Genomic DNA, 57,671 nt, shown 5'->3' with positions numbered 1-57,671 from the left:
GCGGTCGCGAGGAGCAGGCGGTACCCCGCCTCGCGGTCGGCGGCGATCTGTTCGAGCGCGGCCGGATGCAAACCGCGCGCAATCACCTTGTCGGCATAGCTTTCGGCGAGCGGGGCAATTTCGGAGCGAGGAAAGCGCTTGCCGACGAGCAAGCGAAGATTGATCGCCTTGAGCCGCGACCGGTCGATCAGCCGTGCCGCATAGGCAAGGCCGGCGAGACCGACCAGCGGCAGCAGCAGCAGCCGCCATTGCTGGCGCCGCTGCGCCACATGCATCAGGAAACCGCTGTAGGTGCCCGACCGCGTGATCGTCCGGTCCATGTCGTACATCGCGACGCGATGGGTATAGTCGATCGTCGGGGCAGGCGGCGGCGCTTCCATTCCGCCGCTCTAGCCGCTGGCCGCCCGGCGGCCAAGAGGGCGGGATTCGCTTGCCGTTCCAGGGCAAATAATACAGGGTCGCCCGCAAGATGGTGGCCAAGGCTGATTTTGAATATGATGAGGGGACCGGCGGCGCCGATGTGCGCTTTTCGGGGCGGCTGACGCTCGCGCGGCTGAACGACGTGCCCGCGCGGCTCGAGGCGCTCGGGCCGATTGCGACGCTCGACCTGTCGCGAATCGACCGCATCGACACGGTCGGCGCGTGGATCGTGACGCGCACGGTCAATGAACATGGGGCCAAAGTCACCGGGGCGAGCGAGGAAGCTCAGCGGCTGCTCGACGCGCTGGCCGAGGACAAGAGCGAATATCGCGTCCATCGCGACCGCCGCTCGCCGCTGATCCGCATGCTCGAACAGGTCGGCACCGCGAGTGTCGCAGTGTGGCACGAATTGCTCGGCATCGTCGGCTTTTTCGGCGCGATGATCATCGCGCTCGGCACCCAGATTCGGGCCCGGCGGCGGCTGCGCTGGAATGCCATTGTTACCCGCTTCCAGACCGTCGGGGTCGACGCGCTTCCCATCATCGGCCTGATGACCTTCCTGATCGGGATCGTCATCGCGCAGCAGGGCGCCGTCCAGCTCCGCCAGTTCGGGCTCGAGGTGTTCACGATCAACCTCGTCGGCCGCGCCTCGATCCGCGAACTTGGCCTGCTGATGACCGCGATCATGGTCGCCGGCCGGTCGGGATCGGCCTTCGCCGCGCAGATCGGCACGATGAAGCTGACCGAGGAAATCGACGCGATGCGCACCATCGGTGTCTCGCCGATGGAAGCGATCGTCTTGCCGCGCGTCGCGGCCGCCACCATCCTGATGCCGCTGCTCGGCTTTTATGCCAGCATCTGCGCCATCATCGGCGGCGGCGTCTTCTGCTGGATCGGGCTGGAAATCGCCCCGCTCACCTATATCCAGATGCTGCGCGACATCATCCCGATGACCGATTTCTGGGCGATGCTGATCAAAGCGCCGGTATTCGGGCTGCTCGTTGGCGTCACCGGCTGTTATGAAGGCATGCAGGTCCGCCAGAACGCCGAGGAAGTCGGCAAGCGCACGACGTCGGCGGTGGTCGCCGCGATCTTTCTCGTCATCGTCCTCGATGCCTTTTTCGCGGTTTTCTTCTCTTCGATCGGATGGAATTGATGAGCGAAGAGTTGAAGGAAGAGATTGCGGAGGAACTGGCGGCAGCCGATGCGGTGCGCCCCGAAAAGTTCGAAAATGCCATTTGCATCCGCGGTCTCGTCAACAAATTCGGCGATGCGGTGATCCACGACGGGCTCGACCTCGACGTGCGCTCGGGCGAGATATTGGGTGTTGTCGGCGGCTCGGGCACCGGCAAGTCGGTGCTGATGCGCTCGATCATCGGCTTGCAGACCCCCGACGCCGGCGAGATCGAGGTTTATGGCAAGACGCTCGACACCATCGCCGATGAAGAGGAATCGCGCGACCTGCGCCGCCGCTGGGGGGTGATGTTCCAAGGCGGCGCGCTCTTCTCGACGCTGAGCGTTGCCGAGAATATCCAGGTACCGCTGCGCGAATATTATCCGCGGCTCGACCAGCGGTTGCTCGACGAAATCGCTGCCTACAAGGTCGCGATGGTGGGCCTGCCACCCGATGCCGGCCCCAAATACCCCGCCGAACTGTCGGGCGGCATGGTCAAGCGCGCTGGCCTCGCTCGCGCGCTCGCGCTCGACCCCGCGCTGCTCTTCCTCGACGAACCGACCGCCGGGCTCGACCCGATCGGCGCCGCGAAGTTCGACGAGCTGATCCGCGAGCTCGCCGATACGATGGGCCTCACCGTCTTCCTGATCACCCACGATCTCGATTCGCTTTACGCGACCTGCGACCGCGTCGCGGTGCTCGCCGAAAAGAAGGTGATCGCGGTCGGCACGATCCCGGAACTGCTTGCCACCGAGCATCCGTGGATACAGGATTATTTCAACGGACCGCGCGGCCGTGCTGCGGCGAGTGGGAACCAAACCGCGAAGACAAATGTCTTGGGCGGCGATAGGAAAAGCTGATGGAAACACGCTCGAACAACGTCCTCGTCGGCGCCTTCGTTCTCTTCTTTACGGCGGCTCTCGCCTTTTTCGTCGTCTGGCTCGCCAACGACAGCGGCGGCGACAAGCGCGAATATGACATCTTTTTCAAACAGTCGGTCGACGGGCTGAACAAGGGCGCGCAGGTGCAATTCTCGGGCGTCCCGGCAGGACAGGTGCGTGAAATCGCGCTGTGGCCCGACGATCCGCAGTTCGTCCGCGTGCGCATCGAGGTGAACGAGAATGTTCCGGTGCTGCAGGGAACGACTGCGGCCCTGGAGGGCGTCGGCTTCACCGGCGTGTCGCAGATCTCGCTCGACGGCGCGGTCAAGGGCGCACCGCCGATCACCGACAAGGGCCCGGCGGGGAAGCCGGTGATCCCGACGCGCGTGGGCGGTCTCGGCGAATTGCTCAATACCGCGCCGCAGCTCCTGCAGCGATTGTCGACGCTCTCCGAACGGCTTGCCGAACTCGCCGACGACCGCAATCAGGAAAGCTTCGCCGCGATCCTCAAAAATGTCGAGCAGTCGACCGCGATCCTCGCCCGCAACGGCCCCGCGATCGAGAAGGCGCTCGCCGACACGCGGATCGCGATCCAGCAAACGGGCAACGCCGCCGAACAGATCGGCAATCTCGCGGCGTCGGCACAGGGCACGATCGACCGCAATGTCGACCCGGCAATGGCCAATCTGCGCGACACACTGAAATCGGCGAGCGCGTCGATGGCGACGCTCGAAGCGGCCATCGCCGACGCGCGCCCCGGCCTCCAGACCTTCAGCGAAACCACCGTTCCCGAAGCCAACGCCCTGATCCGCGACCTCCGCCGGACATCGTCGACGCTGTCGAGCCTGACCGACAAGCTCGACCAGCAGGGCGCCGGCGCCGTGATCGGCGGCAGCAAGCTGCCCGACTATAAACCATGAGGACTCTGCTTATGCTCCGCCGCCTTCGCACCCTGCCGCTGCGCGTCCCCATCCTGTTTGGCGCCGCCGTTTCGCTTTCGGCCTGCGTCAGCCTGGGCGGCAAGACCCCGCCTTTCCTGCTGACCCTCGACGCGGCAGCGGCTCCCGTCGCCGGCGAAGCACGCACGGCCAGCGAAGCCGCGACGCTGACCATCCTCATTCCGACCGCGCCGCAGAAACTGCGCACGGTGCGCATTCCGGTCCAGCAGGACAATGCCAGCATCGCCTATGTCAAGGATGCACAATGGGTCGAAGCGCCGCCGCGCCTGTTCCAGCGGCTGGTGTCCGAGACCGTCGCAGCGCGCACGTCGCGCGTTGTTCTCGACGAAGGCCAATATCTGACCGCGCCGGGCGACCAGCTCGCCGGGCAGCTCATGGAATTCGGCGTCGATGCGGCGACGAACGAGGCGGTCGTCGTCTATCAGGCGATGCTCGTCAACACAGGCGGCAAGAGCGTCACCCAGCGACGCTTCGAGGCGCGCGAACCGATCGGGAAGGTCGAGGCGAAACCAGTCGGCGAGGCGCTCACCGCCGCGGCGAACAAGGTCGCGGTCGATATCGCGGGTTGGCTCGGCAGCTAAGGCCGACGCTCACCCGCCGGCGTGGCCGAGCGGCAGGCTCGACGTCCGCTTGACCTCGCTCATCACGACGCTCGACGTCACTTCCCCCACCGCGGGAAGCTGCGAGAGCGTTTCGTAGAAGAATTTCTCGTAATAGCCGATGTCGGGGACGATGACCTTGAGCAGCACGTCGATCCCGCCGAGCAGGATATAGCATTCGAGGATTTCGGGAATTTCCTGCACCTGCTGCCGGAACGCAGAGGTCGCCTGCGGATCGTGGGCGACGAGCTTGACCGTCGCGAATATCTCGATGGTCAGGCCCAGCGCGGCAGGATCGACCAGCCATGTCTGACGCCGGAGGACACCCTTTTCCTTGAGCGCCCGGACGCGCCGCCAGCAGGGCGGCGGGGTCATTCCGAGCTTTTCGGCAAGCTCGGCGATCGAAAGGCCGCCATCTTCCTGCAACAGCGAAATGATTCGGCGATCAATCGTGTCCAAGATCATATATTTTATCGCAATGGTCAGTATGAGGTATCATCGTTACCCATATTGACGATTTATCGCAACCATCCTGAATGAAATTACCCGCCCCTCCTGCGACATTCCTCCGCAGGAGGAAGCGATGTTTCAACACCATCCGTCATTCGACCGGCACAAGCTGGTCACCGCGCGCCACGACGACGCTTCGGGCCTTTCGGCGATCATCGCCGTCCACGACGACAGCCGCGGCCCCGCGATCGGCGGGTGCCGGATCAGTCCCTATGCGACGCCCGATGCCGCGCTCAACGACGTCCTCCGCCTGTCGCGCGGCATGACGTATAAAACCGCGATCGCCGACATCCCTTATGGTGGCGGCAAGGCGGTGATCATCGCCGATCCGCGCACCGACAAGACCCGCGCCCTGCTCGAAGCGATGGGCGATTTCGTCGAGAGCCTTAATGGCGTCTATATCACCTCGTTCGATTCGGGTTCGACGCTCGACGATGTCAGGACCATCGGCACGCGGACGCGCTTTTCCGCGGGCACCCTGCCCGAAGCCGGCGACGCGTCGCAGTCAACCGCAGAAGGCGTTTTCGTGTGCATGCGCGCCGCGGCGGAGCTTGCCCTCGGCCGCCCGACGCTGGAGGGTTGCCGCGTCGCGGTGCAGGGGGTCGGCAATGTCGGCGGACGGCTTGTCCGGCTGCTCGCCGATGCCGGGGCGCAAATCTGGGTCGCCGATGCGAACGAGACTCTGGCGCGCGAGGTCGCGGCGGAAACCGGCGCGGCGCTTTGCGGCATCGACGAAGTGCACCGGATCGACGCCGATATCTTCTCCCCCAACGCGCTTGGCGCGGTCCTCAATGAACGCAGCATCCCCGAACTCAGGGCGAAGGTCGTGGTCGGCGGCGCGAACAACCAGCTCGCGACCCCCGACGACGACCTCCGGCTGCGCGCGGCGGGCATCACCTATTGCCCCGATTTCCTCGCCAACGCGGGTGGGATCGTCAATCTCCACTACCAGCGCTCGACATGGGCCCCCGCCCGGCTCGCCGAGCATATCGAAGGGCTGGCCGCGACGTTTCGCGAGATTTTCGAAACCGCGGCCAAAACCGGTGCGGGCACGGGTGCGATCGCCAATGCCATTGCCGAGGATCGCATTCGCGCCGCCGGGGGCCAGCGGTGACGACGCATATCATCCGCGAATATTACGCACGTATCGACCGCTGCGACACCGACTGGGTCGTCGACCTGTTCGATGACGACGCAATCTATGAACGCGCCGAGACCGTCTATACCGGCCGCCCCGCCATCGCCCGCTTCTTTCGCGAGGAACGCCGCATCCGCGGTGTCCATCATATCGAAGCGATGGTTTCCAGCGACGACGGCGATCTGGTCGTCGCCATCGGCCATTTCGACGGCACCGGCGCCGCGGGGGACGCGCGCAACATAGGCTTCGCCGATATGTGGCAATTCGGCGATGGCGGACGTATTCATCTCCGCCGCACCTTTCTGGCGCGCGGCAGCGACTACGTCCGCCAGTAAAGCCCTATCCCGCCAGGCTCTTGCTTGCCTGTTCGGTCACGTCGCGCGACAGCCCCGGCTGGGCAAGGATGCGTTCGAGTTCCGCACGCATCATCGCCCCCCGCGCTTCGTCGAAACGTTTCCAGCGGCCGAGCGGCGGGATCATCTTGGCGGCGGTCTGCGGATTCTTCGGATCGAGCGCGATGACGAGGTCGGCGATCAGCCGGTAGCCCGCGCCATCGGCCTGGTGAAACGCCGCCTGATTGCCGCTGAACGCGCCATAGAGCGAGCGCACGCGATTGGGGTTCGCCAGCGTGAAATCCGGATGCTGCGCGAGCGCTTTCACCGCATCGACGGTGTCGGAGCGCAGCGACCAGGCCTGCACCTGGAACCATTTGTCGAGCACGAGCGGATTGTCGCGATAGCGCTGGTAGAAGATGTCGAGCGCATGGGAGCGCTCGTCGCTGTCGCCATGCGCCAGCGTGGCGAGCGCCGCCTGCCGCTCGGTCATCCCGTCGGCGCCGGAGAAAATCGCGAAGGCGAGCCCCGGGATGTCGTCCTGCCCGGTCGCCGCGAGATAGGCGAGCGCGACGCCGCGGAGGCGCCGGCCGCCCTTCGCCTTGCTCGACAGGTCGGTCGCGGACGGTGCGGCGCCCGCGAGCACGGCGCGCCATTCGCGATCCAGCGCAACGCCGATCGCCGCCTGCAGCGCCAGCCGCTCGCGCCGGATCGCGTCGGGATCGACCGTCACCATCTGGTCGCCGATGAATGCCTCGCTGGGCAGCAGCACCGCTTCGGCGACGAAGGCCGGATCGGTCGCGGCGCCTGCGAGCGTTTGCGCGACGGCATCGATGACAGCCTGCGCGTTACCCTTGTCGCCCGAGGCCGCGGCGACGAGCGTATCGAGCATCAGTTGCTGGAGCGCCTCATAGCGCGCGAAGGGATCGTCATCGTGCGCGGCGAGCCAGGCAAGTTCGCCCGGCGCGCGCTCGAAATCGACAATCACGGGCGCCGAGAAGCCGCGATTGACCGACAGCGCCGGCCGCGATGCGAAGCGGCCGAGCGGGATCCGCTGCGTCACGCCGGTCAGCGTCACCAGCGTATCAGAGAGCGCCGCGCCGCTGCCGTCCATCGCGAAGGCGGCAAGCCGCAGCGGCATCATCATCGGCGCCTTGTCGGGCTGTCCCGGGGTCGGCGGCACGATCTGCGTCACATCGAGCGACCAGATGTCGCCGTCTTGCGCCAGCGCCAGCGACAGCCGCGGCGTCCCGGCCTGCTCGTACCAGCGGCGGAACTGGCCGAGGTCGATCTCGCCGCCCTCTTCCATCGCACGAACGAAATCCTCGCAGGTCGCCGCTTCGCCGTCGTGACGGTCGAAATAGAGGTCGGTGCCCTTGCGAAAGCGCTCGGGCCCAAGCAGCGTCGCCATCATGCGAATGATCTCGGCGCCCTTGTTGTAGATGGTCGCGGTGTAGAAGTTCGAGATTTCCTGATAGCTGTCGGGACGGATGGGGTGCGCAAGCGGCCCCGCGTCCTCGGGGAATTGCGCGGCGCGGAGCAGGCGGACGTCCTCGATCCGCTTGACCGGCGGCGAGCCCATGTCGGCCGAGAAATTCTGATCGCGAAAGACGGTGAAGCCTTCCTTCAGGCTCAATTGGAACCAGTCGCGGCAGGTGACGCGATTGCCCGACCAGTTGTGGAAATATTCGTGCGCTACGACACCTTCGACCCCATCGAAATCGATATCGGTCGCGGTGTCGGGATCGGCGAGAATGTAGCGGGTGTTGAAGATGTTGAGCCCCTTGTTCTCCATCGCCCCCATGTTGAAGTCGCTGACCGCGACGATGTTGAACAGGTCGAGATCATATTCGCGGCCATAGACGCGCTCGTCCCACGCCATGCTGTCCTTCAGCGCCTTCATCGCATGACCCGTGCGCGCTTCGTCGCCCTTGCGGACCCAGATGCCGAGTTCGACCTTGCGCCCCGACATCGTCGTGAAGCTGTCGCGATTGACGACAAGGTCGCCAGCGACGAGCGCAAAAAGATAGGACGGCTTCGGCCATGGGTCTTCCCAGAGCGCCCAGTGGTCGCTCCCATCTTCTCCTTGCCCGACGCAATTGCCATTCGACAGCAGGATCGGGAAGGCCGCCTTGTCGCCGGTCATCCGCACCTTGTAACGGCTGAGCACATCGGGCCGGTCGGGATGGAAGGTGATGCGGCGAAAACCCTCGGCCTCGCACTGGGTGCACAGCATATTGTTCGACGCATAAAGGCCCATGAGCTGGGTGTTCGATGCGGGTTCGATCACCGTATCGACCTCGACCACCGCCGCCGTGCGATCGCCAAGTTCGACGATCAGGTCGCTGCCCTCCATCCGCCAGTCGTTCCACACCGCGCCGTCGACGCGCACCTCGGCCGCGGTCAAGCCGTCGCCACGCAACAGCAGCGGCGCGGGGGCAGCCGTGTTTCGGACGACCGACAGCGCAGCGCTGACCCGCGTTTCACCGATACCCAGCGCAAAATCGAGCGCAATGTCGGGAATTTCCCATTCGGGCGCGGCGTAATCGCCGCGATGGATGGTAACGGGAATCGCGGGCGTGGAAGAGAGGTCGGTCATCTAAACGATCTAGGCATGGCGCCGCCGACGCGCAATAAGGCGCGCGATGGCACATATGCTGATTTTCGGAATGGGTTACGCGGCGGGCCACCTTGCCCGCCGCTTGCGCGCACGCGGCTGGGAGGTGATCGGAACGACGCGCGACGGTCGCGGCGACGATATCGCCTTCGCCGACGAGACGGCGGTCCTGATCGCGCTGCGCGATGCCTCGCACGTCCTGTCTTCGGTGCCGCCGGCCGAGGGGATCGATCCCGTCCTCGCGCGCTACGGCGAAGCGATCGCCCTCTCGCCGGCGGGCTGGCTCGGCTATCTCTCCTCGACCGGCGTCTATGGCGATGCAGGCGGCGCATGGGTCGACGAAAGCGCGCCGGTCAAGGGCCGCCGCCCCGATCGCAACGCCGCCGACGCCGCATGGGGGGCGCTGCGCAGCGATGTCCGCATCTTCCGCCTGCCCGGCATCTACGGCCCTAGCCGCTCGATCCTCGACCGGATCGGCGAAGGCCGCGCGCACCGCATCGCCCTGGCCGGCCAGGTCTTCAGCCGCGTCCATGTCGACGATATCGCGAGCGGCGTGATCGCATCCTTCCGGGGACCGGCGGGCGTGTATAATCTCGCCGACAACGAACCCTGCCATCAGAACCGGCTCGTCGAATGGGGCTGCACGATGCTCGGCGCGCCGCTGCCGCCACTCCAGACACTCGACGAAGCCGGGCTGTCGTCCGCCGCGCGCGCCTTTTATGCCGAGAACCGCCGCATCGCGAACGGCAAGGCAAAGCGGCTGCTGGGATGGACGCCGAAGTATCCGACGTTTCGCGAAGGGCTGGCGGCCTGCCGCTAGAGCAGCACGTCGACCGTGTGGATCAGCACGCCGACCAGTCCACCGACCAGCGTCCCGTTGATGCGGATATATTGGAGGTCGTCGCCGACGGCATTCTCGAGCCGGTCGGTGATCGTCTTCGCATCCCAGCCGCGGATCGTGTCCGACACCAGTTTGAGCGCGGTTTCGCCATAGCTGTCGACCATGCCGACTACGGCGCGGCGCGCATAACGGTTGAGTGTGCGCTTGATCGCGGCGTCCTCGCCCAGCATGCTGCCAAACTGGGTGACAAGTTCGCCGATGCGGCCTGCCAGCATCGTGTCGGGGTTGCGCGCTGCCTTGAGCAGCGCGGTGCGGCCTTGCTCCCAAAGCCCGTCGAGCCAGCGCTTCACCGCCTTGTTCTCGAGCAACTCGTCGCGCACCTTGGCTACCTTTGCCTGCACCTCGGGATCGTGCTGGAGGTCGAGCGCCATCTTCGTGAGCCCTTCCTCGACCCGGATACGCAGCGGGTGCGTTTCGTCGACCGCCATTTCGCTGAGCAGCTTCGACAGCCCTGCGACGATGCGGTTCGAGATGCTCTCGTCGAGCCCGGTGAAGCGGACGATCGCGTTGCTGTTGTCGTGGACCATCTGGTGGATCAGATGTTCGTTGAGTTCGAGCGTCTTGGACCCCCATTTGACCATCGCGTCGAGCAGCGGCTGATGCCGCCCCTCGGCAAGCGCAGCCTGCAGGGCCTGACCAAGTAGGGGTGCGACGTCGAGTTCGCGCAGGCGGTCGGCGATCGCCGATTTCACCATCCCGCCGAGCCGCTGCTGGTCGAGCGCGCCGAGCCCGTCGGCGATGATGCGCGACGCGCCGAGCCGCAACCGCCCGCCGCCCTCACCCGGTTCGGAGAGGAATTTGCCGACCGCGCCCGCGACGTCGACCGTCTGCATCTTGCGTGCGATCAGCCGCGGCAGCAGGAAATTGGTGAGCAGGAAGCGTGCGAGCGTATCGCCGATGCGGTTCTTGTTGCGCGGCACGATGGCGGTGTGCGGGATCGGCAGCCCCATCGGATGCCGGAACAGCGCCGTCACCGCGAACCAGTCGGCGAGCCCCCCGACCATCGCTGCCTCGGCAAAGGCGCGGACGAAGCCGATCGCCGGGTGGACGTCCTGATAATATTTCGCGGCGAAGAAGACGAATGCCATGACGACCAGCATGCCCGTCGCAACGACGCGGATGTTGAACCCGCCGGTCGGCACGGCGACGCCGATGCCCCGGGGGCGTGCGCCAAGGTCTTCCGAAGAATTGCTGTCCGTCATCACCATTCAAATGGCGGCTTTGCGCAAAGGTTGCAACCGGCGCGGCCGGCCGCCGCGCCGCGCCGCATCATTCGGCCGGATGTGGCGCGGGCGCCGAGTGCGGCTTCGTATCGTCGCCGGGCTGGTACGTCAGCAGGTTGCGCGCGAAGAAGCGGCCGAGACGCTTCTCGATGCTGTCGGCAAGGCTGAAGCCGGCAGGAACGATCAACAGCGTCAGCAGCGTCGATAGGATCAGGCCGCCGATCACGACGACGCCCATCGGCGCGCGCCACGCCCCGTCGCCCGACAGCGACAAGGCCGTCGGCACCATGCCCGCGACCATCGCGACCGTCGTCATGACGATCGGCTGCGCGCGCTTGCGGCCCGCGTCGAGCAACGCCTCCATCTTGCCGACTCCTTGATCCATCTCCTCTATCGCGAAGTCGACGAGCAGGATCGAGTTTTTGGCGACGATGCCGAGCAGCATCAGCAGGCCGATATAGACCGGCATCGAAATCGCCATGCCGGCGACGACGAGCCCCAGCAGGCCGCCGAGCGGCGCCAGCAGCAGCGACGACATGTTGACGAGCGGCGACACGAAACGGCGATAGAGCAGTACCAGCGTCGAGAAGACGAGCATCAGGCCCGCCACCACCGCGATGATGAAATTCTTGATCAGTTCGCCCTGCCATTTGGCTTCGCCCTGCACGATCTTGCGGATGCCCTGCGGCATGGTCTTCACCGCAGGCAGCGCGTCGATCTTTTGCTGGGCGTTGCCCGTTACCAGCCCCGGCGCCAGGTCGGCACCGATCACGATGCGCCGCGTCTGGTTATAGCGGCGCAGTTCGGTGGGGCCGGCACCAAAGCCAATCTCCGCCACCGATTTGAGCGGCACCGTCACGCCGCGCGACGTCGGCACAGGCAGGTTCTCGATCGTCGACAGGCTGCGCCGCGAATCTTCGGACAGCAAGACGCGGATCGGAATCTGGCGATCAGACAACGAGAATTTGGCCGCATTCTGGTCGATATCGCCAAGCGTCGCGATGCGGATCGTTTGGCTGAGCGCCGCCGTCGTCACGCCCAGATCAGCGGCAAGGTCAGTACGCGGCGTCACGATGATTTCGGGGCGCGGGATATCGCCCTCGATCCGCGGCGAACGGATTTCCTTGAGCCCGCGCATTTCGCCGACGATCTTCATCGCATGTTTTTCGAGCGCGACCGGATCGTCGCCGCCGATCACCATGGTGATATCGCGCCCGGAAAAGCCGCCCGACTGGCTCTGGAAACTCACGCGGGCGTCGGGAATCGCCGCCATCTTCGGTTGCAGCGCACGTTCCCATTCGACGCTCGTCACCTCGCGCTTTTTCTTCAGCGTGATATAGACGCCGCCGCCGCCGACGTTGACGTCGTAGAAGGCATTTTCGACATTCTTGTCGCCCGACAGGATCGTGTTGATCTGGTCGGAGATATGCTCGCTCTGCGCCAGCGTCGAACCCGGCGGCAGCTCATATTTGACCTGGCTGTAGTCGCTGTTGATCGTCGGCTGGAACTGCTGCGGCAGCACCGCGAACAGGATGATGCTCGTCACGAAGGCGGCCCCGCCGATACCGACAATCCAGACACGGTGGTCGTACAGTCGCGCCCAGGCGCGCTGGACCATGAACTTCGCCCAATTGGTGAAGGCGAACTGGCGCACACCGATCTTCCATGCCAACGCCCCAAGCAGGATCGCGAGCAGGCTGGTCAGCAGGAAAGTAACGATCGCTATCGCCGGCGTCTGCAACAGGAAGTGCAGCGCCGTGTTCGGGCGGCTTCCCCCCGGGGGAACCGGTTGGAAATAGGAGACGATCGAGAAGACGACCGTCACGGCCGCGAGCAGCAGCGGAACAAAAAGGAAGGCGAGCCGGGTCTGCACGGCCTCGAAACGCTCGCGCACGGCCTTGTGCTTGCTGTTGTCGAGCGTCCACGCGAGGACTCGTTCATACCGGTCGATCCATGGCCCTTCGGCGTGTGCCTGCTCGCCCTGCGCGGACAGGAAATAGGCGGCGATCATCGGCGTGATCATGCGCGCGACGGCAAGGCTCATCAGCACCGCGAAGACGACGGTCATGCCGAACTGGATGAAGAACTGGCCCGAAATGCCCGGCATCAACGCGACCGGGAGGAAGACCGCGACAATCGACATCGTCGTCGCGACGACCGCGAGCCCGATCTCGTCGGCAGCGTCGATCGACGCCTGATAGGCGGTCTTGCCCATCCGCATATGTCTGACGATATTCTCGATCTCGACGATCGCATCGTCAACGAGCACCCCGGCGACGAGGCTGAGCGCGAGCAGCGACAGGGCGTTCAGCGAAAAGCCCATCATGTCCATGAACCAGAAGGTCGGAATGGCGGACAGCGGGATCGCCAGCGCACTGATCAACGTCGCGCGCCAGTCGCGCAGGAAGAGGAATACGACGACGACCGCCAGCACGGCGCCCTCGACCATCGCCGCCATCGAGCTGCGATATTGTTCCTTGGTGTAGTCGGTGCGCGTGAAGAGGATCTTGAAATCGACCTTCGGGTTGTTCTTGGTGATCTCGGCGAGCTTCTTCATCGTCTCGTCGTGGATCGTGACGTCCGACGAGCCCTTGGCCTTTTCGATCGCAAAGCTCAGCACCTGCTTGCCGCGGATCTTCGCGAGATTGCGCTGCTCGGCATAGCCGTCGGTCACCTTGGCCACATCCGAGAGGCGAATGGTGCGCCCGTTGCCAATCGAGATACGCGTCTCACCAAGCTGGAAGGCGCTCGCCGCATTGCCGAGTACGCGGACCGCCTGTTCGGCGCCCGCGATCTCGGTACGTCCGCCGGCGGCGTTGAGGTTCACCTGGCGCAATTCCTGGTTCACCTGGCTTGCGGTCAGGCCATAGCTCTGCATCCGTGCGGGATCGAGGATGACGCGGATTTCGCGATCGACCCCGCCCGAACGGCTGACCTTCGCCATGCCGGGGATCGAGAGGAGTTCCTTCGCCACCGTATTGTCGACGAACCACGACAGCTGTTCGAGCGTCATGTCGGTCGCCTCGACCGCGAAATAGGTAATCGGTCCGCCCGCGGCGTCGACGCGCACGACCTGCGGCTCGAGAATGCCTTCGGGCAGCTCGCTGCGAATTTGCTGAACCGCCTGATTGACGTCGTTATAGGCGCGATCGATCGGGGTCCCGATCGCGAACTGGATCATCGTCGAGCTGCTGCCCTCGTTGACGTAGGACGACATTTCGTCGACGCCGCTGACGCCGCGAACCGCTGCCTCGATACGCTGCGTCACCTGCGTTTCGAGCTCGGTCGGCGCCGCGCCGGGCTGTGCCACCATGACCTGCACCAGCGGAAATTCGACGTCGGGCTGATCGTTCACGTCCATCCGGTTGAAACTGACGACCCCCGCCAGCAGCAACAGCACGAACAGGACGATCGGCGGCACCGGATTGCGGATGCACCAGGCGGAAATATTGCGAAAGCTCATGATATAAACGCCTTTGTGCGCACCATCCGGATTATTGCGACGCCTTCTGAATCACCGGCTTCACCTTGTCGCCGACGTTCAGGAACGCGCCCGCCAGCACGACGACCTTTTCGTTTCCGGTCAGCCCCGACGCGATCGACACGCCGCTGTCGCTGACGGTACCGACCTTGATCGCGCGCTGTTCGATCTTGTCGTCCTTGCCGACAATCAGCACATAATTGCCGTCGGCTCGGCTGTGGACCGCACTTTCGGGCAGCAACGGCGCCTCGGCAGTGCCCGCCACCAGCCGCGCATCGGCAAAGCCGCCCGGCCGCAGCGAACTGCTGTACGGGATCGCGATGCGGACCATGCCCTGGCGCGTGTCGGTGTTGACGACGGGGGAAACCTGCCAGACCTGCCCGGCGATTTGCAGACTGGTCCCGACCGGGGTGACGGTCGCGCGCGTTCCCACGGCGACGCGCTGCAGATCGGCCTCGGCCATCTGCGCGAGCATTTCCATTTCGCCGCCCTTGGCCATACGGAACAGCACGCCGCTGCCTGCGCCGACGATCTGGCCCGGCTCGACCTGCCGCGTCAGAACAAGCCCGGCAGCCGGCGCCACGATGTTGAGCCGGCCGTTGCGCGCGACCGCTTCCTGATATTGCGCCTGCGCGACACGGACACGCGCGTTCGCGGCATCGCGGGTCGCCCGCTTGCGGTCCATGTCGGCCTTGGAAATGAAGCCGCGTCCGACCAGCGCTTCGGCGCGTTCGAGTTCGGCTTGTGCAAGGTTCGCATCTGCCTGTGCAACGCGGATCGATGCGGAGAGACCCGCCGCCTGCTGCGCCTGCACCGACCGGTCGATGATCGCCAGCGTCTGACCCGCGCCGACCCACTGGCCCGGCTCGACGAGCACGCGCACGACTTCGCCGCCCTCGCCCGCGACGCCGACCGGCATCTCGCGGCGCGCCGCAATCGTGCCGTTGGCGGAAATCGCGGCCTCGACCGACACGCGTCCCGGGATCACCACCGTGACGCTGGGCGCATTTGTCGTAGTAGCCTCGTCCCCCGCAGTCGCGGCGCCGTCGCCCATGCCTTGCTTGAATCCGTACCAGGCCGCCACGAGCACCAGCGCGACCAGCACGAGCGCGACGATCAGCCGCGTCCGCTTGCGGCGATTGTCCGCATCGTCGTAAAAGCTTTGGGTCGACCCCGTCAGGCTGTCCATCACATCCACTTTCCGCTCGTAGTTCACGCCGAATTCCCAATCTGCCGTTCGTGGCAGCCGACACGACGATCGCCCGACAGCGATCCGCCCCCAGTCCGCACGACCCAGTTTCGTCGAGGTGTATTATCTAATTAAATCACCCCTGACAAGGGGGAAACAACGCCGCTTCGCCCGCAATCCGGCTGCGCCTCATAGCCACCGACCCCAGCGATTTCCAAAGAAAAAGGGCGCCCCGCCGATGCGGGCCGCCCTTTTTTGCGGCCGGTCCGGAATGGACCGGAACAGGCGTTTCTTCAGCGCACGCGGCCGCGCCGGACGAGGTTTACGATGGCGAGCAGGATCACCGCGCCGATGAAAGCGGTGAGCAAGGTCATCGGGTCAAAGGCGTCGCCGCGCAAATGCCCGCCGCCGAGAAAACTACCGAAAAGAAAGCGGCCAAGGATCGATCCCAGGCATCCGACAACGATATTCAGGAAAATGCCTTGCTGAGCGTCGGTGCGCATGACGATGCTGGCCAGCCAGCCGATAACGCCGCCCATGATGATTGCGATAATCCAAGTCATATGATGACCCCCTACGATCGTTTCTGTCGCCCGCCTTCGCAGGCCTCTTATTGGTAACGCAGATATTTGAAATCGCCTAGCAGAATGGCGGCGGCGCCGATGGGAGCCGCCGCCGTCCCGTCAGCGCACGCTGCCGCGGCGCACAAGGTTGATGATGCCGAGCAGAACCACTGCGCCAATAAACGCCCAAAGCAGGCCGATCGGGCTGAAGGCGTCGAGACTGGCACCCATGCCGAACATGCCGCCAAGGATATTGCCGAGGAACGCGCCGACAATGCCAACAACGACGTTCAGGATGATCCCTTGCTGCGCGTCGGTGCGCATGACGATGCTGGCAAGCCAACCGATCACTCCGCCGACGATCAATGTGATGATTAAACCCATGTTATTCCCTTCCTGAACCGGCCGGGCGGATGGCGAAACGCCCGGCAAAAATGCGAACGCCTCGTCGCGTCCGGACATCGTTTCAACGATGCTGCTAGAATGCGAAGGGGGTGCGAAAGGTTCCCGGCCGCCCCAAAAGACGCGGCCGGGAAAGTAGGATCAGTTCCCGATCGGGAACTGTTCCGGGTCGCAGGGTTGAAATAGCCAACTCGCGCCGAATGTGATGTGAGATGCCTCACAGGCGCAGATATTTATAGGAAAAGGATCTCGGCGAAAGTCGGCAGTCGGCGGGGCAAGGCACTCCGAGATCGCGGTCCCGCGCTTCTTTTCTCAGCGGCCCTTTTTCTTTGGGCCCGGCGATGCCACATATTGGCGATGAGCGAAGAAAAGCCTTGGCCCGATACAATCCGCGCCGGCGACTGCGAGCAGCACGAGCCGCTCGTCCGACGGGTGCTCGCACCCAATCCGTCGCCCTATACCTTTACCGGCACCCAGACGTGGATCGTCGGCGCGGGCGCCGACGTCGCGGTGATCGATCCCGGCCCCACCGGCAGCGGCATGAGCATCGGCGATCCGCCCGACGCGAACGGCGCGGGCCATGTCGACGCGATCCTGCGCGCGGTTGCAGGACAGCGCGTCGCCGCGATCCTTTGCACCCATACCCACCGCGATCATTCGCCCGCCGCCGCGCCGCTCAGGGAAGCGACCGGCGCGCCGATCATCGGCTGCGCGCCGCTGGTCCTGACCGACGATGGCCCGCGCGCCGATTCGGCCTTCGATCCCGACTATACGCCCGACCGCGTGCTTGGCGACGGTGAACGGATATTGGGCGACGGCTGGACGATCGAGGCGGTCGCGACGCCCGGCCACACGTCGAACCATCTCTGTTTCGCGCTGCCCGAAAGCCGTGCGCTGTTCACCGGCGACCATGTCATGGCTTGGTCGACGAGCGTCGTGAGCCCGCCCGACGGCGACATGGCGGCCTATATGGCGAGCCTCTCGAAACTCTACGACCGCGACGACCGCGTCTATTATCCGGCGCACGGCCCCGCGGTGACGAACCCGAAACAGCTTGTCCGCGGCATGCTCGGCCACCGCAGGCAGCGCGAACGCCAGATCCTGCGCGAGCTCGAAAAGGGAACGGCTGTGATCCCGGTCATGGTGCAGCATATGTACAAGGGACTAGACCCCCGGCTGACCGGCGCCGCCGGCCGTTCGGTGCTCGCCCATCTGCTCGATCTCGAAGCGCGCGGCATCGTGCGTACCGAGAACGACGAATGGGAACTTGCCTGAATGCTTTTGCCGATCCTGGTCGCTGCAACGCAGCCGGTCGCCGCACCCGCCCCTGCCCCTGCCCCTGCCCATGCCAATGTCGTTGTCGATCTCGTCGCTGGCGCGGACGGACGGCGCTGTCTGCCCGACAACAGCCTGTGCCTTGAGGTGCCGGCGACCGAAGAGGGCGGCGCGGCCGGCGCCAGCCTGATCGTGGCATCGCCGTCGTCGGACAACAGCGATACGATCGCCCTTCCCTTTGGCGCGGACGAACTGGCCGGCCTGTGGCCGCGCCTCATCGTCGTGCCGCAAGGCGCCGAAGCCGAAAATCCGGAACGCCGCCAATATCTCGTCGGCATCGTCACCGAAGAGCGCGCAATGTATTCGGGCGGCGGCGGCTCGGGCAGCCGCCTGCATCTGCTGCGCCTCGACCGGAACGCCGACGGCGTCTCGCTCGGCGCCGAGGTGCTCGATACCGTCTGGGACAGTTCGCTGATGATCCGCGCCTGCTTTTCGGAACAGGATATGAAAAACCGGCTCGAAGCCTGTCATGACGAATATAGCTTCACTGGCGCACTGGCCGCGGCGGCGCCCGACGGCGGCGAACTGCCCGCGCTCACGTTGCAAACGACCGCAACGGCCTACCCGCATACGTCGCGCCGGACCGAGGACAACAGCAACATCAAGCTGAAGAAGAGCGACCTTACGCACTGGAAGGATCCCGAATGCAGCTACACGCGTTTGCTGCATTATAACCCCGCGACGGCGCGATACGAAATGGATCGCCCGGCGCCCGATTGCTCGGTCTATACAACGCCATGACATCATCTTCTTCCTCGCCCCGCATCCTCTCGCGCCTGATCCTGCTCGCCGCAGCGCTGGTGATGCTGCTCGCCGTCTGGTGGGCGGTCGCGGCATGGCGAGACTGGCAAAGGGGCTATGATCCCGAAACCGTCGTCGCCGCGAGCCTGCAGGGATTGCAGGAACAGAATATTCTCGTGCCCTTTACCGCGCGCTACGTCGCAGTCGTGACCTCTACCCAGAGCCGGCTTGGCCTCAGCGCGAAGAAGACGCTGATCATGCCGGGCACGGTGCGCTACGAACTCGACCTCGGCAAGCTGAAGCAGTCGGATCTCGACTGGGATGCCGCGACCAACGCACTCACCGTCACGCTGCCGCCGCTCCGGCTCGCGGGTCCCGAGATCGATATCGACGCGATCAGCGAGTTTCGCGACGGCGAAATCCTGCTGGCGCTGACCGATGCCGAACGGACGCTCGACGCCGCGAACCGCAAGCGCGCGCAGGAAGAGCTGATCAAGCAGGCCAAGGGCACCACGCCGATGCGGCTCGCGCAGGGTGCGGCGCGGACCGCGGTCGAACAAAGCTTCGCGATGCCGCTCAAGGCGGCGGGGATCGACGCGAAGGTGACGGCACGCTTCGCCGCGACGCCGGGCGGCTAAGAAGCCACTTTCCGCTTTTTCGCGGCTGCGCTATCCTCCGTCCCGGGGTCGGATAGGGGGAAAAGGCATGGCCACGACCGCAGGAGGCGCGGTACGCGCCGAGCTATTCTGGCATCGCATGGCGATCGGCCTCGCGATCTTCATCGTCTTCGGTTTTCTCCAGTTCGCGCTGCGCGGCTTCGTCGATCCGGTCGCGGCGCCGTTCTGGGTGCATGCGCACGGCGTCGCGATGCTCGCATGGCTCGGATTGCTGATGGTCCAGCCGACGCTCGTCTCGCGCGACAATCTGCCGCTGCACCGCAAGCTCGGCTGGGCCGGGGCCACGCTGGCGCTGGCGATCACCGCGCTTGGCGTCTTCACCGGCGTCGCATCGCTGGTACTGAACCGGTTTCCGCCTTTCTTCTCGCCGCCCTATTTCCTGGCCCTGACCACCATCGAGGCGCTGGCGTTCGGGGCGATGGTCTGGGCTGCGGTGCGCCGCCGCCACACGACCGCCTGGCACCGGCGGCTGATGATCGGCGCGACCATTATCATTCTTGAACCGGCGCTGGGCCGCCTCCTGCCAATGCCGCTGATGGTCGGCTGGTCCGACATCCCGGTCGGACTCATCCAGCTTGCGGTCGTCGGCATCATCGCGCTTTACGATCGCCGCACACTCGGCCGCATCCACCCGGCAACCAAGGCGATCGCGGCGGTTGTCATCCTGGTGCGCGCCACCATCTATCTGCTTGCGTTGACGCCCCCCGTCATCGCGCTTGCGGAAAGACTGGCTGGCGGCTGACGCGGCGAATTGCCCTGCCGCAGGTCGCCGTGTAGAGGGGGCGCCAAAGGCACCAGACAAGGATAAGCCATGACTGCTCCCGTTCGCGAGAATCTCTCCGGCCTCGACCTGCGCGCCGAAATCGACCGACTCCGCAAGGAGCGCAACGCCGTCATCCTCGCGCATTATTACCAGAAGCCCGAGATTCAGGATCTCGCCGATTTCGTCGGCGACAGCCTCGAACTGTCGCGCAAGGCCGCCGACACCGACGCCGACGTCATCGCGTTCTGCGGCGTCAAGTTCATGGCCGAGACGGCGAAGATTCTGAGCCCGCAGAAGACGGTCATCCTGCCCGACATGGATGCCGGGTGCAGCCTTGAGGACAGTTGCCCGCCTGAACAGTTCAAACGCTTCCGCGAAGCGCATCCCGACCATATCGCGCTGACCTACATCAACTGTTCGGCGGCGGTGAAGGCGCTCTCCGATGTCATCGTCACCTCGTCGAGCGCCGAGACGATCATCAGCCAGATTCCGCCCGAACAGAAGATCATCTTCGGTCCCGACCGCCATCTCGGCGGCTATCTCAACCGCAAGTTCGGGCGCGAGATGCTGCTGTGGCCGGGCGTCTGCATCGTCCACGAGGCGTTCAGCGAGACCGAGCTCTTGAAGCTGAAGGCGCAGCACCCGGACGCGCCGGTCGCCGCGCACCCCGAATGCCCGCCGCACATCATCGACCACGCCGATTATGTCGGCTCGACGAGCGGCATATTGCAGTTCGCGAAGAGCTTCCCCGGCGACACGCTGATCGTCGCGACCGAGCCGCACATCATCCACCAGATGGAACTCGCGCTGCCCGGGAAGACGTTCATCGGCGCGCCCGGCGCCGACGGCAACTGCAACTGCAACATCTGCCCGTATATGGCGCTGAACACGATGGAAAAGCTGTACATCGCGCTGCGCGACCTCGAACCCCGGATCGAGATGGAGGAAGGGCTGCGCCTCGCCGCACGCAAGAGCCTCGACCGCATGCTCGAAATGGCTTCGGGGACGATCGGCAAGGGCGATCTCGGCAAGCGATAGGCGGTCCGGCCCTGCTGCCGGTTGCCTTCGAGCAAAAAAGCCATAGGTTCCAACGACCGGGGCCCGAGTCCCGCCGCTCCGGCGGGCGCCTGATGGCGGTTGCTTGCGCCCTCGAAGGAGGTAGGTCGCATGGCTCAAGACTGGCTGGCTGATGTCCGCAAATATGCCGCCGACGCCGATGAAAAGGTGGTCGCGGCAATCGTCAAATATCTGGGCATCGCGCTCAGAAAGGTCGATTCCTCGCTCGTTTCCTTTACCGACAAGAAGGAAACCGACCGCATTCGCGAGAATTTCCTTAAGAAGAAGCTCGGCCTGACGCACGATGACGCGACGCTCGACGCCGCGATTGCCGGGGTCGGCGAGCGAATGAAGGGCGACCGCACCAAGAACCGGGTCACCGTCTATTATCTTCTCGCCGAACATTTCGGGCTCCTGACGCTGTTCGGCGGGATCGCGGGCGCCGCGGCCGGCGCCGCAGGGCTTGCCGGAGCGGCCGGCGCTGCTGCGGGTCTGGCCGGATCGCCGAAGGGTGACAGCGGCGGCGTAGACACCAATGGCGGCGCCAAGGCGAACGACCCCGCCCCGGCACCCGACGCGCCGCTTGCGGCTGCCGCGCTGGGTGCTGCCGGAGCAGCGGCGGCAACCCCCGCCGCCGCGGCGCCACAGCCGCCGGAACCCGTGCCGCCTCCCCCGCCTCCACCGCCGCCGCCCTCCGCAGCGCCGGCCACGCCGCAGGCCGCCTATTCGGCGCCCGACGAGGCCCCCGGCGGCGGGATGGGCTGGCTGCCCTGGCTGCTGCTGGCGCTGCTCCTGCTCGCACTGATCTTCTTCGGCATGCGCTATTGCTCGAAACAGGAAGCGCCCGTCACGCCGACCGGCGACGCCATCGCGATCAGCGAAACCGCGACGCCCCCGGCCGGCGACGCCATACCGGCTCCCGCCGCGGCGATTCCCGAGGGCGCGGGCGTGATTGCGGCGGAACGCGAAGGCAAGCCGATGCTGACGGTCTATTTCGACACCGGCAAATCGGTGGTGTCGAACGACCTGTCGACCGCGGCAGCGGCGGTGAAGACCTATATCGACGGCAATCCTGCGGCGACGCTGGCCGTGTCGGGCTATAACGATCCGACGGGCAATGCCGCCGCCAATGCCGAACTGTCGAAGAACCGCGCGAAGAGCGTCAAGGCGGCGCTCGAAAAGCTCGGCATCGTCGCCGACAGGGTAGTGCTCGAAAAACCCGCCGAGATGACGACAACCGGGACCGACAATGCCGCGGCACGCCGCGTCGAGGTGACCGTCAAGGGTTAGTCGGTCCTTCGGACGAAATGGAAGCGGGGCCTTCGGGCCCCGTTTTTTTGCGCCTCGGTCTCCTCCGAGTCGCGATCGCCCCGATGTCGAAAAGCGGCCGATGCGACTCGCGACCACCGCAAAGATGGTCCATTTCGAATCCGAAAATGTTGCGCCGCTGTTACAAAAATGCTGCGCAGCAAAGGCTTGTTGCTAATGCCGGACTTATCCACAAGCGCGAGGGTTTGGAAGCCGCATTGCGATGCTTTTTTGTTGGCCGTCCCGCGGCTTCATGTCAGCTTCCAATCATCGGACGACAGAGACGTCGACCCGCCGGGACATTAAGGGTGGTTGCAAGACTAGCCGGAAGAGAACGGATCGGACTGACGAGGAAATCGAACGATAGCTTGATCACGGAACGCAGCGATTCCCACGAGTTGAGGCGGACCCGATCGAGTACAGGAAGACAGCCCATCGCTTGGACAGCGATTGCTTCGGCAGACGCAAGAAGAGATGATGAAGAGTTTTCCAGGTGCGGCCGGCCCCCGAAAGGGGGCCGACCAAACCGTCGCCGGGCTGCTACGGCGCGTGCGAAGACGCATCGTTTTGCGGGCTGCTGATCGCAAGAACAGCGGACCGGGATGAAGCGGATCGTCGCCACTGGAGCAAGACCGGATAGTGGGGGTTGGCAGCGATGCCGGCCCCCATTTCGTATGCGCTCCTCTCCCGGTGGCCGCGCGTCGGGCCTCGTTGACGACGCCGGCGTCTCGACAGATTTCGACCGATGACGGTCGTTGGCCGCACTTAACTCGCGGTGCGAAAGCAGTCGTAAATTGGCACTTAGGTGTTGAGCCGTCATGGGACGATCGACAGAATCGTCGGTAGCTTGACGGAGCTAACGATTCGGCCCCGAATGATGTATCAAGCTAAATAGGCCTATCGGCCAGCCATCGGTTTACTAGGCTGTCATAGCCACGAAGTGGGAGCCTCCAGTGCGGCCAAAGATTGCGATAGGCATCACGACCTATGTGGATATTTCCGGTAGGGAATTTGGCGCAGCAATCCATCAGGCGCATGAAGAAACTTCCAAGCGCCTCACACCGAACAAAATTCGAATATGGTCGGCAAAACATGACGTCGGAACGGCATATGATTTCGGCTCATTATGGCTCACCGTTATGCCCTTTGAAAAGCGGGAAGGAAAAGGACCCGACAAGGGCAAGCTCATAGAAAAGGGCGAGTTTCATGTTGGTGCGGATTGGAGTGAGGATCAGCGTGCAATAGGCACCCCCTTCGTGGGGTGATCGGCGTGCAAAAAGGACCCCTTCATCCCGGGGATTTAGTCGGCCGACTGGTTTTGATCAGTTGGCGAGAACGGGATGTTGATCGTGGAGACAGTGGTTCGGATTCGGCGTGAGCATGCAGCGGGTAAGGCGATCAAGGCGATCGCTCGTGACCTTCGTTTGTCGCGGAAGGTCGTCCGCAAAGCGATCCGGTCGCCGGAGGCGGCGTTCAACTATCAGCGCAAAGTCCAGCCGCTGCCGCGGATCGGTCCTTATCAGGATCGTCTCGATGCGCTGCTTGAGGAGAACGAAGGTCGCGGCCGCCGCGATCGGCTACGGATGACGCGTATCCATGACCTGCTGGTGCGCGAGGGGTTCGATGGATCCTATGATGCGGTGCGCCGCTATGCGGCGCGCTGGCGTGCTGCGCGGCGGAAGGATGCTGGCGAAGGCGCACCGGCGTTCATCCCGATGACCTTCCAGCCGGGTGAGGCCTACCAGTTCGACTGGAGCCACGAGGATGTGGAGATCGCCGGCAAGCCGATGCGGGTGAAGGTGGCGCATATGCGTCTCTGCGACTCGCGCGCACCCTATGTCCGGGCCTATCCGCGCGAGGGCCAGGAGATGCTGTTCGATGCCCATGCCCGGGCGTTCGCGTTCTTCGGCGGTGTGCCGCGACGCGGTATCTACGATAATATGAAGACGGCGGTGACGGCCGTGTTCACCGGCAAGGAGCGTGTGTTCAACCGCCGCTTCCTGATCATGACCGATCATTACATGGTCGAGCCGACCGCCTGCTCGCCGGCGGCGGGATGGGAGAAGGGCCAGGTCGAGCAGCAGGTCCAGACGATCCGAGGCCGCTTCTTCCAGCCGCGACTCCGGTTCGCCAGCCTGGCCGAGCTCAACGGGTGGCTGGAGGCCGAGTGCCGGCGCTGGGCCGAGCATCATGCCCATCCCGAACGCGGGGATATTACCGTCGCCGAGGCGCTGGATATGGAGCGACCGGCCCTGCAGCCGATCCTGGCACCGTTCGACGGCTTCCATGAGAGCGAGCATGCCGTCACCGGCACCTGCCTCATCAGCTTCGATCGCAACCGCTACTCGGTCATGTCGACGGCCGCACGCCGGACCGTTCAGGTGCGCTCCTATGCCGATCGCATCGTCATACGCTGCGGCGATGCGATCGTCGGGGAGCATGAGCGCCACTTCGGTCGGAACCGCACGATATACGATCCCTGGCATTATCTGCCGGTCCTCGCGCACAAGCCCGGCGCGCTGCGTAACGGCGCACCGTTCCAGGACTGGGATCTGCCGCCCGCCCTGCACCGATTACGGCGAAGGCTCGGCACCGGGGACGAGGCCGATCGCAGGTTCGTGCGGGTCCTCTCGGCGGTGCTCACCGATGGCCTGGAGCCGGTAGAGGCTGCCGTGCGCGAAGCGTTGGCGAACGGAACGGCCAGCGACGAGCTGATCCTCAACATCCTCTCCCGGCGCCGCGAGCCGGCGACACCCCACAGCATCGTCACTTCGGAAGACCGGATGCTGCAGCATCCTCCGCTCGCCGACTGTGCCCGCTATGATCTGCTGCGAGGCTATGATGCAGCGGCATGATATGATCGACACGATGCGCGGCCTCGGACTCAAGGGCATGGCGGCGGCGTTCGACGAGGCGGTCACCACCGGCCTCCAGCGCAAGCGCACCACCATGGAGATACTGACCGACCTGCTCCGTGCTGAGGCGACCCACCGGGATGCAGCCTCCATCCGCTATCGGATGACGGCTGCGAGGCTGCCCGTGGTGAAGGACCTGGAGCGGTTCAGCTTCGAGGGCACACCGATCAATGAGGAGATGATCCGCTCCCTTCACGATGGCTCCTTCCTCCCGCCTCGCCGCAATATCGTGCTGGTCGGCGGCACGGGGACAGGCAAGACCCACCTCGCCATCGCGATCACCGCCAATGTCGTGCGAAGGGGCGCTCGCGCCCGCTACTTCAACACCGTCGATCTGGTGACACGCCTCGAAGAGGAGACCCGGATCGGCAAAGGCGGGACCCTGGCGGCGCAGCTGTCGCGGCTCGACCTGATCGTGCTCGACGAGCTCGGTTATCTGCCGTTCGCCCGCTCGGGAGGGCAGTTGCTGTTCCACCTCATCAGCAAGCTTTATGAGCGGACCAGCGTCATCATCACCACGAACCTCGCCTTCGGCGAATGGCCGACCGTGTTCGGCGATCCCAAGATGACCACGGCGCTGCTCGACCGCGTCACCCACCACTGCGATATCGTCGAGACGGGCAACGACAGCTGGCGCTTCAAAAACCGCAGCTGACAGCCACCTTCGGCGCCTTCAAAAATCTATCTTGCGCTGCGCGCGCCTCCGGTCGGGCTACGCCCGCCCTCCGCCGCACGCAGCGCAAGGCCATCTTCAACAAACCAGCATCATATTATCCGAAAAGGGGGTCCCTCTTCGACGCCGATCGGGGGTCCCTTTTGAACGCCGTTTGACAATTGGAGCCGCACGGGCTCTCTTGCAGGCCGCGGCAGGGTAGATTTTCGACCGGAGATTGATCGTTCGCTGTGCGACACGCTTTCGATAGAGTTTAACTATGATCCGAAAATTGATTGGTATGTTTTGTTCGAGCGTATCGTGGATGTTTGTAAGCCTGCGTACGGGATGCTGCACCTCTTTACAGAATTAGAATTGTCTCGTTCTGAGGGAAAGGATCGCTTCGAACGCTTCGACGGACCGCTTGTAGGGGAAGGTTCGTTTACTAGTTGGAAGACTTCTGAGGGCCATTGGAGAAGCCCCGACAAGTGGCAATTGGCTGAACGCCGATACTATCGATTTTTGCCGCAGCTTTCGTGGGCTAACTATTTTGGATCAGAGTTCGACGGCGAGGTTGATGCCATGCGCCGCAAAACCGGTGCAGGCGGCATCCAAGGAAATGAGGATGGGCGCTTTCTGCGGATCACCGATGCAATTTCCGATGTTATCGACCGCCAGGAATTTTTCGACACCAAGCGAGAGAAACTTAAGTCGTGTTTTGCTGACGGATTTTTCCGGTGGTAATTCAAGCTGAGAACTGCGTACCCGTGAATGCTTTATCCGCTGTCGAACATTAAGGCGCCGACGAATGTCGGCCTTGCCAAATTTGTTTGCAAAAGCGGCCATTCAGCTCCCCACGCCAAAACGCACACACACGCCGGCAAGGCGGCACGGGAGAAGCGAGTGGACGCGCCACTCCCTTCCCCCGCCCCTGCCGCCGACCTCACCGGGGACGAAGGTCGGCGTCGAAACTCCGGAAATTCAGTCGCCCGATTTTTCCGTTTCGGCGATCGCCTTGTCCAGATCGGCCGCCACCTTGGCGCGCATCGTGTCGGACATCGCTCCGTCGCTTTGACGAAGATTGTCGCGCGCCTTCTTGAGCGCCGAAAGCCGCGCGGCCTTGCCGCCGGGCCCGTCGGAGCAGGCGATCATCACGAAACGGCTGCGCCTGCCGCCGTCGCTTTCCTCGCGGTCGACCGCCGGCGGGGCGCTGCCGTCGCCGCAGCGGGCGATCGCCATCGCCTGCCCGCGCACCGGTGCCCAGCCGGCAGCGGGCATCGGCGGCATGGGTGGCATCGGGGGGAGCGGCGCCAGTGCGGTGCGGAAGCGCGCCTTGCGCTTCGCCTCCAGCTTGTCGGCGATCGCTTCGGCGCGGGTGCCGGTGATGCCCTGTTCCTTCAGCGTCGCGACGATATCGCTGCGCGACAGGCCGCCCGGCATCGCGAATTCCAGATGACGGACGCCCGTCGCGCCCCTGTCGCCGGTGCCGCCGCTGTCGTCGTCGCTGTCGCGGATCGTGATGCGCCGTACCTCCCGCTTCGAACCATCGTCGGACGTCCAGACCTGTTCGGTCACGCCGTCCTTACCCGAGGTGACGAGCATCACCCCGTGCGGCGCATCGGGCGCCGCCGGGGCCTCGGGCGGCAACGGCGCGTCGGGCGGCAGCGGAGCTGCGGGCGGTGGCGGCGGGGCCGGGGGTTCGGGCATGTCCGCGGACTGCACGCTCGCGCTCGCGATCCCGGCGGGGACGAGCGTCGCCGTCGTCGCAAGGACGCCGAGCGCCACGCCGCCGACGAGCAGCCGTCCCGCGAGACCGCGCCGTTTCGAGATATCCTGTCGCATCAACATCGTCAGCCTCTCCTGCAGATTGTCGTGCACCGCCATCGGCGCGGCCAGCGACAGCCGCGCGCCCACCGCCGCCTTGGCAATCGCCGTGGCATAGCGGGCGGTGCGTATGTCGCGCGGCGCCGTGTCGGCCATCGTCAGCACCCGCGCATCGCACGCCGCTTCCTGATCGAAGCGGAAAGCGCGGAGCGCGCGCCAGGCGAAGGGATTGAACCATTGCGCCGCGAGCAGCACCAGCGCAGCCGCATTCGCCCACAGGTCGCCGTGACGGTGGTGCGTCAGTTCATGGTCGATCGCGAGCGCGCGTTCCTCGGCGGCGTAGCGTGCGAAGAAATCGCGCGGGACCGCGACATAACGTCGGAGCAGGCCGAAAGCGACCGGGCCGTCGACCGCCTCGCTCATGACCAGCCGGACCTTGCCGACCGCTTCGAGTTCGACCCCGCCGCGCAGCACAGCAGCCCGAAAATGGTGGTGCGCCAGCAACGCGCTGGCCAGCACCGCGGCCGCCCCCGCCGCCCACAGGGCAAACAGCAGCGGTACGGCATCGGCCATCGACCAGGCTGGTGCATCGGCCGCCGAAACGACCGTCGTCACCGGCGCAACCGTAACGAGCATCGCGGCATCGACCGGCACCGTCACGACGGGATCCGCGAACGGCAGCGGCGGCAGGATCAGGCGCAGCGCCGGAACCAGCCACAGCGCATAGGTCAGCCGCGGACCGAAATGGCGCGCGAAGGATTTGCGGACGACCAGCACCGCCAGCACGAGGATAGCGGTGGCGAGCATCGTGTCGCCCCATGCCTGTATCAGCACCGCGGCGCTCATGACTTGAGCTTCCGGAGCAGCGCCTCAATTTCGGCGATATCGGTGTCGGTCAGCGCCTCGCGCTCGGCGAGATGCGCGATCATTGGGCTGACGCGCCCCCCGAATAGCCGGTCGACGAAGCGCTGCGATTCCTCGCCCACCGCGTCGGCGCGTTTGACCGCGGGGCGATACAGATAACGCCGGCCGTCGGCCTCGGCGGTAACCGCGCCCTTCTGGACCAGCCGCGCGAGCAGCGTCTTGACCGTCGCCTGCGTCCAGCCATTGGCCTTGCCGATACGCGTGGTGAGTTCGGCGGCCGTCTGCGGGTTATCGTCCCACAGCGCCGACAGCACCTGCATTTCCGATTCGCTTGCCCGTTCCGCCATATCGAAAACCCCTCCGTCCGGCGTCGCCTCGCAACGCGACTACAAATGTAGTCAATGGCCTGAACGGTGGATGAATGACAGCGCGATCGGAGGTGTCGGAATATTTGACAAGCCGGAGCGACGGTAAGCTTTTGCTAACCAGCGTCTCCTGCCGAAATCCGTGTCCGCGCGAAAATGGCACGGCAATTGTATGGTATGAAATGTTCCCGAGTGTTCCGCTCAAGCGAGCGGCGGGGGACATCGGTCTGGTCCCTGATGTCCCTTGCCCTCACCGGGAAATCCCCACTTACCCCCGAAGCAGACGGGGGGCGGAGCGGCCGAAAGGCCCCGCCCCCCGGAAGCTCTTTCAGCGACCCGAAGTTCTATCCGTCGCGGCCGTAAACGTCGTTGCGGAAGGCGACGCCGCGTTCGGTGGCAACGGCGGTGATATAGGTAAGATAGACCGGCACCTGCACCGGCAACGCCACGGCCTGCTCGGGCGCCTTCGACTTCGTGCGGATCGACCGCTGCATCAGCCACTGGCCAAGCTCGGCGGCATTTTCCAGCCGGATGCAACCGTTGCTGAAATGGCGGTCGGGTTTCGCGAGCAGGTCGCGCGCCGGCGTGTCGTGCAGGTAAATGCCTTCCTTGTTCGGGAACAGGAATTTCACCTTGCCCATCGAATTGGCCCCGCCCGGCAATTCGCGCAGCCGCAGCACCTGCGACCCCGATGCCACCGCGTGCCAGTCGATTTCGGATTGGGACAGCTTGCGCGGATTGGGGCCCCAATCCGACAGCGCCTCCATCCGCAGCGAAGCGAGGCTGCGGCCCGCAAGAACCTTCGGCGCGATGCTTTTTTCGGCGAGATAGTCGGGGACGTTCCAATAGGGATTGAGGATCGCCCATTGCAGCTTGCCGGCGAGCATCGGCGTCTGCGTCTCGGGCGCGCCGACGACGACCTTCATCGTCCCCGCGCGCTTGCCGTCGCCATAATACCAGAGCTGTCCCGAAGAGGCATCGACGACGACATGGTGGACCCACGGCCCCGGCAGGACGCGCGCGCGGTCGAGGTTCAGGCGCAGACGCGCCATCTCGGCCTTCGATGCCCCCTGTTTCTGCGCATGGCCGACGAGGCGGCGGAGGCGGACATAATGTTCGCTCATCCAGCCCATGTCGTCGACATAGGCGGCGAAGGACTTGGGAAAGGCAGCGGCCCGCAACACCGTCAGCGTGTCGGGGCGTTTGGGTTTCAGCGCCTTGTCGGCATAGGTCATCTTCGCCCTGCCAGCGCCGCGCTGGTCGCGGACATAGCGCGCGAAAGCATCGGAAAGTGCGAGTTCGGCATCGGCAAGTGCCTGCGGATTGCCGGTTCTTGCGCGCGCGACCAGCGCGCGCAGCTCATCGACGTCGTAGGAGGAGGGTTTGAGGCCGTCGAGGTCGGCCGAGTCGAGATAGGCGATCAGCGTTGCCGCCTGCGGCCCCACCCCGCCCGGCCCGACCCACAGCGGCTTGAAGCCACGCTCGGCGTAAAAGCGCCGAAGATCGCCGCCGGCTTCCGCACGCATCGCATCGAGGACGGCGGCCGGAACCGGCGCTGCGCGCGCGGCCTTGGGCGCGGCGATCGCAGGCGGTTGAAATCCGGCACCGAGGGCCAGCGCGATGAGGAACAGGGGAACGCGGCGGCGCCGCGTTCCCCGGCCATGCGGCATCAGCCGCGTTCTCCGAGACGGGTCGGGGCGGGCGGCGGCGGGGGCGGCATCATCGGCGCATTCGGATGATAGATGCCGTCGGCGGTGTAATAGCCGTCTATAATCCCGTCGCCGTCACGGTCGGCGGCGACGCTGCCGGGAACGGCGCCAAGCGGCGGAGGCGGCGCAGCAGCGACCTCCTCCTTCTGCGAACAGGCCCCGAGCGCCATCGCTGCGGCGGCGGTCACGGTCAGGACAAGAGGTTTGAAACGCATAGAGACCACTCCTTTTTTGGGCGCGCGGAATGGCGTCCGGGCGCTAGAACTCAACCCGGAGAAAGGTGCCTATGTTGCGCCGAGGCGTTATCGGGCGCGGTCAAAGGTGCTTTTTGAACGATAGTTCGTGCAACCTTGCTGCTTGTCCCAGTGGACTTCAATCGGCGACAGCGCTGCCTTCGATGCCGAACAGCGCCGCAAATGCCTGCCGTTTTCGCAGCAGGTCGGCGAGACTATAGCCGTCGAGCACCCGCATGAAGGCCGCGAGCGCTTCGGCGAGCGCGCCCGTCAGGCCGCAGGCCGGCGCGATGATGCAGCTTCCGCAATCGACGAGATCGAAGCCTTCCTCGGTATGGCGAACGACCGCCCCGACATTGATTTCGGCTGCCGGCCGCGCAAGGCGAAGGCCGCCGAACCGGCCGCGCACGCTTTCCAGATAGCCGGCGTTCACCAGGTCGTTGACGACCTTCATCAAATGGTTCTGGGGCGAAGCGGTCGCGACCGACGAGGTGCTCGCGGCCTGGGGCGAAGCCTATTGGATGCTCGCCGACATTCTGATCGCCGCCGAGGCACAGGCGTATGAGGATGCAGAAGCAGCCTGATGGCTTTCGGCCGGAAGCGGACGGCTCATTCTTTCTTGTTTCGTCATCCCCGCGAAAGCGGGGACCCAAGGCGTGCGTAGGCTTACCCCACACTGGGTTCCCGCTTTCGCGGGAATGACAAAGGTTTGGAACCTCCGCTCCCCACCCCAAAGCAGACATACAAAAAGCCCGCCGGCGCGTGCGCCAGCGGGCCTCGATGTCTGCCGGTCGGCCGATTATTCGGCGCGCGCCGGGATATCCTGGACCAACGTGTGGAGTTCGCCAGCTTCCCACATCTCCATCATGATGTCGGAGCCGCCGACGAATTCGCCCTTCACATAAAGCTGCGGGATCGTCGGCCAGTCGGAAAACTCCTTGATCCCCTGCCGGATTTCCATGTCCTGCAGCACGTCGACGCTGTCATATTCGACGCCGAGGCGGTCGAGCATCGCGATCGCGCGCGAGGAAAAACCGCATTGCGGGAAGAGCGGCGTGCCCTTCATGAACAGCAGGACGGGATGATCGGCGACCAGCTTGGCGATGCGGTCGTGGGTCGTGGGGTCGGTCATGTCGTGTCTCCGGTCCGGCGCGCGAAACTGCGCCGCAAAAATCCATGCCCCCTATGAAGGAACGGCGGTCGTCAATTGCAAGGCATGAAGTTCGCCGCCCATCCGCCCGCCGAGCGCGGCATAGACCGCCTTGTGCTGGGCGACGCGGGACATGCCGCGAAACGATTCGCTGACGACATGCGCGGCATAATGATCGTTGTCGCCGGCGAGATCGCGGATCGTCACCTCGGCATCGGGGAAGGCGGCCGCGATCATTGCCCGCAGATCATCTTCGCGCATGCCCATGATATCAGCCCTGGCTGTCCATGAACTGGCGCCGTGCCTCGGCGGTCTTGTCGTTGAGAACGCTGCGAATCTCGGCATCGCTGATCTCGACATTCGCTGCGGTCAGGTCGCCCGCGAGCTTGCGAATGACGTCCTCGTCGCCGGCTTCCTCGAAATCGGCCTGCACCACCGCCTTGGCATAGGCGTCGGTTTCCTCGGGGGTCAGCCCCATCCGCTCGGCCGCCCATTCGCCGACGAGCCGGTTGCGACGCGCGGTAATGCGGAACTGCACTTCCTGGTCGCGGGCGAATTTCGTTTCGAAAGCCCGTTCACGATCGTCGAATGCGCTCATCTCGTCCTCTTCGCAAAAATCTGCCGGTCCATTGCAGATAGGTTGCCCGCCCCGGCGAAGCAAGCTGCCTGTGCCGCAGATCACTTCCCTTTTTAATGCGAAGGGTTTAGGGTCCGCCGCACACGGGAATGGGTCGCACCGCAACGTTGATACACTGGGTCTTGCCGTAATCATCGGCGGGTGCCCAAGCTTGTGTTTGGGGGATTGCGTAATGATGGCTCGACGCCCGGCTCTTCTGGCGTATTTTCTGGCGCCGCTGGCAATGCTGGCGGCGGCCGCACCTGGTACCGCACGGGCCCAGGCCGGCGATCCCACGCTTCGCGACAGTTTTTCGATCGGTGATCAGGGCGGCTCGCTGTGCGAAGTGCAGTCGACGGTGCGCGACAGCGTGATCAAGGGCATGTTCGACCGCGCGTGGATGATCGTCTGCCGCGATGCGAGCCAGCCGGTCGGCTATGTCCGCATGCTGCGTTCGACCCCGGGCGAAGCGCTGGCACGGATCGAGGCGGGCCGCGCGGGGACGATCGTCTGCGCCGCCGGCGGCGCCTGCACGGTCAAGGACAGCGACGTCGCATGGGCGACGCGCATCGAAGCCGACGGCAACACCAGCTACAGCGTCGAGGGATTCGCCGCCTATGGCGACGCGCTGAACCTTGCGCTCCAATCGGTGCGCGAACGCCGGGTCGTGCCGGGGGTGATCAAGGTGGCGACGACCTCGGTCGGCGGCAACGACGGCTTCGCCCGCACGCTCGCCGGCACGATCGACGTCGACCGGGCGCTGGCCGAGGGCTATCGCCGCAACCACAGCGGCGACTATGCCGAGGCGGCTGAATTTTTCGAGGCGCTGTCGCGCCGCGCAATCGAGGAACAGGCGGCCGCCGACCTCGATCCCACCGAATTCACGCTCAACCGCGCGCTCCAGAAATCGAATCTCGGCGAATTTGCCGAGGCCGAACGCCTGTTCGGCGAGGTCAAGGCGATCCCGACCAGCGACGCCGTGCAGCTTCGCCTGCGCCGCAATTTCCGCGCGATCCACGCGCTGAACCAGCGCGATTACGATGGCGCCGCAGCGCTGCTGCAGGCGCCGATCCCGCCGCTCGCCAACGCGGTGAGCGTCAACGGCGATGCGGTCACGCTGACGCCCGAGATCGTCGCCGGGGTCAACAGCGGCGCGAACGCTCGCGCCATCCGCCAGACCTCCGACCGCGAACGGCTGACGTCTGCCGAACGCGCGCAGATCATCGACGCACAGGCGGTCCACCTGCTCGGCACCGTCGAACGGCTGCGCGGCAATCCGGCGGCGGCGAAGGCGGCGCAGATCAAGGGGCTCGCCGATGCGATTGCCGTCCGCGAAGGACGCGTCACCTCGATCGTCCGCCTGCGGTCGCAGATGCTCGGCGAACTCGCGCTCGCCGAAGAGGCGGAGGGCGATATCGCCGGCGCCGATGCGCGCTTCCTCGAATCGATCAACGCGCTGGCGGTCGAATATCCCGAAACCAACGCGCTCGCCTCGGCGCGCGCGCGCTATGCCGCCTTCCTGACCCGCCACGGACAGGACGACAAGGCGCTGGGCATTTACCGTGAGGTCGTCGCGGCGCTTGCGGGATCGCAGCGCTCGACCACTGGCATGGCGAATATGATGGCGCCCTATTACCGGCTGCTCTCGGCGCGCAGCGCGACCGATCCGGCGGCGATCGGCGATTTCTTCGTCGCCAGCCAGTTGCAGGTGCGCCCCGGCGTCGCCGACACGCAAGCGGTGCTCGCCCGCGAACTGTCGGCGGGCAGCAGCGAGGGATCGCGGCTGTTCCGCCAGGCGACGACGCTGAACCGCGACATCGAACGCGCCCGGATCGAAGACGCGCGGCTGGCGCAAATGCCGGTCACCCCCGAAATCAACGCGCTGCGCGCTGACCTCAAGACCCAGCTCGACAATCTCGGCTTCCAGCAGGCCGAGACGGTCGTCGCCCTCTCCGCCTTCCCGCAATATCGCGTCGTCGCGCCGGGCAAGCTCGACCTTCCCGAACTGCAGCAGGTGCTGCGCCCCGACGAGGCCTATCTCAAGATGCTCGTCGTCGGCGACGCGGTCTATGCGATGCTGATCGAACAGGGCGGCGCGCAGCTCTGGCGATCGGACATCGGCGCGGGCGACCTGGAGACCGCTGTCGACACGATCCGCGCGTCGATTTCGGTGGTCGAGAACGGCCGCCGCGTCACCTATCCGTTCGACGCCGCCGCGGCGCGCAAGCTGTACATCGGCTTATTCGGCCCCGCCGCGGAGCGCCTGCCGGCCATCGCCCACCTTATCTTCGAACCCGACGGCGCAATGCTGCGCCTGCCGATCAACCTGCTCGTAACCGCCGACACCGGGCTGGCCGATTACGAACGGCGGCTCGCCGATCCCGAGGCCGATGCCTTCGACATGCGCCAGATCGCGTGGCTCGGCCGCTCGACGCGCCCGAGCACCGCCGTCTCGGCGCTCGCCTTTCGCAACGCGCGCCAGTCGGCGCCATCGGCGGCGGCGAACCAATATTTCGGGCTCGGCCAGAACCTGCCCGTCGCGGGGACGCTGCCTTCGCTGGGCTCGCGCGGCGCCGCGGGTGGCACCGATGCCGATTGCCAATGGGACATCGCGCAGTGGAGCCGGCCGATCTCGGCCGACGAACTCGTCACGGCGCGCAGCGCGATGGGCCGCGATTCCGCAACATTGCTGACCGGCGGTGCCTTTACCGATACGGCGGTCAAGGCGCGCGCCGACCTCGCCGATTACCGGATCATCCACTTCGCGACGCACGGCCTCGTGACCGCGCCGCGCGCCGCCTGCCCGGCGCGGCCCGCGCTGGTTACCTCGTTCGGTGACAGCAGTTCGGACGGGCTTTTGACCTTCCAGGAAATCTACGACCTCAAGATCGATGCCGACCTCGTCATCCTGTCGGCCTGCGACACGGCGGGCGCCGCCTCAGTCAGCGCGACGCGCGAGGCGGGCGTCGCGAGCGGCGGCGGCAACGCGCTCGACGGACTGGTGCGCAGCTTCATCGGCGCCGGTGGCCGCTCGGTCATCGCGAGCCACTGGCCCGCGCCCGACGATTTCGACGCGACCAAGCGGCTGATCGGCGGCCTGTTCGGGACCCAGCGCGGGACCAGCGTCGCCGACGCGATGTGGGCGACACAAGCGCGGCTGATGAACGAGAAACAGACCTCGCATCCCTATTATTGGGCCGGTTTCGCGATCATCGGCGACGGCGGCCAGCCGCTGCTCCACGATACGGTGAACACGGCACAGAGCGGAGAGGCAGCCGGCCGGGCGGCCCGCTGAGACGATGGCGACGACCGTGACCGCACCCGCGTCCGAAATCGCGGCGCCGGCCGACCGGCCGGCCGCGGTGCCGCTGCGCAAGCGCGTCCGCCAGCTCGTGCGACAACTCGGCCCGTGGCGGATGGTCGTGCTCGGCCTGTTCCTGCTCGCGGCGGTGCTGATCGCGCGGTCGAGCTGGCAGATGCCGCTGATCAACGCCGCCGAACGCGCGCTTTACGACGCGCGTGCGACCGCGATGGCGCCGCATGTCGGACAGGACAAGCGCATCGTCATGATCACCTATAATGACGAGACATTGTTCAACACGGGCATCCGTTCGCCGCTCGACCGGACCTTGCTCGCCAACGCGCTCGGCAATCTCGACCAGATGGGCGCAAAGGCGATCGGCATCGACATATTGTTCGATTCGCCGCGCCCCGACGACGACCTGTTGAAAACGCAGCTCCGTGCGATGAAAACGCCGACCTGGCTCGCCTATGTCGAGCAGGAGAGCAATCCGAACACCATCTTCTATGAACAGCAGAAGTTCCTCGAAGCGTGGCATGCCGATGTACGGACGGCGAAGACACGGCCGACGAGCGTCCTGTTCCGCACCGATGACGACAGCGTGATCCGAAAGTGGCCCGACCGGCCGAAGAAGCTGCCGCCGCTGATGGCCAATGCGCTCGCGCCGGTCGACGCGGCGCATGCGAACTATCAGGGCAATATTCGCTACCTGCTTCCCGCCCGCGCTGCCGAAGGTCAGGAAGAACCGGTGTTCGCGAACATCCCGATCGATGCCTTCGCGGTGCCGATGGATGCCGAAACGCGGGCCGGTTTCGCCGATCTGGTCAAGGACCGCTATGTCCTGATCGGCGGCGACATCATCGATACCGATCAGTTCAACACCCCGCTCAGCCGCTTCATCAATCCGCTGACCGGCCAGCACGAAACGATGATCGGGCTGGAGGTGCACGCCCTGATGCTCGCGCAGCAGCTCGACGGAGCGTGGGCGACGCCGCTGTCGTCGCCGATGCTGTGGGCGCTCGCCATCCTCGTCGTCGCCGCCGGCGGGCTGACCAGCCTGATCGACATGCGGCCGCGCTGGGTCATCTTCGCCTTCCTCGCGCAGATGGCCTTTTTCATCGTCGCGCCCTTCTGGCTGCAACGGCAGGGGTTCGACACCACCACCCTCCCCGCGTTCGGCTGGGCGCTCGGCTGGTTGCTCGGCTATGCTTCGGTCGGCACGGCGGCGCGCACCGTCGGATCGCGCCAGCGCGCCTTTGCACAGTCGGCGCTCGGCAAATATCTGCCCGCCGACGTCGCGGCGCAGATCATGCGCGACCCCGACCAATTATCTCTGCACGGCGAGCGGCGCAACATCTTCTGCGTCTTCACCGACCTCGAAGGCTTCACCAAATTGAGCCATGCGACGACGCCGGAGACCGTGGCGCGCTTGCTCAACGCGTATCTCGACCGCTTGTCGGACATCGTGCTCGACCATGGCGGGACGATCGACAAGTTCGTCGGCGACGCGATCGTCGCCTTCTGGGGCGCACCGCTCAGCCGCCCCGACGACGGGACGCGCGCTGCGGCAGCGGCGCTGGCGATGTACGAGGCGGGCGAGAAGTTCCGCGTCGATCTCGCCGAAGGCGTGCCGCCACTGGGAATGACGCGCGTCGGCCTTCACGTCGGCGACGCGATCGTCGGCAATTTCGGCGGCGAAGGACGCATCCAGTACACCGCGCTCGGCGACAGCATGAACACCGCCTCGCGGCTCGAGGCCGCGAACAAGAGCCTGAAGACGGGGGTGCTGATTTCGGCCGAAGCCGCCGCACGGTCCGGCCGCGACGATCTGGTGCCGATGGGGCGGGTGACGCTGCGCGGCCGCGCCCAGCCGGTCGATACCTTCACCCCGCGCCCCGACCTGTCGCCCGAACGCCGCGCCCGCATCGCCGCGCTTGTCGCTGCGCACGCCGCGGGCGATAAGGACGCTTATGTGACCTGCGCCACAGCATTGGCGAAAGAAGAGGATCAGGATGCATCCGTCCTGTTCCTGATCGAACGCCTGAACAAGACCGAAAAAGGAGAAAGCTATGTCCTTTCCTGACCTGCCGATGCGCCGCCTGGGGATGGCCGCCGCCGCGATCATGGCGGTCGCGGTTGCCGGCACCGCTGCCGCCCAGTCGATGGTCGTGCGCTCGACCGGTCCGTCGGCCAGCAAATATCCGACCGGGACGAAATTGAAGTCGACCGACAAGGTGACGCTCGTCAACGGCGACAGGGTCGTGCTGATGCAGGCTGGGAAGACCCGCACCCTGTCGGGTCCGGGGACCTTCGGCGCGACCGGCACCGTTCAGGTCAGCCAGTCGATGGGCACGACGGTGACGCGGATGATCGCCAAGAGCCCGACGATGCGCTCGCGCGGCGGGGCGACACGGGGCGACAATCCGGTCGTGACTGATATCCGCGCGCCCAACCTCTGGTATCTCGACTATCGCGAAGGCGGCACTTTCTGCGTCGCCGATCCCGCGACCCTGCTGCTCTGGCGCCCGACCATGGATACCGAAGAGCTGCTGACCATCGAGCAGGCGGGCAAGATCGAAAAGGTCGCGCTCGTCAACGGCGCCAATTTCCGCAAATGGCCGACCGACGTCATGCCCGTCCAATATGGCGTGGAATATCGCCTGTCGGGCGCGGGTCTGCCGACGCCGGTGCGAGTGCGCTTTGCGCAGATGGACAGCGTTCCCGACACCGTCGAGGGATCGGTCGACATGCTGGTCGCCAAGGGTTGTTCGTCGCAGCTCAACCGGCTCGTCGACGCGATGTCCGAAGGCGATACGGCGGGAGGTTGAGCATTCGGCCCATTGAACGGACGGGGGGCATCTGATAACAGCCGAATCAGCCGCCGGGTTGAGCGGTAAGTCCTTTCCTTGGGTCGATAATTTCGCGTTGGCGCATCGTCGGCAGCGCTTTGGAATTGGCACGTCGCGAGCGATCGCGCGGGCAATCGTACGCAAGGGGTGATGATGGGGTATCTGGGGGATCAGGGGAAAGCCGGTTGCCGGCGGTTAAGAGCCGTTCTGACCGGCTCGGCGGCACTGGCGGCCGCCGTTGTTCCCGGCGCAGCGCAGGCGCAGGCGCAGGCGACGCCGCAAATCCCGACGCGCGAGGAAATCCAGCAGCCGGTGCTGCCCCCCGCCGTGCCTCCCGGCGAACAGATCGTCTCCGCCGACGACAGTATCGAGCGCGCGCCCTGCCCGCTCGCCAATCCCGAATTTTCGAACGTCCGCATCACGCTTCGCAGCGTGCAATTCTCGTCCGTCGACGGGATCGACCCGGCGATGCTCGACGCAAGCTGGTCCGACCGCGTCGGCCAGGAGCTGCCGGTGTCGGTGGTGTGCGATATTCGTGATCGCGCCGCGACCATGCTGCGCAGCCGCGGCTATCTTGCGGCAGTCCGCGTGCCGCCCCAGACGATCGACGACGGCGTCGTCCGCCTCGACATTCTCGCCGCACGCATGACGCGCATCGAGGTCCGCGGCGATGCCGGCGCCAACGAGGGGCTGCTCCAGCGTTACCTGTCGCGGCTCGACGATCAGCCGGTGTTCAACATCGTCGATGCCGAACGCTATCTGCTGCTCGCGCGCGACATTCCCGGAATGGACGCCCGACTGACGCTGCGCCCGGGCAGCGCGCCCGGCGAGGTCGTCGGCGAGGTCACGGTGGCGCGGACGCCGGTGATGTTCGACGCCAATATCCAGAATTTCGGATCGCACGACGTCGGCCGCTGGGGGGGTGTCGCGCGCGTCCGTTTTGCCGGGCTGACCGGCCTGGGCGACCTGACCACCGCGAGCTTTTATGTCAGCGGCGATCCCAAGGAACAGAAGGTCTTGCAGCTGGCGCACGAATTTCGTGTCGGCGGCGACGGGCTGCGCTTCGGCGCCAACTATACGTATGCCTGGACCCGTCCCGACATCGCCGGCTTGCCGATCAAGTCGAACACCCAGATCGTCAGCCTCTTCGCCGCCTATCCTCTGATCCTGACGCAGGCGCGGCGCCTGACCTTGGCCGGCGGCATCGACATCATCGACCAGGACATCGGGCTCGGCCCCGTGCCGATCAACCGCGACCGGCTGCGCGTCCTCAACCTGCGCGCCGACGCCGGCTGGATCGACGCGGCATCGATCGCCGGCCGCAACGGATACAGCCCCGCCGAGCCGCGGTTTTCCTTCGCCACGTCGGTCGAAGCGCGGCAGGGACTGAACGCGCTCGGCGCGAGCAAGGATTGCGGCCCGACCGGTGCCGCCTGTTTCCTGCCCGGCCGCGTGCCGCTGACCCGTATCGAGGGCAAGCCCGACGCTTTCCTCGTCCGCGCCAACGCCAACGCCGAATGGCGGCCGACAAAATTGTTCACGCTGGCCGCGGCGCCGCGCGCGCAATGGGCAAGCGATCCGCTCCTCTCCTATGAGGAATTTTCGGGCGGCAATTTCACCGTCGGACGCGGCTTCGACCCCGGCACGATCATCGGCGACAGCGGCGTCGGGATCGCGCTCGAGGCGCGCTACGGCTCGTTCGTTCCCGCTAATACCAAAAGCTTCGCATTCCAGCCCTTCGCCTTTTTCGACGCCGGCTGGGTATGGAACAAGGATCGCGCCTTCGCGGGCCTCAATCCGCAGAAACTCTATTCGGCCGGCGGCGGCCTGCGGGTCGCCTATGGCGCTCTTGCGCGCGTCGACGTGACCCTCGCGGTGCCGCTCAACCGGGCCGGCTTCCTGACCGAACGGCCCGACCCGCGCTTGCTGGTTTCGCTGACGACCCAATTCGGCGTGCGGGCGCGCTGACGTGAATTTTACATCGAGGATGACTGCCATGCGTGCCATCTCCACCCCGTCGCCGGTCCGCCATGGCAGAAAGCGCCTGCTCGAAAGCTGCGCCATCGCCGCCAGCCTGATCGCGCTTGCCCATGGCGGGCCAAGCGCTGCGCAGGTCGCGGGGTCGGGGACGGTCATCACGCTGCCGTCCGGCGCGACGAACGGCACCGGTGCAAACCCGTCGACGGTCAATGTCGCCGGCGATCAAACGATCATCAACTGGACACCATCGAACACGCCGGTCGATGGCGTGATCGATTTCCTGCCGTCGGGGAACACGCTGAACTTCGTCGGCGATGCCGCGGGATATACCGTCCTCAACCGTTTCATTTCGGGGTCGGGCGCCGCGATCAGTGATCAGATTGCGCTCAACGGCGCAGTGAACAGCTATGTCGGGTCGACCTCGGGACCACGCGGCGGCAATATCTGGTTCTATAACGCCGGCGGCATATTGATCGGCAATGGGGCCGCAATCAACGTCGGCAGCCTGCTGCTGACCGCGAACGAAATCGACACGACGGGCGGCCTGTTCGGGCCGGGCGGGGAAATCCGATTCCGCGGCGTCGCGAGCACATCGACGGTCGAGATCGCGCCGACCGCAACGATCAACGCCCTTACCCCCGGCAATCCGGGCGGCAGCTATGTCGCGCTGGTCGCGCCGCGCATCGTCCAGCGCGGCCGGGTGCGCACCGACGGATCGACCGCTTATGTCGCGGCCGAACAGGCCGACATCAGCATCAACAACGGCCTGTTCGACATCAACGTCACCGTCGGCGCCGCCGATGGCGACGTCATCACCCACAGCGGCGTGACGACGGGCCCGGCGCACCAGCAGGGCGATACCGACCAGAACCGCATCTATATGGTCGCGATTCCGAAGAACGACGCGGTAACGATGCTGGTGTCGGGCCAGATCGGTTACGAAGACGCGCTCTCGGCGCAGGTCGATCCCGACGGCGCGGTGCGTTTGTCGGCGGGTTATAATATCGTCGACGGCGAATTCGCGGCGGCGCCCGTCGCGACCGGCACGGCCGATATCACCGTCAACGACACGCTCTTCCTCAGCGACGTCGTCGCGCATGCCAGCGGCGCCTTTACCGGCCGGCCATTGAGCGAAATCCTGCCGCCGATCCTCGACACGCCCGACTTCGCGCATGTCGGCCGCATCTCGGTACAGGGCAACGCGACCTTCATCGGCGACGCGAGCACGACGATTACCGTCGATGCGAATCGCTCCGTTAACGCCACCGGCGACCTGATCATCCAGACCGGAGCGGCCGGCGGCGTGCCCGGAACGGTGAACGTCAACGTCGACGGCGGCCAGATCTCCGCGAGCAATCTGTCGATCCTCGCTGATGGCGCGGTCGATGCGGCAACCGGCGACAGTCGTGGCGGCACCGCAGCGCTGATCGTTTCCAATGGCGGCTCGGCGAGCGCGGTCGGCACCGTCACCGTCTCGGCGAACGGCATTGCCGGACGCGATACGGCCGGCATCGGCGGTGACGGAACGGGCGGCACCGCCACGATCACCGTGACCGGATCCAATCTGTCGACCGGCGTCGCCAGCCGGGTTGTCGGCAACAACATCGTCGCAGCGGCCGACGGCGTGGGCGGCGGACTCGAGGACGGCGGCTCGGGCATCTTCACCGCCTCTGACCAGGGCGGCAACGGCACCGGCGGTGCGGCAACGATCAGCGTTCAGGACGGCGCCTCGCTGACCGCAACCGACGGTTCGGCAACCGCCAGCGCCAGTGGCTCGGGGCAGGTCGGCAATATCCAGTCGGGCGATGGCACGGGCGGCACGGCGCGGATCGAGGTCGCAGGCGCCGCCAGCGTCTTCGACACGCTGACGACGACGATCGATGCTTTCGGCGCCGGCGGCGGCGGAATATCCGACATCGTGATCGGGACAATCCCGTCGCAGGGCGGCGGCTCCGGCCAGGGCGGATCGGCGACCCTCAGCATCGCCGGCGATGCAACGACCGCGATCAACCCCGGCGCCACCAGCCTGAACGTCAGCGGCAGCGGCGGCGGCGCGGTCGGCGCCGAAAATGTCGCCGGCGGCAATGCCGTCGGCGGCATTGCGACGATCGAGGCCAGCGGGCTCGTCGCAGTCACCTTTCCCTCGCTCACCGTGACCGCGGACGGAGTGAGTGGCGGCGCCTCGTCGCCGAGTTTGCTGACCGGGCAGAGCGGCAACGCCACTGGCGGAACGATCAACGTCACCGCCGACAATGGCGCAACGCTGAACGTCGACACGGACCTGCAGCTCCTCGCGGCGGGAATAGTCGCGTTCAGCGAAAATCTTGGTAGCGGTCTCGGCGGCAACGTGACGGTTTCCGCCGAGGATGCCGGTACGATCGACGTTGCCGGCGCCATCGGAATCGATGTTTCGGGCGGCGGCTTCGGCACCAGTATTTCCGAAAGCGGCGGCAGCGGCACCGGCGGCACGGTCAATCTGCTCGCGGCGCGCAGCGGCGTCCTGACGGCGTCGCGATATGACGTGTTGGCGAGCGGGCTGACCGCGAATGTCCGGGGCACTGGTGGTCCCGCGCAGGGCGGCTTCGTCAATATCGAGGCAACCGCCGGCGGCAGCATTGCGGCGACCGACGTCAGCCTCGGTACGATCATCGACGCCAGCGCGCTGAGCGGGATCAGCGCCGACGGCTCGATCGCCGGCGGCGGAACGATCCAGATCACCGCCGGGGGCGGCAGCATCGATTTCAATGCGACGACGATCCTCCAGGCGAGCGGCGTGTCGGGCGGCGCGACGAACCCCGGCAGCAGCACGACCGGCAATGGCGGCTTCATCCAGATCCAGGTCCTCGACGACCCTACGGGCCCCAGTTCGATCGCCTTCGACACCTTGCAGGGAGGTGCCGACGGGCTGACCGCCGTCGATGTCGAATCCGCGCCCGGCTTCGAGCAAAGCGCGGGCGACGGTCAGGGCGGGACCATGGCGATCTCGGTCGCGGGCGGCACCTTTACCGCAAACGCGATCAACGTCACCGCCGACGGCTATGGCGGCGACGTCGGCACGGGAAGCGGTACGGGCCGCGGCGGCACGGCAAGCTATAGGCAGACGGGCGGCACCGCGGCCGTTGGCGGCATGGCGATCAGCGCGAATGGGTTCGGCGGCTCCGCGCCCGACGTTTCCGGGCAAGGGCTGGGCGGCAACGCGACGATCGACCTGCTCGGCGGGACGTTGACCGGCGGCGATGTGGTCGCGTCGGCCGTCGGCCTCGGAGGGGCCGGCGCCATGGGCAATAATTTCGATCCCGCCGCGACCGTGCCGAGCGGCAGCGGCGGCGAAGGACAGGGCGGCACCGCAACGATCACGATCGATGGCGCAACCGTCGATGTCGGCACCCTGGCCGCTTCCGCGACCGGGGTTGGCGGAACGGGCGGCATCTTTGCGTCGGTATCGTTCGGCGATCCGCCCGGCAACGGCGGCGACGGCGGCACCGGGCTCGGCGGCACGGCGACGATCGACATTGTCGCGGGTACGGTCACGTCCGGCAGCATTGTTGCCGACGCCGCTGGCATCGGCGGCGAAGGAGGCAATGTCTTTGCATCGAGCAGCTCGGGCGTACCGGTCGGCACCGGCGTCGGCGGTAACGGCGGCGAAGGCCGCGGCGGCGTGGCGACGATCGATTTTTCCGTTCTTCCCACGGTAGCCGGTGAAATCGCCAGCGGCGCGGTGGGGATCGGCGGTAACGGCGGTGGCGGTTTCAGCGGCGGCAATGGCGGTCTCGGCACCGGCGGCCTCGCACAGGCGATCGTGACCGGTTTCGATGCGGGAGCGCTGGCGGTCGCCGTCGATTCGAGCGCGTTCGGCGGCACGGGCGCCGACGGCAGCAATGGCGAAGGCGGCCGCGGCGGCGACGCCCGCGGCGGCACGGCGCGCGTCGAAGCGACAGGAGCCGGCGCCAGCGCCACGGTTGGCCAGGTAAATTTTGTCACCGACGGCGTCGGCGGCAACGGCGGCAGCGGATCGATTCCGTTTGGCGCGACTCCGGCTGTGGCGCCGCGCGGCGGCGACGGCGGCACCGGCGAGGGCGGCGCCCTGGAAGTTGTCTCCAGCGGCGGCGCGACCGTTTTACTCGGCCCCGATACCAGCGGCACCGTCGCGCTCGGCAGCCGCGGCACCGGTGGCAATGCCGGCAACGGATCGGCAGCCGCCTTCCCCGATGGATCGCAGGGCGGCGACGGCGGCAATGGCGGCGGCGCGATCGGCGGCACCGTGCATCTGCTTGCGAACGGGGGTACGATCACCTCCAATGGCGTCGCGGTGGATATTACCGTCGATGGGACAGCTGGCATCAGCGGCAGTGGCGGTGCGGGCACCGGCACCGGGGCGGGTGGCGCGGGCGGCAGCAGCAACGGCACCACCGGCGGCCGGGTCAGTTTCGAAGCCTTCAGCAATCCGGGCGAAGTAGGGCAGATCGCCCTGGGCGCCACGACGATCGCCGCGAATGGCGACAGCGCCGGACGCATCGAGATGCGCGCCGAGGGCAATATCGCGATGACGAGCCTCTCGGCCGAAGCGCTGGGCCTCGCCCCGCCGACCAACCTCGACACCGACACCGCCAGCACCGGCATCTTCATGAGCGTTTACGGCGACGCCGGCGCAATCACGACCACCGGTGCGATGTCGCTGACCACCGACAGCTCGCTTGGCGTCTATGCGCAGGCGGCGGGAACGCTCGTCGCGGGCGGCGACCTGACGATCCAGGCGGCGGACGAAGTCGATATCCGCCACGATTTCCGCACCGGCACCGCGCCGACCATTGCCGCCGGCGGCGCAATGTCGATCAACGCCGCGGTCAGCATCCGCGCCCAGACGGACAGCTTGCTCAGCGCCGGCACGTCGCTTCTGCTCAACGCTTATGCTTCCAACGGCGGGATCAATGTCGATGGAATCGAAGCGGGAACGTCAACGCTCATCCTCTCGCAGAATGTCGCGCGCGTCGGTTCGTCGACCAGCGGCGACGACCTGACCGTCAATTCCTTCCTCATCGATGTCGGCAGTGCCAACGCCGGCGACGATATCAGCATCATCGGCAACAATTTGACGCTCGGGACGCTGACCACGGATGGCAGCGGCCTCGACTCCGAACTGGACGGATCGAACATCTATCTCGGCAGCACGGCGGCGACGACGGTCGTACATGCCGAAGCCAACAATGATTTCACCGCCGTCGTCGGCAATTTCCAGACCGGGCTCAACTCGATCATCACCGGCGGCGACATCATCGTCAACTCGCCGGGCGCCGTCGACCTTGGCAATTCGACCGCCGGCGGTTTCGTCTCGGTAAACGGCCAGTCGATCGCCTTCAATGCGATCGACGCCGGATCGACGGTCTTCCTGACGGCAACGGGCACCGTGCCCGGCGCCGCCGGTATCAGCGGGGTCTCGATCGATGCCGGCGACAATATTAGCCTGAATGCCACGCAGATCGGAATCACCGGCACGGTGACCAGCGGCGCGTCGATCGTCGCGAACGGCAGCGCCGGTTCGGTCGCGATCGGCACGGCCAATGCCGCCGATACGGTCTTCATCGAAGCAACCAGTGACATCAACGGCGCCTACAACGGCTTCCGGGGCGTATCGCTGAACGCGGGCGGCGATGTCGCCGGTTCGGCCAGCGCAACCGGTTTCGAAAGCTCGAGCAGCGGCACCCCGATCGCGGCCAGCGTGTTCGTCGATGCCGGCGGCGACGTCACCCTGACGTCGGGCAATGCCGCCGGGATGTATGGCGTCAATGCCGGCGGCAGCGCGACGCTGACCGGCGTCAGCGCCGGCGAGGATTTGCTCGTCCGGGCCGGCACCACCGCGAACCTGACCAACCTGGCCGCCGGCGACGACCTGACGGTGCAGGCCCCCGGAACGATCACCGCAGCCGGCCTGCTGACCACCGGCACCGGCCCCGACAACCAGTCGATCGATTACAGCACCGGCTTCGACATTATCACCGCGTCCCCCGACGGGTCGAACATCGTTCTGACCTCGACCGGCGGCAACGTCGCGGCGAACAGCGCGAACGCCTTCGACAACCTGACCGTCAGTGCGGCGGGCACGCTGTCCTCGACGGGATTGCTGCAATCGGGGCTCGTTACCAGCCTGACGGGCAGCCTTGTCAATCTGACCGCGGTGACCGCGGGCACCGACATCGGCGTCAATTCGTCAGGTGCCGTATCGGCGACCGGCGCGCTTGCCGCCGGGCACGACGTGACGGTCGTTGCCGCGACCAACGTCAATATCGCCGAGCTTGATGCCGGCGACGACGTTAGTGTAGATGCGGGCAGCACCGCCCGGATCGGTGCAGCATACAGCTATGGCACCGGGCTCGACAACGAAGGCAATGGCAGCAACATCGGCGTCACCGCCGGCGGCGCGCTGACCTTTACCGGCGTCGCCCAGTCGGCAGGCAATGTCACGCTGCAAGGCCCGTCGGTTTCGACCGCGGCGATCGATGCCGCCGGCGACGTGGGCATCACCGCCACGGCGGGCGATATCGTGGCAAATGGCGATGTTTCCGGCTTCCGGATCGCCCTCGACGCCGCCGGCGATATCGATCATGCGGCGGGCAGCCGCCTCGACGCGGGCTTCACGCTGCGGCTCGACGCGGGCGGCGATATCGCCACCGGCGCGGCATCGTCGATCGATGACATGGTCTTCACGGCGGGCGGCGCGATCAGCGGCGGCGCGCTGACGTCGAACCGCAACATTCTGCTTTTCGGCGGCGGGCCGCTCACCCTCACGGGCGACGCCGACGCGGGGCTGGCGCTGCGTATCGAGGCGAGTGAAGTCGAACTGGGCGGGATCGCGATCGACGCCGGGGAACTCGGCATCACCGCGACGAGCGGCGGCGTCCATTCGACCGGCGCGCTCAATGTTAACGGCCCGGTCACCGTCGTCGGTGCGGGTGCGGTCGAGATGACCGGCGACATGATCGTGCCGAGCGCGATCAACATTCGCGGTACCTCGGTAACCGTGGGCAACGTCGCCGGCGCCGATTCGATCAGCCTGATCGCGACCGCCGGCGCGGTCAACTCCGCCGGGACGCTGGACGCCGGGCGCAACATCTTCATCTCGACCACCGACGGCGGCAGCTTCAACCGCATGGTCGCGGGCGACGACATCGCCATCAACGGCAGCGGCGACATCGATATCGCCTTCATGAATGCGACCGGCGACAATCCCGATGGCGAAGAGATCGGCAGCAATGTCGGCATCAACCTGACCGCGGGCAACGTCTTCGTCGCGCATGGCGAGGCGGCGGACGATTATGTCGTCAACGCGACCAGTTTCCGCACCGGGCTCAATTCGATCATCACCGGCGGCAATATCGACGTCACGACCGCGGGCGCGTCGGACCTCGGCAATTCGACTGCCAGCGGATCGATAACGGTCAATGCGCAATCGATCGCGTTCAATACGCTCGATGCGGGAGCGACGATCAACCTCACCGCAAACGGCACCGCGGCGGGCGCCGAAGGGATCGACGGCGCGACGGCAATCGCTGGCAGCGATATCAGCATGAATGGCAACAGCATCACGATCACCGATTCGGTGGCCGGCGCGGCCAATTTCTTTGCGACCGCCAGCGGCGGGACGGTTGCGGTCGCCCGCGCCGATGTCAGCGGCACCATCTCGATCTTTGCCAACGGCAACCTGACCGGAACCTACGTCGCCGGGGGCAACATCTTGCTCGATTCGGCCGCCAATATTACCGCATCAGCGAATGCCAACGGCGGCAACCTGTTCGTCGACGCTGCGGGCAATGCGACGCTGACCGACAGCAGTGCGGACCGCATGTTCGGCGTCAATGCCGGACAGGCGGTGTCGGTCACTGCCGGCACAGCGGGCGAAGACCTGCTCGCCATCGCGGGGACGGCCGCAAATCTGTCGGACGTCACCGCGGGCGACGACATCACCGTTCGCGCCAATGGTGCGATCACGGCGCAGGGCGTCCGCACCACCGGGGCCGGCGCCGATACCGGCGCGCTGTTCTATTCGACCACCGGCGGCTTCACGATCGCGTCGGGCGAAGGCACCTCCGCCACCGATGGCGCCGATATCGTCATGGCGTCGGCCAGCGGCGCGATCAACGCGGGCGGGCTGTCGGCGGGCGACGATATCTTGCTCACCGCCGCGACGGCGCTGACACTCGACGGCGCGACCACCTTGGGCCTCGGCGTCACCGGCGGCGACAGCAGTATCCGGACCCAGAGCGCCAGCGCGGTGCTCGGAGACCTCGCTGCGGCGAGCGACGTGGCGGTGAACGCCGCCGGCGCAGTCGCGGTCAACAGTCCCTCAACGGCCGGACGCGATGTCATCATCAACGCCGCCTCGGCCAATATCGCCACCTTGACCAACCCTGCGGGCGATCCGGTCGATACGCTCGCCGGCGGGCGCGACCTGTCGATCCAGACGGCAGGAGCCATCGCCGGCGGTAGCATGCGCGCCGGGCGCGACCTGACGCTATCGTCCGGTTCGACGATCGACGTCGCGCGCGCCGCGACCGGCGCCGGCGGCACATTGTCGCTCGACGCGGCGGCCGGGATCGCCGCGGCCGCGCTGAATGGCGGCGGCGCAACCGGCCTGACGAGCGGCAACGGCGCTATCGTCATCGGCAATCTCGCATCGGCCGGGCCGGTGACCGCAATCGGCGACAGCGTGACAATCGATGGTTCGGGCAATCTGATCTTCAGCCAGCTCCAGACCGATACCGGCGACGCGCGCATCACCACCAGCGGCAATCTTGCCATCACCACCGGAACGGTGGCGGGCGAAGCGCGGCTGTCCGCAGGCGGCAATCTTGCCGTCAGCCAGCTCGACGCCGGCAATGCGATCCTCGCCTCGAACGACACGATGACGCTCGGCAACGTAACCGCCGATGACATCCTGTCGGCGACCGCCCAGTCGCTGCTGACGGCCAACGGGACGGTTACCGGCCGGACGATGTCGCTCGCTTCGGCCGATATCGCCGTCGCCAGCGCCGGCCGCGTCGGCACCGGCACCACCGAAAGCCTCGAGCTCCGCAACATCGACAACCGGGTGCAGACCTTTATCGGCGGCACCGGCACGCAGAACGGCTATCATATCGATGCCGACGAGTTGACGCGCGTCTATGGCGCCGAAATCCGCATCTTCGCGCCTGCGGTCGACCGGTCGGGCGGGCGCTTCATCGGCACCGTGCCGCCCGATGTGGTGATCGACGATTTCACGATGACCGCGGGGTCGGCGACCTCGAACCTCGGTGCGAACGGATCGCTGACGATCGCCACCCCGGGGACGGCGCGCGTCGTCGGCGATGTCGCGCTGACCGGCATGGGCGACAACAACGCCCTCAACATCTTCGCCGACCAGTCGCTCGAAATCATTCTGGGCGAGGCGTCGATCCGCCTTTTGGGGAGCAGCAGCAGCGCGCCCGCCGGGCGGTTAAACCTCGCCTCCGAAGACGTGATCGTCGCGACGCTCGCGGCGATCGACGATGTCGCCGCCGCAAGCAGTACCGATGCGATCGAGGACCGGCTGGCACAGAACGACGGGATCACGAGCGACGAAGGCGCGCTCTTCGCGGGCGGCATCAATGTCGGGGTCAGCGGCGGCTTCTATGTCCAGAACAGCGGCGGCAGCGACTTCGGCGAACGCCGCGGCCTGACCTTCGGCGCACTCGGCCTCAACGTCGATACCGCGGGTCCGGACACGCGGATCGTGATCAACGGCGTCCATCTCGGCCCGTCGGGACAGGTCACCGGGCTCGATACGATCCCGCTGCTGACGATCAACGGCATCGCGAGCGGTCAGGCTCCCACCGACGCCTTTGACCAGCGTTCGCGCTTCAACGGCTGTCTGATCGCCAACACCGGCGCCTGCCTCGCGATACCCGAACCCGAATATCACAACAGCTTCCCGGTGCAGGATGTCATCGAGGAAGAGGTCGACGACGACGGCGACGACGGCATCACCCTGCCGCAATCGCTGATCACGATGCGCGACCTCGATCCGCTGACCGGCGAGCCGTTGCTCGACGATCCGGTGACCGGCGCGGGCAACGACGATCTGTGGACGCCGACGACCGACACGCAGCAGCCCTGAGCCTTTCGGTTGACGGACCGCCTCGGCGCGAGGCATGGGCAACGGCATGACCGACGCCCCTGCCCCCGCGCCCTTGCGGCTGTTCAACAGCCTGACGCGCAGCCTGGAACCATTTCAGCCCGTCCACCCCGGCGAGGCGCGGGTCTATTCGTGCGGACCGACCGTCTATAATTATCAGCATATCGGCAATATGCGCGCCTATGTCTTTGCCGACACGTTGGGCCGCACCCTATCGTTCAAGGGATATGCGCTGCGCCACATCATCAACATCACCGACGTCGGCCATCTGACGTCGGATGCCGATGCCGGCGACGACAAGATGGAGAAAGCCGCGGCGCAGCAGGGCAAGACGGCGTGGGACATCGCCGCCTTTTACACCGCCGAATTCAAGCGCGACCTCGACTGGCTGAACGTGCGCGATCCCGCGAAATGGACCGTCGCGACCGATTATGTCCCGCGAATGATCGAGTTCGCGAAGCGTATCGCCGGCACGCATTGCTACGAACTCGACAGCGGCCTCTATTTCGACGTGTCGACCGTCGCCGACTACGGCCGCCTCGCGCGCGCGGTGACCGACGAGGGCGAGGGGCGGATCGAGGAAGTGGACGGCAAGCGCCATTCCGCCGACTTTGCAATCTGGCGCAAGACGCCGGCCGGCGAGACGCGCCAGATGGAATGGGATTCGCCATGGGGCCGCGGTGCGCCGGGCTGGCACCTCGAATGCTCGGTGATGGGCGAGGCCGAACTCGGCATGCCGTTCGACATCCACACCGGCGGCATCGATCACCGCGAAATCCACCACCCGAACGAAATCGCACAGAATCAGGCGTATCGCGGCTGCGGTAGCCTCGACTGCGCCGAACATTCGGGGGCGCGCGTCTGGATGCACAATAATTTCCTGATCGACCGCGGCGGCAAGATGTCGAAGTCGACGGGCGAGTTCCTGCGGCTGCAACTGCTGGTGGACCGCGGCTATTCGCCCCTCGCCTATCGCCTGATGTGCCTGCAGGCGCATTATCGCAGCGAACTGGAGTTTTCTTGGGAAGGGCTCGGCGCCGCGCTGACGCGGCTCAAGCGGCTGCTGATGGCGGCAACCACGGTTCGCGAGGCCGATGGCGCCGCGGTGACCGATCACCGGCTCGCCGACCTGCTCGAAAAATTCGACGCCGCCATGTCGGACGATCTCGGCACCGCGGTTGCCCTGACGCTGCTCGAAGAAGCGGCGGCGATGAAGAAGGTCGACGCCGGGCAAAAGCGGACGACGCTGGCGACAATGGATGCGGTGCTCGGCCTCGGCGTGCTGACGCTCGAACGCGCCGACCTGCGCATCCGTCCGAAATCGGCCGCCATCACCGAGGACGAAATCGAAGCCGCCCTGATCCGCCGGAAGGAAGCCCGGGCGGCAAAGGATTTTGCGGCCTCGGACGCGCTGCGCGACGAACTCATCGCGGCGGGGGTCGAGGTGATGGACGGCGACCCGCTCGGCTGGGATTGGCAGCTCGAGTAAAATATCCTCCCCATCGACTTGCGATGGGGAGGGGGACCGCCCGCGAAGCGGGTGGTGGAGGGGCAATGACCATGCGTCCTGACAAACCCGCCAGATCGGTGCGCCGCGCAAAGCGCCTCCGTCGCACCTGACCCTTCCCGAAGTCCTGCTGTGGCAGATTCTGCGAACCTCGCCCGGTGGCCACAAATTCCGCAAACAGCATCCCGCCGGACCTTATATCCTCGATTTCTTTTGCGCTCGCGCCAATCTCGCGATCGAGATCGACGGCATCGCGCATGAGTTGAGCGACAAACCGGCGCGCGACCAACGTCGCGACGCATGTCTGCGCGCAAATCGCATCGATACAATCCATATTGCCGCAAGCGATGCACTGGACAGCGCCGCAGCAGTGGCTCAATCTATTCTCGACACCGTCGAAAGCCGTTTAAACAGCTTCGGCAAAACCCCTCCGTCATCGCTTCGCGATGCCACCTCCCCATCGCAAATCGATGGGGAGGATCAAAAGGATCGTCTATGACCAAGACCATCACCGTGCTTTCGGGCCTGATGCGGCCGCTCGTCGAAAACCGCCTGCCCGACTGGGTCGAACCGCGCTTTTTCCAGTCGAAAGAAGAGGCGCTCGAACTCGCGCCGCAGGCCGAAATCGGCTGGTTCGACATGTACGACAAAAAGGATATGGCGGCGGCGATCGGCGCGGCGACCAGGCTCAAATGGTTGAACTCCATCTATGCCGGGGTCGACGGCATGCCGCTCGACCTGCTCCGCGAGCGTGGAACGGTCGTCACCAACGGCGCCGGGATCAACGCGATCACCATCGCCGAATATGTCGTGATGGGCATGCTGACCGTCGCCAAGGGCTATCGCGACGTCGTCCGCGCGCAGGAGCGCCGCGAATGGCTGATCGACTCGCCGGGCAAGGTCGAACTCTTCGGCTCGAAGGCATTGCTCCTCGGCTATGGCGCGATCGGCAAGCTGATCGAGGAACGGCTGCAGGCGTTCGCGGTCGACGTCACCGTCGTGCGCCGCTCGCCCGGCGCGAACACGCTGGGCCCCGACGAATGGCGCGCACGGCTCGGCGAGTTCGACTGGGTAATCCTCGCGGTCCCCGCGACGCCCGAGACCGACGGCATGATCGGCGCCGCCGAACTCGCGGCGATGCAGCCGACCGCGACACTGATCAACATCGCGCGCGGCAGCGTCGTCGATCAGGCCGCGCTGGTTGCGGCGCTCGACGCGAAGCAGATCGCCTCGGCCTTCCTTGACGTCACCACCCCCGAACCGCTGCCCGCCGACGACCCGCTCTGGAGCCTCGACAATGCGCATATCACGATGCACCTGTCGGGCCGCGCACAGGACAAGATGTTCATTCGCGCGGCGCAGCGCTTCCTCGAAAATCTGACGCGCTGGGAGAAGGGCGAGCCGCTCGAACCGCGCATCGATCTGACGCTGGGTTACTGATCCGCCGTTGCGGCGGCGCGGAACAACAGCGCCGCGGTAAGCCACATCAGCACGAAAAGGACCGTGACCGGCAGCACCGCACGATCGGCACCGAACGCGACCGCGCCGATGGCAAGCTGGACCAGCGCCGCCGCCGCCATCGCGCGGGCGAGCCCTGCCGGTCGCCTACCCGCGCCGACCGCACCAGCGATCGCGACGAGCAGGACGCCGCCGAACATCAGGTTGGCCGGATTGCCCTCGTCGCCGATGACCCCGACCGCACCGTTGACCCAGACGAGCAGGAAACCCGCGAGAAGCGCAATGCCGGTACCAAGCCGGTAGGCGATCCTGTCGCTGCTGTGCACCGCGACTTCGAGCACACCGCCGACAATGGCGAACATCACCCCCGCGAAGATGAAATCGCCCGCGCTCCAGTCGACCGCATCGTTGAACTGCATCGCGACGAGCGGCAGCAGCAGCAAGAAAGCCGCCATCCCCCAGCCGACGATCCGCCAACCGCGCCAATACACCGCGCGCCGTGCGAGGCTCGCGTCCACTGCTTCGATATTCGTCATTGTCTTGCCTCCATTCCTGTGTGAGGCCTGCAGCCTGCCCCCGGCTCGAGGTGAGCGGCATGAGCAAAATATGAGATTTGGCTGAAAAATGACCGTGGAAAGCTATCGCTTCGATGCCTTTCTGTTCGAGCCCGGCGACCGGCGTCTGCTGAAAGGCGGCAACCCGGTCGACCTCAACGCCCGCTATCTCGACGCGCTCGCGCTGCTCGTGCGCGAACACGGTCGGATGGTGCCCAAGGACCGGTTCATGAATGAGGTTTGGCATGGCGTGCCGGTGACCGATGAGGCGCTGACCCAATGCATCCGGACGCTGCGCCGTCTGCTCGGCGACGACGCGATACGGCCGAGCTTTATCGAAACGGTTCCCAAGCACGGTTATCGTTTTATCGCGGCGGTCGAAACCGTCGTGGCGCCTTCCACGCCGCCGGTGGCGGCGCCCCGCATCCACGATATTCTGCTGACCGGCGGTGCGGGTACGGCCGGCGCGGCGCTCGCCGGCGCGATCGGCGGGCTGCTCTATGGTCTGGTTGCCGCGGCCCAGCCATCGGCGACAGGCGGCAACGCCCTCTCCGTGCTGCTGGTACTGCTCGCGCTGACCACCACGCTGGCGGCGATCGGCGGCGCCGGCGTATCCTTCGGCATCGCCGCTGCGCACTTCGCCCCGGCGCGGCGCGACATGTGGACGATCATCGGCGGCGCAGCCGGCGGTTTTCTGGTCGGGGCGATCGCCAAGCTGATCGGACTCGATGCGTTCAGCCTGCTGCTGGGACAAAGCCCGGGCGATTTTACCGGCGCGGCCGAAGGCGCCCTGCTCGGCGGGACCGTCGGTATCGCCCTCTGGGTCGCCCGGCGCGCGCCCGGCTGGCCGTTCGCAAGGCGCACCGCACTCGCCGCACTCGTTGGCGCGGCCGGCGGCGCGACGATCAGCCTGTTGGGAGGGCGGCTGTTCGGCGGCAGTCTCGCGCTGCTCGAACGCCGCTTCCCCGGCTCGCGCCTCGATCTCGATGCGATCGGCGCGCTCTTTGGCGAGCGCGGCATCGGAACGGCAGGCGAGCTAGCCACGGCCATGCTGGAGGCGGCGCTGTTCGCTGCGTGCATCGCCGGCGCCATGATTGCGGCCGAAAAGAATTAAGCCGGTCGCTCGGCTTTCAACTCGCGGACCAGCGGCTGCAGGCCCCGGTCATATTTGGCGAGCATCGTGTGCGCACCGGCGTGATCATAGAAGCTCACCAGTTCGCGGCCGTTCCAGCGGTGGAGGGCATAGGCGGGATCTTCGGCGACGATCATCGGGCGGTCGTCGGGATGATTCTCGTCGATCGGCCTGAGGTCGAGCGACACCTGCGGCGCGGTCGACGAGCAGATCGCGATGGTGCGTCCTTCCCATGCGACGGTGACGCTGCGGTGCAGGTGACCGCAGATGAGACCACGAACCTGTGGGTGGCGCCGCACGACATCGCCGAAGGTCGCGACCCAGGGCTCGTCGGGGTGCGTGTTCATCCACTCGATGCCGCTCTCGACCGGCGGGTGGTGCATCACGACATAGGTCGGCTTCGTCCCGTCCTTCGCCAGTTCGGCGTCGAGCCAGGCGGCGCGGCGCTCGCAAAAGGCGCCGCCGTGACGTCCTTCCTCGAGCGTGTCGACCGTCACCAGCCGCACTTCGGGCAGTTCGATCGCATATTGGACAAAGCCGCTGCCGTCGTCGAAACCCGGAAACTGCGCGTGAAAATTGTCGCGCACGTCGTGGTTGCCGACGCTCGGCCACACCGGGAAGGGACAGCGCGAGAAAGCGGTGGCGAGGCGGCGATAGCTGTCGGCGTCGCCGCGGTCGGTGATGTCGCCGGTGGCGAGCAAAAGGTCGGGACGGTTCGGGCCGTCGATCAGCACGTCGAGGACCTCGTCGAGCCGCTTGCGGTTATATTCCGCCGGATTGTCCGGATCGAAACCGATATGAATATCGGTGATCTGGGCGATCAGCATATCCGTCCCCTGCTCCGGCCGGCTGGTCCGACCGCCCAATCTTCATCCACCCCTGTCGGCGGGTCTTAGCGCAGGCGCGCGCCACGTCACATCATAAAGACCGCGCCGTTCGCCACCTGTGATCAGGCTCACAGCATAGGCGCCGCGCGGCGGCCGGTCTGTGATCGCGCTCACATTCTTCTTGCGCTGCGTCGGCGGCATCCACGGCTTGCCGCCGTCCGAATGATATTCGTGACACATCGCGCACGGCGATTCGGTCGCTGTCTCGACCTTCACCAGCCGCGCGCCGCCCTCGCCGACATGGCAGTCGCGGCACTGGCGGACGCCGGGAACCAGCAGGTCGGTCGCGGCCTTCGATCCGGGTGCGGCGGTGTGACAGCCGGCGCAGTCGGTTTCCTTGTGCGCGTCATGATCGAACCAGCCCTTTTGCAGGAAGCGCGGTGTCTGGTCGATCGCGGCGACCCGCCATCCCTGCCCGGCCTGCGGCGCAAAAATGGTGTGGCAGTCGTAACAGGCGCCGCCCTTCGAGAAGACCGCGCGCACCGCGTCCTGCGCCCGGCTCGGCCGCACCGCGACCTCGCGGAAATAGATGTTGTAGACTTGCCCCTCGGCATAGTTTCCGGGCCGCCGCCGCTGCATCCCGCCGAGCTGCAACGGCCGCGCCGGCGGGGCCGAGCGATAATAGGCGGTGAGGTCGGCGACGACCTGATCGGGCTCGCCATGGCGCAGCGTGCGCGTCACCCCGCCGACGGTCTCGAACGCGAGGCTGTGGCACATCGCGCAGTCGCGCTCCATCTCGACCGGCTTGATCCGTACCCCGTCGGCGTCGGGGCGATGGCAGTTTTCGCATTCGAGCTTTTGCCCGAAATCGTATCGGCCGCGGAAACTCGCCGCCATGCGCGCGACCCCGCCCGTCGCCTGCAAATGCAGGTCGTGCGGGAATTTGAGGCCGTTATAATCGACCGTGCCCTTGGCAAGCGTCTTGCGCACCAGCTTCGCGCCGGGCGCCGAGCGGACGAGCGGGCGAAATTCGGGATGGCAGGTGCCGAAATCGCCGGCGTCGCCGAGCAAGGTCGGATGCCCCGCCGTCTTCAGCCGCGCCGACATGCCGTCGTGGCAATCGGCGCAGAATTTCTGCGGCGTTGCGGGCATCGGTCCCGCGCCCTCATGCTCGGTATGGCAATCGACGCAGCGCCCCTGCGGCTTGTTGAAGGTCTTCGCGAAGCCGGCGAGGATCTTCTCGCCCACCCCCGGCGGATGGCGTGCCGCGAGCAGCATCGCTGCCGGGGCGTTCGCATGCGCCATGCTCATCGCCTTGTGCT

45 protein-coding genes and 1 pseudogene (2 of these 46 only partly in view) are annotated in these 57,671 nt (G+C 66.0%); 26 read left to right on the top strand and 20 right to left on the bottom strand.

All coding sequences use genetic code 11. The features are described 5' to 3' along the window. Window positions 1–380: the 5' portion of an HAD family hydrolase gene (locus AN936_RS03735; RefSeq protein ID WP_084758155.1), read on the bottom strand. It extends 346 nt beyond the left edge of the window; 380 of the gene's 726 nt are visible here — the first part of the coding sequence; its start codon is at window positions 378–380; its stop codon lies beyond the left edge, outside the window. 89 nt (window positions 381–469) lie between these two features. Here AN936_RS03735 and AN936_RS03730 point away from each other — a divergent pair, with 89 nt between their 5' ends. Genes AN936_RS03730 through AN936_RS03715 form a run of 4 tightly spaced genes read left to right on the top strand, consistent with a single transcriptional unit; the run spans window position 470 to window position 4,015 of the window. Further along, window positions 470–1,576: an ABC transporter permease gene (locus AN936_RS03730; RefSeq protein ID WP_054586960.1), complete on the top strand. Its 1,107-nt coding sequence runs from the start codon at window positions 470–472 to the stop codon at window positions 1,574–1,576. Next, window positions 1,567–2,454 (top strand): ABC transporter ATP-binding protein, encoded by an 888-nt coding sequence (locus AN936_RS03725; protein WP_420496835.1) that lies wholly within the window; start codon window positions 1,567–1,569, stop codon window positions 2,452–2,454. The genes AN936_RS03730 and AN936_RS03725 overlap by 10 nt, the downstream gene beginning before the upstream one ends. Continuing rightward, a complete protein-coding gene (locus tag AN936_RS03720) occupies window positions 2,454–3,395 on the top strand; it encodes an MlaD family protein (protein ID WP_054586958.1) in 942 nt (313 codons plus the stop codon). Before AN936_RS03725 ends, AN936_RS03720 begins: the two co-directional genes overlap by 1 nt. 11 nt (window positions 3,396–3,406) lie before the next feature. Beyond that, entirely contained in the window at window positions 3,407–4,015 is a 609-nt protein-coding gene (locus AN936_RS03715; RefSeq protein WP_054586957.1) for an ABC-type transport auxiliary lipoprotein family protein, read from the top strand. A gap of 9 nt (window positions 4,016–4,024) precedes the next feature. On the opposite strand, the gene AN936_RS03710 is transcribed toward AN936_RS03715, so the two are convergent. Continuing rightward, complete coding sequence (locus AN936_RS03710) at window positions 4,025–4,498, bottom strand: Lrp/AsnC family transcriptional regulator (RefSeq protein WP_054586956.1); 474 nt, start codon at window positions 4,496–4,498, stop codon at window positions 4,025–4,027. Window positions 4,499–4,616: 118 nt separating this feature from the next. Here AN936_RS03710 and AN936_RS03705 point away from each other — a divergent pair, with 118 nt between their 5' ends. Both AN936_RS03705 and AN936_RS03700 read left to right on the top strand, forming a co-directional pair. Further along, window positions 4,617–5,657, top strand: coding sequence for a Glu/Leu/Phe/Val family dehydrogenase (locus AN936_RS03705; RefSeq protein ID WP_054586955.1), 1,041 nt, complete (start codon window positions 4,617–4,619; stop codon window positions 5,655–5,657). After that, window positions 5,654–6,016: a nuclear transport factor 2 family protein gene (locus tag AN936_RS03700; protein ID WP_054586954.1), complete on the top strand. Its 363-nt coding sequence runs from the start codon at window positions 5,654–5,656 to the stop codon at window positions 6,014–6,016. Before AN936_RS03705 ends, AN936_RS03700 begins: the two co-directional genes overlap by 4 nt. A 4-nt stretch (window positions 6,017–6,020) precedes the next feature. Here the strand turns inward: AN936_RS03700 and pepN are convergent, their stop codons facing one another. Beyond that, window positions 6,021–8,612 carry an aminopeptidase N gene (gene pepN, locus AN936_RS03695; RefSeq protein WP_054586953.1) on the bottom strand — a complete coding sequence of 864 codons (2,592 nt, stop codon included), beginning with the start codon at window positions 8,610–8,612 and terminating at the stop codon, window positions 6,021–6,023. Between the two features lie 46 nt (window positions 8,613–8,658). Here pepN and AN936_RS03690 point away from each other — a divergent pair, with 46 nt between their 5' ends. Then, complete coding sequence (locus tag AN936_RS03690) at window positions 8,659–9,450, top strand: epimerase (RefSeq protein WP_054586952.1); 792 nt, start codon at window positions 8,659–8,661, stop codon at window positions 9,448–9,450. Here AN936_RS03690 and AN936_RS03685 read toward each other — a convergent pair. From AN936_RS03685 to AN936_RS03665, 5 genes are all read right to left on the bottom strand, one after another. Continuing rightward, the gene (locus AN936_RS03685) at window positions 9,447–10,733 is read right to left on the bottom strand and encodes a DUF445 domain-containing protein (RefSeq protein ID WP_420496834.1); all 1,287 of its coding nucleotides are present in this window, start codon (window positions 10,731–10,733) and stop codon (window positions 9,447–9,449) included. The genes AN936_RS03690 and AN936_RS03685 overlap by 4 nt on opposite strands. Before the next feature lie 67 nt (window positions 10,734–10,800). Continuing rightward, window positions 10,801–14,217, bottom strand: a complete 3,417-nt coding sequence (locus AN936_RS03680; RefSeq protein WP_054586951.1) for an efflux RND transporter permease subunit — start codon at window positions 14,215–14,217, stop codon at window positions 10,801–10,803. A 31-nt stretch (window positions 14,218–14,248) separates the two neighbouring features. Beyond that, window positions 14,249–15,451 carry an efflux RND transporter periplasmic adaptor subunit gene (locus tag AN936_RS03675; RefSeq protein WP_420496833.1) on the bottom strand — a complete coding sequence of 401 codons (1,203 nt, stop codon included), beginning with the start codon at window positions 15,449–15,451 and terminating at the stop codon, window positions 14,249–14,251. 266 nt (window positions 15,452–15,717) lie between these two features. Then, window positions 15,718–15,987 carry a GlsB/YeaQ/YmgE family stress response membrane protein gene (locus AN936_RS03670; RefSeq protein ID WP_054586949.1) on the bottom strand — a complete coding sequence of 90 codons (270 nt, stop codon included), beginning with the start codon at window positions 15,985–15,987 and terminating at the stop codon, window positions 15,718–15,720. 120 nt (window positions 15,988–16,107) lie between these two features. Then, a complete protein-coding gene (locus AN936_RS03665; RefSeq protein ID WP_054586948.1) occupies window positions 16,108–16,371 on the bottom strand; it encodes a GlsB/YeaQ/YmgE family stress response membrane protein in 264 nt (87 codons plus the stop codon). 375 nt (window positions 16,372–16,746) lie between these two features. Here AN936_RS03665 and AN936_RS03660 point away from each other — a divergent pair, with 375 nt between their 5' ends. From AN936_RS03660 to istB, 9 genes are all read left to right on the top strand, one after another. Then, window positions 16,747–17,664, top strand: a complete 918-nt coding sequence (locus AN936_RS03660; protein ID WP_054586947.1) for an MBL fold metallo-hydrolase — start codon at window positions 16,747–16,749, stop codon at window positions 17,662–17,664. Further along, window positions 17,665–18,465, top strand: coding sequence for a hypothetical protein (locus AN936_RS03655; protein WP_054586946.1), 801 nt, complete (start codon window positions 17,665–17,667; stop codon window positions 18,463–18,465). After that, window positions 18,462–19,103, top strand: a complete 642-nt coding sequence (locus tag AN936_RS03650; RefSeq protein ID WP_054586945.1) for a DUF4230 domain-containing protein — start codon at window positions 18,462–18,464, stop codon at window positions 19,101–19,103. The genes AN936_RS03655 and AN936_RS03650 overlap by 4 nt, the downstream gene beginning before the upstream one ends. Before the next feature lie 67 nt (window positions 19,104–19,170). Further along, window positions 19,171–19,884, top strand: a complete 714-nt coding sequence (locus AN936_RS03645) for a hypothetical protein (RefSeq protein WP_054586944.1) — start codon at window positions 19,171–19,173, stop codon at window positions 19,882–19,884. A 69-nt stretch (window positions 19,885–19,953) separates the two neighbouring features. Next, on the top strand, window positions 19,954–20,943 hold the full coding sequence (gene nadA / locus AN936_RS03640) for a quinolinate synthase NadA (RefSeq protein ID WP_054586943.1): 990 nt from the start codon (window positions 19,954–19,956) through the stop codon (window positions 20,941–20,943). 129 nt (window positions 20,944–21,072) lie between these two features. Then, entirely contained in the window at window positions 21,073–22,251 is a 1,179-nt protein-coding gene (locus AN936_RS23960; RefSeq protein WP_084758154.1) for a DUF2853 family protein, read from the top strand. Window positions 22,252–23,222: 971 nt separating this feature from the next. Continuing rightward, the gene (locus AN936_RS24590; RefSeq protein WP_149037584.1) at window positions 23,223–23,534 is read left to right on the top strand and encodes a hypothetical protein; all 312 of its coding nucleotides are present in this window, start codon (window positions 23,223–23,225) and stop codon (window positions 23,532–23,534) included. A 75-nt stretch (window positions 23,535–23,609) separates the two neighbouring features. Beyond that, on the top strand, window positions 23,610–25,124 hold the full coding sequence (gene istA, locus AN936_RS03630; RefSeq protein ID WP_021238707.1) for an IS21 family transposase: 1,515 nt from the start codon (window positions 23,610–23,612) through the stop codon (window positions 25,122–25,124). Further along, entirely contained in the window at window positions 25,111–25,839 is a 729-nt protein-coding gene (gene istB, locus AN936_RS03625; protein ID WP_031304487.1) for an IS21-like element helper ATPase IstB, read from the top strand. Before istA ends, istB begins: the two co-directional genes overlap by 14 nt. 552 nt (window positions 25,840–26,391) lie before the next feature. Here istB and AN936_RS24585 read toward each other — a convergent pair. From AN936_RS24585 to AN936_RS03600, 6 genes and pseudogenes are all read right to left on the bottom strand, one after another. Further along, window positions 26,392–26,682: a hypothetical protein gene (locus AN936_RS24585; protein WP_149037583.1), complete on the bottom strand. Its 291-nt coding sequence runs from the start codon at window positions 26,680–26,682 to the stop codon at window positions 26,392–26,394. Window positions 26,683–26,817: 135 nt separating this feature from the next. Continuing rightward, window positions 26,818–28,506, bottom strand: a complete 1,689-nt coding sequence (locus tag AN936_RS03620) for a M56 family metallopeptidase (RefSeq protein ID WP_054586942.1) — start codon at window positions 28,504–28,506, stop codon at window positions 26,818–26,820. Continuing rightward, entirely contained in the window at window positions 28,503–28,871 is a 369-nt protein-coding gene (locus tag AN936_RS03615) for a BlaI/MecI/CopY family transcriptional regulator (RefSeq protein ID WP_054586941.1), read from the bottom strand. The genes AN936_RS03620 and AN936_RS03615 overlap by 4 nt, the downstream gene beginning before the upstream one ends. Window positions 28,872–29,233: 362 nt before the next feature. Next, the gene (locus tag AN936_RS03610; RefSeq protein WP_054586940.1) at window positions 29,234–30,559 is read right to left on the bottom strand and encodes a L,D-transpeptidase family protein; all 1,326 of its coding nucleotides are present in this window, start codon (window positions 30,557–30,559) and stop codon (window positions 29,234–29,236) included. Beyond that, complete coding sequence (locus AN936_RS03605; protein ID WP_054586939.1) at window positions 30,559–30,813, bottom strand: hypothetical protein; 255 nt, start codon at window positions 30,811–30,813, stop codon at window positions 30,559–30,561. The genes AN936_RS03610 and AN936_RS03605 overlap by 1 nt, the downstream gene beginning before the upstream one ends. Before the next feature lie 157 nt (window positions 30,814–30,970). Continuing rightward, a pseudogene (locus AN936_RS03600) lies at window positions 30,971–31,297 on the bottom strand (RrF2 family transcriptional regulator); the annotation flags it as partial. Here AN936_RS03600 and AN936_RS24990 point away from each other — a divergent pair. Then, complete coding sequence (locus tag AN936_RS24990) at window positions 31,272–31,415, top strand: hypothetical protein (protein WP_158500038.1); 144 nt, start codon at window positions 31,272–31,274, stop codon at window positions 31,413–31,415. The pseudogene AN936_RS03600 and the gene AN936_RS24990 overlap by 26 nt on opposite strands. Before the next feature lie 215 nt (window positions 31,416–31,630). Here the strand turns inward: AN936_RS24990 and grxD are convergent, their stop codons facing one another. Genes grxD through AN936_RS03585 form a run of 3 tightly spaced genes read right to left on the bottom strand, consistent with a single transcriptional unit; the run spans window position 31,631 to window position 32,579 of the window. Continuing rightward, window positions 31,631–31,963 (bottom strand): Grx4 family monothiol glutaredoxin, encoded by a 333-nt coding sequence (gene grxD, locus AN936_RS03595; protein ID WP_054586938.1) that lies wholly within the window; start codon window positions 31,961–31,963, stop codon window positions 31,631–31,633. A 51-nt stretch (window positions 31,964–32,014) separates the two neighbouring features. After that, window positions 32,015–32,248, bottom strand: a complete 234-nt coding sequence (locus AN936_RS03590) for a BolA/IbaG family iron-sulfur metabolism protein (RefSeq protein WP_054586937.1) — start codon at window positions 32,246–32,248, stop codon at window positions 32,015–32,017. A 4-nt stretch (window positions 32,249–32,252) separates the two neighbouring features. Continuing rightward, entirely contained in the window at window positions 32,253–32,579 is a 327-nt protein-coding gene (locus tag AN936_RS03585; protein WP_054586936.1) for a DUF1476 domain-containing protein, read from the bottom strand. 211 nt (window positions 32,580–32,790) lie between these two features. Between AN936_RS03585 and AN936_RS03580 the strand changes: the two genes are divergently transcribed. The 8 genes from AN936_RS03580 to AN936_RS03550 all read left to right on the top strand — a co-directional run bounded on the left by AN936_RS03580 (window position 32,791) and on the right by AN936_RS03550 (window position 53,818). Continuing rightward, a complete protein-coding gene (locus AN936_RS03580; protein ID WP_054586935.1) occupies window positions 32,791–35,892 on the top strand; it encodes a CHAT domain-containing protein in 3,102 nt (1,033 codons plus the stop codon). 4 nt (window positions 35,893–35,896) lie between these two features. Continuing rightward, entirely contained in the window at window positions 35,897–37,981 is a 2,085-nt protein-coding gene (locus tag AN936_RS03575) for an adenylate/guanylate cyclase domain-containing protein (protein WP_054586934.1), read from the top strand. Further along, window positions 37,968–38,726 carry a hypothetical protein gene (locus AN936_RS03570; RefSeq protein WP_054586933.1) on the top strand — a complete coding sequence of 253 codons (759 nt, stop codon included), beginning with the start codon at window positions 37,968–37,970 and terminating at the stop codon, window positions 38,724–38,726. The genes AN936_RS03575 and AN936_RS03570 overlap by 14 nt, the downstream gene beginning before the upstream one ends. A 174-nt stretch (window positions 38,727–38,900) precedes the next feature. Then, a complete protein-coding gene (locus AN936_RS03565; protein ID WP_054590085.1) occupies window positions 38,901–40,715 on the top strand; it encodes a ShlB/FhaC/HecB family hemolysin secretion/activation protein in 1,815 nt (604 codons plus the stop codon). Window positions 40,716–40,743: 28 nt separating this feature from the next. Further along, entirely contained in the window at window positions 40,744–50,853 is a 10,110-nt protein-coding gene (locus AN936_RS03560; RefSeq protein ID WP_054586932.1) for a hypothetical protein, read from the top strand. 46 nt (window positions 50,854–50,899) lie between these two features. Next, a complete protein-coding gene (gene cysS, locus AN936_RS03555) occupies window positions 50,900–52,360 on the top strand; it encodes a cysteine--tRNA ligase (protein WP_054590084.1) in 1,461 nt (486 codons plus the stop codon). Window positions 52,361–52,454: 94 nt separating this feature from the next. Continuing rightward, entirely contained in the window at window positions 52,455–52,877 is a 423-nt protein-coding gene (locus tag AN936_RS23955) for an endonuclease domain-containing protein (RefSeq protein WP_335337312.1), read from the top strand. Continuing rightward, a complete protein-coding gene (locus AN936_RS03550; protein ID WP_054586931.1) occupies window positions 52,874–53,818 on the top strand; it encodes a D-2-hydroxyacid dehydrogenase in 945 nt (314 codons plus the stop codon). Before AN936_RS23955 ends, AN936_RS03550 begins: the two co-directional genes overlap by 4 nt. Here AN936_RS03550 and AN936_RS03545 read toward each other — a convergent pair. Next, on the bottom strand, window positions 53,812–54,372 hold the full coding sequence (locus AN936_RS03545; RefSeq protein WP_054586930.1) for a hypothetical protein: 561 nt from the start codon (window positions 54,370–54,372) through the stop codon (window positions 53,812–53,814). The two genes, AN936_RS03550 and AN936_RS03545, sit on opposite strands and share 7 nt — an antisense overlap. Before the next feature lie 88 nt (window positions 54,373–54,460). Here AN936_RS03545 and AN936_RS03540 point away from each other — a divergent pair, with 88 nt between their 5' ends. Beyond that, window positions 54,461–55,504, top strand: a complete 1,044-nt coding sequence (locus AN936_RS03540) for a winged helix-turn-helix domain-containing protein (RefSeq protein WP_084758151.1) — start codon at window positions 54,461–54,463, stop codon at window positions 55,502–55,504. Here AN936_RS03540 and AN936_RS03535 read toward each other — a convergent pair. Both AN936_RS03535 and AN936_RS03530 read right to left on the bottom strand, forming a co-directional pair. Beyond that, entirely contained in the window at window positions 55,501–56,349 is an 849-nt protein-coding gene (locus AN936_RS03535) for a metallophosphoesterase (RefSeq protein WP_054586929.1), read from the bottom strand. The two genes, AN936_RS03540 and AN936_RS03535, sit on opposite strands and share 4 nt — an antisense overlap. Window positions 56,350–56,391: 42 nt before the next feature. Further along, window positions 56,392–57,671 carry the 3' portion of a cytochrome c3 family protein gene (locus AN936_RS03530; RefSeq protein ID WP_054586928.1) on the bottom strand. It continues 655 nt past the right edge of the window, so only the last 1,280 of its 1,935 coding nucleotides appear in the window; the start codon falls outside the window, past its right edge; the stop codon is at window positions 56,392–56,394.

The sequence above is a fragment of the Sphingopyxis macrogoltabida genome (assembly GCF_001307295.1).
Taxonomy (GTDB): Bacteria; Pseudomonadota; Alphaproteobacteria; order Sphingomonadales; family Sphingomonadaceae; genus Sphingopyxis; species Sphingopyxis macrogoltabida_B.
Note: the sequence above shows the minus strand (reverse complement) of the source record. Positions and strands in the feature narration are given on the sequence as shown.

Coding starts and splice junctions, on each gene's coding strand:
- AN936_RS03670 (WP_054586949.1), bottom strand. CDS start 15,987: ATGACTTGGATTATCGCAATCATCATGGGCGGCGTTATCGGCTGGCTG.
- AN936_RS03725 (WP_420496835.1), top strand. CDS start 1,567: ATGGAATTGATGAGCGAAGAGTTGAAGGAAGAGATTGCGGAGGAACTG.
- AN936_RS03690 (WP_054586952.1), top strand. CDS start 8,659: ATGGCACATATGCTGATTTTCGGAATGGGTTACGCGGCGGGCCACCTT.
- AN936_RS03580 (WP_054586935.1), top strand. CDS start 32,791: ATGATGGCTCGACGCCCGGCTCTTCTGGCGTATTTTCTGGCGCCGCTG.
- AN936_RS03705 (WP_054586955.1), top strand. CDS start 4,617: ATGTTTCAACACCATCCGTCATTCGACCGGCACAAGCTGGTCACCGCG.
- AN936_RS03650 (WP_054586945.1), top strand. CDS start 18,462: ATGACATCATCTTCTTCCTCGCCCCGCATCCTCTCGCGCCTGATCCTG.
- AN936_RS03710 (WP_054586956.1), bottom strand. CDS start 4,498: ATGATCTTGGACACGATTGATCGCCGAATCATTTCGCTGTTGCAGGAA.
- istB (WP_031304487.1), top strand. CDS start 25,111: ATGCAGCGGCATGATATGATCGACACGATGCGCGGCCTCGGACTCAAG.
- AN936_RS03550 (WP_054586931.1), top strand. CDS start 52,874: ATGACCAAGACCATCACCGTGCTTTCGGGCCTGATGCGGCCGCTCGTC.
- AN936_RS03665 (WP_054586948.1), bottom strand. CDS start 16,371: ATGGGTTTAATCATCACATTGATCGTCGGCGGAGTGATCGGTTGGCTT.
- AN936_RS03655 (WP_054586946.1), top strand. CDS start 17,665: ATGCTTTTGCCGATCCTGGTCGCTGCAACGCAGCCGGTCGCCGCACCC.
- AN936_RS03605 (WP_054586939.1), bottom strand. CDS start 30,813: ATGCGTTTCAAACCTCTTGTCCTGACCGTGACCGCCGCCGCAGCGATG.
- AN936_RS03615 (WP_054586941.1), bottom strand. CDS start 28,871: ATGGCGGAACGGGCAAGCGAATCGGAAATGCAGGTGCTGTCGGCGCTG.
- AN936_RS03645 (WP_054586944.1), top strand. CDS start 19,171: ATGGCCACGACCGCAGGAGGCGCGGTACGCGCCGAGCTATTCTGGCAT.
- grxD (WP_054586938.1), bottom strand. CDS start 31,963: ATGACCGACCCCACGACCCACGACCGCATCGCCAAGCTGGTCGCCGAT.
- AN936_RS03730 (WP_054586960.1), top strand. CDS start 470: ATGGTGGCCAAGGCTGATTTTGAATATGATGAGGGGACCGGCGGCGCC.
- AN936_RS23960 (WP_084758154.1), top strand. CDS start 21,073: ATGGCTCAAGACTGGCTGGCTGATGTCCGCAAATATGCCGCCGACGCC.
- AN936_RS03535 (WP_054586929.1), bottom strand. CDS start 56,349: ATGCTGATCGCCCAGATCACCGATATTCATATCGGTTTCGATCCGGAC.
- AN936_RS03610 (WP_054586940.1), bottom strand. CDS start 30,559: ATGCCGCATGGCCGGGGAACGCGGCGCCGCCGCGTTCCCCTGTTCCTC.
- AN936_RS03590 (WP_054586937.1), bottom strand. CDS start 32,248: ATGGGCATGCGCGAAGATGATCTGCGGGCAATGATCGCGGCCGCCTTC.
- AN936_RS03570 (WP_054586933.1), top strand. CDS start 37,968: ATGTCCTTTCCTGACCTGCCGATGCGCCGCCTGGGGATGGCCGCCGCC.
- AN936_RS03575 (WP_054586934.1), top strand. CDS start 35,897: ATGGCGACGACCGTGACCGCACCCGCGTCCGAAATCGCGGCGCCGGCC.
- istA (WP_021238707.1), top strand. CDS start 23,610: ATGTTGATCGTGGAGACAGTGGTTCGGATTCGGCGTGAGCATGCAGCG.
- AN936_RS03660 (WP_054586947.1), top strand. CDS start 16,747: ATGAGCGAAGAAAAGCCTTGGCCCGATACAATCCGCGCCGGCGACTGC.
- AN936_RS03560 (WP_054586932.1), top strand. CDS start 40,744: ATGCGTGCCATCTCCACCCCGTCGCCGGTCCGCCATGGCAGAAAGCGC.
- AN936_RS24585 (WP_149037583.1), bottom strand. CDS start 26,682: ATGGCCGCTTTTGCAAACAAATTTGGCAAGGCCGACATTCGTCGGCGC.
- AN936_RS03680 (WP_054586951.1), bottom strand. CDS start 14,217: ATGAGCTTTCGCAATATTTCCGCCTGGTGCATCCGCAATCCGGTGCCG.
- AN936_RS03565 (WP_054590085.1), top strand. CDS start 38,901: ATGGGGTATCTGGGGGATCAGGGGAAAGCCGGTTGCCGGCGGTTAAGA.
- AN936_RS03715 (WP_054586957.1), top strand. CDS start 3,407: ATGCTCCGCCGCCTTCGCACCCTGCCGCTGCGCGTCCCCATCCTGTTT.
- AN936_RS03620 (WP_054586942.1), bottom strand. CDS start 28,506: ATGAGCGCCGCGGTGCTGATACAGGCATGGGGCGACACGATGCTCGCC.
- nadA (WP_054586943.1), top strand. CDS start 19,954: ATGACTGCTCCCGTTCGCGAGAATCTCTCCGGCCTCGACCTGCGCGCC.
- AN936_RS03545 (WP_054586930.1), bottom strand. CDS start 54,372: ATGACGAATATCGAAGCAGTGGACGCGAGCCTCGCACGGCGCGCGGTG.
- cysS (WP_054590084.1), top strand. CDS start 50,900: ATGACCGACGCCCCTGCCCCCGCGCCCTTGCGGCTGTTCAACAGCCTG.
- AN936_RS03720 (WP_054586958.1), top strand. CDS start 2,454: ATGGAAACACGCTCGAACAACGTCCTCGTCGGCGCCTTCGTTCTCTTC.
- AN936_RS03585 (WP_054586936.1), bottom strand. CDS start 32,579: ATGAGCGCATTCGACGATCGTGAACGGGCTTTCGAAACGAAATTCGCC.
- AN936_RS03540 (WP_084758151.1), top strand. CDS start 54,461: ATGACCGTGGAAAGCTATCGCTTCGATGCCTTTCTGTTCGAGCCCGGC.
- AN936_RS03685 (WP_420496834.1), bottom strand. CDS start 10,733: ATGACGGACAGCAATTCTTCGGAAGACCTTGGCGCACGCCCCCGGGGC.
- pepN (WP_054586953.1), bottom strand. CDS start 8,612: ATGACCGACCTCTCTTCCACGCCCGCGATTCCCGTTACCATCCATCGC.